This window comes from Bradyrhizobium jicamae (assembly GCF_018130695.1).
Lineage (GTDB): Bacteria > Pseudomonadota > Alphaproteobacteria > Rhizobiales > Xanthobacteraceae > Bradyrhizobium > Bradyrhizobium jicamae_B.
The window spans coordinates 168,293-225,469 of sequence record NZ_JAFCJX010000003.1; the positions used below are offsets into that span (position 1 = coordinate 168,293).

Sequence of the window (57,177 nt, forward strand, 5' to 3'; positions counted from 1 at the left end):
CTGGATACTCAACCAGAATGTCTCGGAAACTCTATAGTGCCTTGTTTATAGATGTTTTTGCCAATAAGTCTAGGTGGGTGACCTAGGTGGGTTGGCATGGACCGGAAGTATCTCGTCAAGCAATACAACACCTACTCGGTAGTGGTGGAGGTCCCCAAGCCTCTCCAGGCCAAGGCGGGTAGAAAACGCTTCAAGAAGTCCCTTGGCACCGACAGTCTTGCCGAAGCGAACAGACGCAAGCACTTCCACGTTGCCAACTTCCACAGGCAGATCGCCGAATGGGCGAAGGGCGGCGGCGACGGTGACGCGAAACTGGCTCGATTGGCAGGAGAGTTCCGGCAGGCGCTCGAAAGCTCCGATAAGCGGTGGCATGAAGACGAGCAGGAGCGCGAGTGGAGCGAGTACGAAGAGGAGCTTGACCGGCTGAAGGCTCAGGCGGGCGAGATACTGAATAGCGACGGCTCGGAGGCCGCAGCGCGGTTCTACAACGCCGCCACGGGTCAAGCCACCTTCCTGAAGGACCAATACCCCCTTTGGCTCGCTGAGGTCCAACACGCTGGCCAAACCAAGGCGCAGCACGAGAGCGCCATCAAGCGGTTCATGGATTGGGGCACCGACAGCGTGACCGTTGAAGAGGTGACCCGAAAGAAGGCGGGAGCCTACGTGACGGACTTGTTGACCGGCTCAGGCTTTGCGCGCGCCACGGCAAGGCGTCACGTATCATCACTCTCGTCTCTTTGGCTTTGGCTCGTGGGACGTGGCGTGGCCCAAGAGAACCCTTGGCGAGGCCAGCAACTCGGCAAGAAGCAGGAACCCGCTGAGCGGAAGGGCCTTCCCAATGAGGCGCTTCTGAAGCTCCTCAAGGGCACCTACAGCACGCCCAAATTCGCCCAAGTGCTCAGCGACCTTCTAAGGCTTGCACTGCTTCACGGGGCTCGTTTAGAGGAATTGTGTGCCCTGAAGCGGTCCGACGTTCACAAGCGCGAAGATGGATATTGGCTGGCCATCACGAGCGGCAAGACGCGCGCCGCCAAGAGGGAGATACCCGTTCACCCGCTGGCCGTGGAAATCATTGAGCGTCGCCGCGACGACAAGGATGAGTACCTGTTCGCTGGCCTTGATCCGGGCGGACCAGACAAGAAGCGCTCTTGGTACATCAGCAAGGCGTATGGCCGCTTCAGGGAGCAAGTCGAAGTCGATGGGGACAAGCAGGACTTCCACGCGCTCCGAAACACCTTCATCACCTGCATGGAGGGGCTTGGCGTGATGGAAAGCACCGTAAAGTTGCTTGTGGGACACAGCCGCAAGGGGAGCATGACCTACGGCCACTACTCCAAGGGTGAGCGCGTGCCCTTACGGGAGGCTATCCAGAAGTTGGATTATGGGGCTGAAGTGATGAAGGCGATTGCCCTCTAGGCTCGTGCCTTTTGGTCGGTTCCGTCAAAGCCGTCTTCAGGCGGACCGAACGCCCTCCTGGCATCAAAGCCTTCGGCCAGCTTGATCACGCGCACAGCATCGGGCCACAGCGATACACCACGCTTCAAGCCTTTCTCCCACGCAGCGATAACACCGGAGATGCGGATCAGGGAGCCGCTGCGGATGGCTACGCATGTCTTGAGGGTGTTGCCCTTGGCATCGAAAAGCTCTGGTCTCTTGCTCGGAGACTTGAAGTTGAAGGCGATGTTGCCTTCCTTCGTTTCCTTCCAAGGCAGATGCACGCCCTTCTTGCCAGCGAAGTAGGCCTCAGCGACACCCTGGATTGTCTCCTGGAAGCGCCACGTGTAGTCCGGTGCGGCAGTCGCTTCGGTCTTATACTTGCCGTCCGCGTATTCACCCATCGTGTCCGGTTCTGAGAGCTTCGGATAGCGAGCGGTCATGACTTCGGTGACGAATGGGACGTACTTGAATTTCTTGTCAGCCATCTTGCGCTTCCCTGCTGAGACTCACCGCTCAGTGAGCATGCTCGCAGGGGACTGCTGACTTCACCTAATGTCGGCTTCTGGCGATTAAGTGCAGCCGTGTTTGATGGGGCTTGAAGCGGTTGGAGCCCTAAGGAAGGCGTTCAAAACTCGATATGCGAGACCGAAGCGCCGTTCCAGTAATATCTCACTCCACCGCCTAGTGACGGGTTTTGAAGAGCGCTCCGCTGGAATACTGGCACGCATGTGCCGCCAGCATCGCGCGCAGAGTATGTGTAGAAGGCATCGATCCCGGTCTGGCGAGCAACGTCCGCAAGGCTCTGGCAGAACGGATATCCACTTTTGTCGGTGCTCGTAAGTTGCGGATGCGCGCCTTCTTGCCCTCGGAGGTCCACGGTCATGCCGTCAAACTGGGCACTGATAAACCGATAGTACTTTGCTGAGGACTGCGCCGTCATTGAGGTGTTTTGATAGTTCTTCACCTCTTCGATGCACGTCTGTCCTTCTAACGCGGCGTAGTAGACACCATAGCCTTCTCTGTTGAATCTCCCTGGCCAAAACCGCTCCCGAACGAAGCTGAAGCGAATGGCGTCGTTTGGATTGACAACGACGCTGCTTCTAACGGCTGCGTCACGAACATCTTCCAGGTCTTCAATACCTACGCCAAACTCAAGCAAGATCGCTTCGAGCGATTCATCGGATAACGAAGCCAAGCGAAGCACTTTGTCGGCGCGGTGCGCTTTGCCCAACTGATCCAGCATCAAAGCGCCCGTTCCCGATCCACCAATTCGCGCACCTGCATCATCCCGACCATTCGGCCTTCGGCCATGTAATCAAGCGGTGACTTATTGCCAATCTCAGGGCGGGGCATCTCTAACCATCGGCGTTCGCTGCTGGTGTTGTTGTTGAACAAAGCGCGCAGGCCAACCGCAATCGCGACCATATAACCAACGCGGTCCTTGACATCCTGAGCACCACGAGCACGACCCGACAATATTTGGCCTCCAGCAAATTCGTCATCAGCGTAGCCTAAGAGCGCTATTTGCTTCGCTGTTCCGATTTGCCATCGCTCGCAAACCTTGATGAAACCGGTTATCACGCCTCGACGAACAGCTTGGTTAGCTGCCTGTGGCCGCGACAGAGCATTGGATGCGGACGGTCCACTATCAACCAATCCCCGCTGTGGCATATATTGGGTAACCGGCATTGCGCCCGCTTCGGGCATCGCGGGTGCCACGGCCCTTGCGCTATTGTCCGGCCTGAGCGGCATTGTCCAACTCCAAATCGATCATGGCGAAACACCTGGCTGTGATGCCTTGGATAACAGCAGCCTTTTCGATGAATGGCAGGTCTGAAGGCAACTTCAGAACGTTCAAGTTAATGGCAACAAAGATAGCCGAAGAAGTTTGGATGCTCGGCTCTGCGGTGACGGTTGCCTCCCAATCGCCCGCCTCAGAAGTTGCGGTGAATTTGACGGCTGGCTTGATCTGCACTGCGGGAGTGGCTGATGAAGCTGGTGTCCTCGGGATTGTGAAACGAGCAAGAAATTCAGTGACCGTCTCGACATTTCCAAGATCACAGTGACTGTAGCTTGCGACGTCCACACGACCCGTTTCGATCTCTGGAAACTCTCGTTTGAAACCGTCGTGTAGCTCGCCCAAAATTGAACGGACCAGCCCTAGCTCGCCCGGATTTGCGCCCGGCACGCTAAAATTCAGGTGATCAGCGTGGAGGGTCACAGTGCTGTTTCCGCCGTACATGCGGTAAGTCAATCGCGCTTCGCCAAGGGACGAAGCTCCATTATTTACGTGAAGCTCTCCTGGCTTGAGGCTGAGCATTTGCCCAAAACGCTCGTGCAACATCGCAAAAAATCGAGGCGCAATTTGCAAGAAGCTGAAGATCGGCTTCTGAAAGTGCCAATCGACGTGCAGGTTCTCTTTCAGGACGTTGTACTTGTACATAACCGATGCTCTCACCCCTACCCAATATAGGCATACCCCGCAGCGATTTAAAAAGGTCTTGCGACTGTATACAAATTGATCTAACGTCCGTTACATCGATTTGTGTTTAGGGGCTTTTGGTCATGGCTGAGGGAAAATTTATCTCCTACCTGCGGGTGTCCCGGGAAAAGCAGGGCAGAAGCGGTCTTGGCCTAGAGGCGCAACGCGCCGCCGTTGAGAGCTATCTGAACGGAGGCCGCTGGTCGGTCCTCGCCGAATACGTAGAGGTCGAGAGCGGCAAGCGTAATGACCGCCCCAAGCTGACCGCCGCTCTGGCGCACGCAAAGGCCATGGGGGCCAAGGTGGTCTTTGCCAAGCTCGACAGGCTCACGAGAGACGTGGACCTTCTAAGGGCTCTGGTGTCGAGCGGCGTTGACCTCGTGTTCTGCGACCTCCCCAGTGTCCCTCCAGGCCCGATGGGGCGCTTCTTGCTCACTCAGATGGCATCGGTAGCGGAGTTGGAAGTCGGCCTCATTGGCGAGCGGACGAAGGCTGCTCTGGCCGCAGCGAAGGCGCGCGGTGTGAAGCTGGGTAATCCGAATGGTGCGAGGGCGCTGCGAGGCAAGCAGACGGGTAACGCTGAAGCCGTTGCCAAGATCAAAGAGAACGCCTCTCAGCGCGCAATGGGCCTTCAGGGCATCGTGGAGGGCATCAAGCGTTCGGGCATCACGAGCGTTCGGGCCATCGCTGAGGAGCTAAACAATCAGGGTGTGCTTTCGCCTCGTGGAGGCGCGTGGCACCCTACAGCGGTGGCAAGGCTGCTCTCGCGTATTTCTGAGGCGGCTTAGCCCGGATCAGGCCAGAAATGGCCATTCAACTGTCGAGCCATTAACGCGGCGACTCGCTCAGGAGCAGCCTTCCACATTTCGTTGAGAAGGCTATCAAAACCGATCTGATCAATACGCAAGGATACATCGGTTACTCCACCGCCTTTCGACGCAAGCTTGAATCGAATGTCTACCTCTGACTTCCTGTCGCCGTACCTTCCAATTGTCACGTCATCCGTTTCATAGTTCCACTGCGATACTGTTTCTCCAGATCGATATACCTCTGCTCGCAAACGCGTCATGGCCCGCCCTCCTGATCGACCAAAGGCGCAATTTCCGAGTTGGCTGAGCAAATGTCTAGGCTGAATGACTGAATTTGAGTGACGTATTCCCCGCTCTGGTCAGGCTGCGCTGGCTGGCTGACGAGACGGCCTTGCGCTGGCGAGACGAGACTGAAGTTCGTGAAGGGTCCTCTAGGGTCCCCCTGGCCGTGGCGTTTTGGAAATCTTTCGATTTAACCGGTTTCAAAAACTCGGAATAAATCCGGCGTTGTTGTTAGATCGAACAGCGATGAGAAAACCGCCCAGGGGCCGGGGCCAGTTTTGGAGAATTGTGGCAGCGGGAGGCAGATTGTGGCGGCGCCGATGGCACTTCGGAAGTGACGCCAGTGGGTTAAGCCATGTCGGGGCCTACCTATACACAGGAGGCGGCCTAGAAGGCACTTCGGAAGCGGCGCCAGCGGGTTAAGCCCGGTGAGGCAACACCTATACACGGGAGGCGCGCGCGCTTCTCATACCCTGTCACCAGCCTAAGTAAGTTGGCCTTGGTGCGCTGGAGTGCTTGGTGCGCCTTCTGCCAATCGACCGCTGCTCGGCAGACTTTTCGGCCTCGTATTTCAGCGTCCTCGACTTGGAATCGGTATGCAGGAGCAAGCTCAATAGGCGCTCCGTGCGCTCACGTAATGGCGACGATGAAGGCGATGACACAAACCCAAGCACTTGATCTGCCGCGTCGCGCGCCTCCTTCACCTTGCTCCAAGCCAACCCTCGCTTCTTGTTCTCTCTCTTCGTTCGCTTCCGCACGTGATCCTGTATGGGCTTGCCAAAGCCGGTCACATGTCCTCTGAAAGCAGCCCCCGCATCGAGTATCGTCCATAGAACGCCGTGGGCGGTCCTGTAATGAACTCCTAAAGCCCTTTGAATGTCAGACGCGGAGACGTACGTGTCACGCTCGTTAGCGCTCAGGAGAGATGCTGCGCGCCACCAACCCGTCAAAGGCACCCGAGAGCCCTGAAGGGCCGTGCGTACGGTGACGCTGAACTGCCTTCGGCAGACCTTGCAGCCATAAAGGCCGGGCCGCTGAACTCCTCCGCCGATCAGAGCCACCTTGTCCGAGCGGCATTTGGGATGAGGACAACGTGGTCCGTTAGGCCACCTCAAGCGCTCAAGCTCCCTTCGCGCACTCTCTTCGTCCTGAAACACTCTATCGATAAGCCCTGAGGAAGGAGCCATGCCGCCGTGTTGTCCCAACTGCCTAATAATTTTCTTCCCGTACAGCTTTGAGCAAACAATGTCAATGACTTAGCATTTTCATTGCGTCCCTACGACCTAGAAAGGCGATTTCCAAGTCATCCCGAAAAGGAGCAGCCAAAACCATCAAGCCTATCCACCACGCCCACGACTACTTCGGCGCTTTCTTCCGTGCCTGCACGAGCGCCAACGAGCTTCAGAAGCTCAACAGCGTCCTTCACACCTGGACCGAAGACGACCTAGCCGACTTCGCCCGCTGGCACTTCGGCACACCCTTCATCGGCCTGAGCAGACGGAAACTCATGGCTATCATCAATAGTGCGCTATCTCGCGATTACTTCTGCCGCCGCTTCCTCAAGGAGCGCGAAGGAAGGCCCGTGTCCGCGCTCGCTTCCACTAGAACCTAAACAAACGAGAATGCCAACTTCACTGACTGAAACCAGAGCGTCTTATGACCGCCTTCGCTCAATCTGCCGGGACTTCAATGACCGCCTCATCCTTGGGCAGGCTATTCGCAATGGATGGCCCGCCAGCGCCATTGAAGAAGTAGCCCAAGGCTATGGTGGCCCTGGCTCGATAGACAGGAAGCGCCTCTCAGCGATCTACGACACCGCAAAGCGCCAGTACTACTCTCCTGAGCAACGCGCCGCAGACTGGGCAGCCTACGAAGAAGCTCAGGCCGCTGCTGACGCGCGCGATGCCGTGAAGGCCACCAAAGCCACGAGGCCAAAGGTGCCGCCTGAGTACGCCTCGCTCCGTGCAGCCTGCCGCAGCATGCTGGACTGTGACCACCTGTCTTGGGCGCTAGAGGAAGGTTGGACGGCTGAGGACATTCGTTACCTCGCTCGCCAGCATAGCGCGGTCGTAGGACGACGCATTCCCAATATCGAAACACCGGGTGCCATTCGCCTCGCACTTGGGTTGATCCAAGGACGCGAGGCAGGGGTCTATCGCGGCTGGCTTCCAAGACCTTCGATTCAACAAAAATCAACGCAGAAAGAACAAGCAGCTTAAATGCCCATCTATACAATTCAGCTTCCCGATGGCCGACACCTTGACGCGGAAGCCGAAGACGAAAACAGCGCTCTCGCAGGCGCTCAAGATTGGTACGCCGCCAACGTCACCAACAAGACCGACACTTCGATAACCGGGGCGCTCGCTCAGGGTGCCTCAGACCTCGTGAGAGGCGTAGGCAAGACCGTGAAGGAGTATGTAGCTCCCGACGCTGGAAAGAGCATTGAGGCCGCTGGAGCCTCCCTCGCTGGCCCTCGCTACAAGTCCGCCATGGAGCAATTCAGCCAGCCAGAAGACGGTGCTGATAATCACGTCCTGGGCCGCGACTGGAGCAAGCTCCCTCGTGTGTTGGTCGAGCAAGCTCCCGGCGTGCTGACGGACCTCGCGGTTTCAAGGCTGATGAAGCGCCTTGGCCCCGTTGGTCAGGTTGTTGGAGGCATGATGTCTCACGGTCTCCGCATTGCTGGCAACGAGGCGCAGAAGCGCGCCACCGCTCGCACGGGAGACGAGAGCGCCGAACCCACGTTAGAGGATAAGGCCGTTGGCGCTGGCTCCACGCTCGCTCAGGCAGCGCTCAACCAGATTGCGGTCAACAAGGTCCTGAGCCCCGCCAAGGTAGGCGTGGGCGCGTCAGGGGTGACGCAGGCGGCACGAAACGCCCTGACTGCGGCTGCAACGGAAGGCGTGACCAACGCCGCTCAGGATGCCATCTCACAAGCCGCGTCAACCGTTGGCACGAAGTATGGCCTCGCTATTGACCCGCATTCGCTGGCCGATAGTGCTATCGTCGGCGGCGTAGGCGGTGGCGTTCTTGGTGCACCAAAGAGCGTGAAGGATGCTGCTTCTGCCGTGCGCTTCCGCGACATGGGTGGCGACCTCACGCCCGCGAGCGCAGCCGCTGCGAACAGGATGGCGGAGAAGGCAGGCAGCGTTGAAGCGCTTCAAAGCCCCTCGAAAGCCTTCCATGCGGTGACCGACACACATACGGACGTGATGCGCGAACTCTCACAGGCCACGACTGCGTTGCGAAAGCTCGCCCCGTTGCCGGTGGAGGCTGACAACGCGCTGGCGAGAGCAACGAAAGGCAACGACCTCACCGATGGAGACTTGGCTGCAATCGAAGCCCTCGACGGCGGAGAGAGCGTGAAGGATCTAGCCAAGCAAGCCGTGGCGCTCGCTCGCTTGAAGAGCACGGGCAGCTATGACCCTGCCGGTGAGCGCTTCAGCGGTGGCGTTGCTGAGACCGCTCGCAAGTTCGTCAAGAACAACCCCTTGCTGTCAGGTGGAGCCTATACGGGCGGCAACGCCTTGTTGGCTGGCGTGGACGGCTTGACCAACGCGCTTGGTAGTCACGCATTGCCTGCAATCGGCGCCTACATAGGCACGAGGGCCGTGGAGCGTGCTCTTGGCGTCACCGCGCCAGCACGGACCTTCGCGGAGAAGTTCACAAACCCTGACGTTCCTGTCCGCACTGCGCCGCCTCTTGCGCGACCGCAGAGCCCTACAGGCCCGAAGGTCTCCCCACCGTCACTCAGCCCGCCCCAGCCCTGGGGGCCGATTCCTGAAGCACCACAGCCCTTCAAGCCTGACGTTGTGGAGCCGGGCTTGAGGAAGCTCGTTGACAAGCTGGAGCGCACCAAGCGGCAAGAGGTCTCACGAGACGTGATGCCCCTTCTTCGTCAGTTGGCCGCTCAGGGGAAGCTTGTGGGCAATGAAACCTCGGAGCCAACAAGCCGTACCGCCTCATCTCAGCAACACGCCAGTGGGGACACCGCACCCGAAAGCCAAGCATCACCCTATGCAGGGCTGACGGATGCTGAGGTCCGCACCAAGGCCGTCCAAGACGCTGTTGAGGCGGGGGTCATTCCCGACCTAGCAGCCGCTCGTGAGCGGTACGGCCAAGGCGTACAGCGCAAGCGTGACACCATCCGCGAAGCGGTTCACAAAGCCGCCAATAGCGATGGCTACACGGATGCTGACGTTGAGGCGTTCCAGCCGTTCCTCAGGCGGCTCGTGGTGGCACGAACGCGGGAGGAGGCTAACACGGTGATTAGTGAGGCTGCTGCTCACGTCTCCTCTAAGGCTCGTCAGGCCCTCATGAGGCACGTAGGTGGCGAGTTCATCAATCGGACTTGGAAGAAGTGACCTCTCACCGCGTTCCAAGCGTGGCGCGATAGTTACACGGCCCTAGAGGGCTCTCAGGAATCCACTGAGGGGCATGAGCGCTGAGCCGCCCTTCGTGCGCGGTAAGGCGTAAAGCCTCTCTATGGATTCCCTAGCGGCTCTCAGCGGCCTTCTGGCTGAGTTCTAACAACGACCGTCAAAGCGCGACCTGGGCACCCACAATGCACAGGCGATGTCTAAGCCCTTGGCGTGATTCCTAAATAGGCAAACTAAAACTACCTCTTCAAGTCACTCCTGCCGCTTCACGGCCTCAAAGCTCGTGAGGCACCATCCTTATTCACCCCCCGAAACCTCCTAAGAAAGCTTTTCTTCTTCTCCTTCTTAGGGGGTTCTAGGGGTGCATTCCCGGCTCTGTTCGCACCGCTGCCGGTGCTCCTGAACGATAGGGCCAACCTCCCCTCAAACCTTCAAAGTTCCCCAATGCAACATCCCATCGGATTGCACGCGCTTCCGCTCGTGCCGCCGCAAGCCTTCTCAAGCCGCATGAAGCAGCACTGGACCTCCTCGCTAGGTCTGTGTGCCTCAGCGCCGTTGGAGAGGCTTTGGACCATCATGGCCAAGACGTTCAACGAAGCCATCACTGACAGTGCCAATGGCGTGCAGCCTCCCTGGCGCATCCTCCAGCCTCCTACGGGTTCCGGAAAGACACGAGGAGCCTGCCTGTTTGTCGCAATGCAGGCAGAGTTGAACGCAGCGAGCGCCGCTCCTGTTGGCAGCATCATCGTAACACGCCTCATTGATGAAGCAGGTGCACTCGTTAGTGAAATCAATGACCATGCTGGACGTGAGGTCGCGATAGCGCACCACTCGCGTGCTCCGAAGTCCGCTGAGGTGCTTCAGCAGTACGACACCTTGGTGATTACACACCAAGCGTGCGTGAACGCAGCGGCCAGCCTCAACGCCTCACGAGGGACGGCCTTTGAGCGCTTGAGCCGCTGGAGGGGCGGAGAGCGCCTTCTGACCATCATTGACGAGGCTCTAGCCAACGTCGTGGATGACGTGAAGGTCACGGCCGATGATATCGCTGAAGTGCAGCGGTACATCACCAATGACCTCAACAAGTCATTTCCAACCGAGTGCACCGCTCTCCGGCTGCTCGGGCTGGCACTGGCGAATTACGAGGCTCATGACGGCGGGGCTTCGGTCTTCCTGCCTGACGCCATCAACGCTGCATATCCAGACGTGCCGCTTGTGAACTTCCGTCCTCTCCGGGCTGCAATGAAGGGCACTCAGTATGACCGCCTGGGGGCTCACATGGAGGACACAGAGACACGACTGCGAATTGGACGGAAGGTTGATAGGACGCTGGAAGGCTGTCAGGCCCTCTTCGATCAGTGGTCATACTATGCGAAGAGCGGCGATGAGCATTCCTTCAACTCATCGTCCCTATCAGTGCCGTGGGGCGCTCCTGGCCCTGTGGTGCTCGACGCCACCGCACGAGCAGACTTCCTGTGGGACCTGTTCGAGGACAAGGCGCGTCTAGTGCCAACACCAAGCCATGTCCGTGACTACAGCAATGCGACGCTTCATGTTGCGCGATGCAGTGGCGTCGGCAAGCGGTCAATGGTCAAGAGCTTCAAGACGCGGTTCGCTCGTCTCGCGGCCGATCTGGAGAAGCGTTTGTCGCCTACCAGTTCGGTCTTCCTATGCACACACAAAGCCAACGCTCACATTGCCATGAGCGATGGCATGGGCTTCGAGAGGTTCGCTGTGGGCCACTGGAACGCGGTGGACGGTCGCAACGATTGGGCAGACTGCGACACAGCGGTGATATTTGGTCTGCCTTACCGAGACCAGATATGGGCAAACAACACCTTCTTTGCCGCGAAGGGCCTACAGACTGACGAATGGTTGCAGTCGCCAGTGTGGAAGGGGCACGCTGACGTGCGCCGCGTCATGCAGCAGCGTCAGCTTTCCGTGTCGATCATTCAGGCCATCAACCGTATCCGAGTGAGACGCGCTGTTGATGAGCACGGACGATGCCCTGAGGCCAACATCTACATCGTATTGCCGAAGGACGTTGACGGTGAGGCCATCCTGACCAACATCAAGGCCGATATGCCCGGCCTCAAGGTTGCAGACTGGCCCTTCGAGATGGACGGGCCGAAGGTGAAGAGACCGCGCAAAGGCTCATCGCACGAAGCTCTGGTATCGTTCATGGAGGCCCGCTTGCCCGGCAGGACGCCGCTGTCCGTTATCAAGCGAGAGCTATCCTTAAGTGACACGGGTCTGAAGAAGCTGAGGGAGACCTTGGGGGACAAGGAGCACGCCACGACGAAGGCGTTGAGCGCTCTTGGTGTTGAGTACCTTGTCACGGGGAGAGGCAGAGGAAGACAGAGCTTCCTCGCCAAACATCAGCCCGCGTAGAGGCTGAAGGATCAGACTTGCCGGTGCAGTTCCGAAAGGGCTCTGCATCGGTTCCTTTCGAGCGGAGCAAAGGCAGCACAGAACGGCGTGCGCTGCCCTCCGCCCTTGACAGCACCCTAACCGGCTGCGCTACGGCGCTTGCGGGGCTTTGAAGCCTTCTTGCCCTTCGGCCGCGCGATCTGCCTGCGGTAGGTGTTATGGACCTCGAAGAAAGGCACGCCAAAACGTTCCGCCATCTTCTCCAGCGAGCCGCCCACTTCGTTGGCGAGCGCGTCGAGGTCTTGGCTGAGCTTGCTGGCCGCCTGCATGAGCCCCAACAGGGTTGCGAGGTCTGCGAGTTGGCGCTTGTCAGCGCTCTGAACCGAGGTGGGTGACCTAGGTGGGTTGGGTTTTCTTGCCATCTTGGAAGCTCCTGTTTTCATTGAAGAAACGGGCTTCCGAGTATGCTGGCTGGGGAACCTGGATTCGAACCAAGACAAACAGAGTCAGAGTCTGTTGTGCTACCGTTACACCATTCCCCAAGAATTGCTCAGTGATATCAAGGCGTTGTCGTGATATCTGGGCAATCTTTGCGGCGCGGCTGCTGACAAATCAGCGCCTCGCGCGAGTGCGGGTCCTTCTACTCGGTTGGTCCCTTGCTTGGCAAGCATTGATGGTGCGGGATTGGCGGCAAAAATGGGGCTTCCGTTGGCCGGAGTTGCCCTGGGCAGGGGAGTCAGGGCCTGGTTCGTTGCATGCTCGACGGGGCGGCACCGTTACGATTGGACGAGATGCCACGATCGACAATGGCGCGCTTGCCCTCACGCACAGTCATGCACCGGTCATTCTCCGACGATGCGGAATGTCGCGTCGCCCGTTCGCGCAAAACGTGCACGCCAATCGCATTCACGCAGCGACTTTAGTCGCAGTCTTTCGCTGTGCGCATGTGCTCGCCTTGCCGGTTCCGGGTCACCATGCAATGCTGGCACACCACAAAAACCAAGAGGGAGGCGGCGGCTTTGCCGGACGTGTCCCAACGGCGACAAGACCGATCTGGGGAGACGTTCATATGAGCATGTCGAAGCTTGTCGGGCTGCTTTCCGCGGCCGCGATCATGATGGCGCTGGGCACCAGCGCTTTTGCCCAGCAGAAGACCGTCAAGATCGGCGCCGTCTTTCCGCTGACCGGCCAGGCCGCGAGCGCCGGCGTGCATGCAAAGGCGGCGATCGAGGTCGCGCTCGACATCATCAACAACGCGCATCCTGAACTGGGCAATTTCCCGCTGGCGAAGAATGCGGGGCTCGCCGGCCTCGGCGGCGCCAAGCTCGAGGTCGTCTTCGCCGACAACCAGGGGAGTCCGGCGACCGGGCAGAACCAGGCGCTGCGGCTGATCACGGAAGAGAAGGTGGTGGCGCTGACCGGCGCCTATCAGTCCGGCATCACGCTGACGACCAGCGCGATCTCGGAGAAATATGGCATCCCCTTTGTCAACGGTGAGTCGGTCGCCGCGAACCTCACCGAGCGCGGCTTCAAATGGTTTTTCCGCACCACGCCGATCGCGACCGATTTTGCCAAGGTCTATTATGACTTCCTGACCGAGATGAAGGCGTCGGGCGCCAAGACCGACCATATCGCGCTGGTGCATGACACCACCGAATATGGCGCTTCCGTTGCCGCCACCATCACCTCGGCCTTCAAGGAGAAGGGCATCGCGATCGCGCAGGACGTCGCCTACACGACGAACGCGACCGACGTGCAGAGCCAGGTGCTGCAGCTGAAGGAGAAGAAGCCCGACGTCGTGATCATGATCTCCTACACGTCGGATGCGATCCTGTTCGCCAAGACCATGCAGTCGCTCGACTACAAGCCGCCGATGCTGCTCGCCGACGATGCCGGCTATTCTGATCCGTCGTTCCTGAAAGCGGTCGGCAAGATCTCGATTGGCGCCTTCAACCGCTCGTCCTGGAGCGTCGGCGCGCCGGGATCTGCGACTGCCATTATCGCAAAACTCTACAAGGACAAGAGCGGCGACGAGATGGACGACACCGCAGCGCGCGAGATGCAGGGCTTCTTCGTGCTGGCCGATGCCATCGACCGCGCCGGCTCGACGGAGTCTGCCAAGATCCAGGCCGCGCTGAAGGCGACCGACATGAAACCCGAGCAGCTGATGATGGGCTACAAGGGCATCAAGTTCGACGACAAGGGCCAGAACATCCTGGCTTCCGGGCTGATCATCCAGCTGCAGGATGGCGAGAACTATGTCGCGGTGTTCCCGAAAGCGAATGCCGAGAAGGCGCCCGTGATGCCCTACAAGGGCTGGTGATATCGTGTGGGGGCGGGCCGAAGGCCTCGCCCTCAATGGTTTGCCGTCAATGACGACAGCGCTTGATCGATAGTCGGCCCGATGTCCTTTGTCCTCGTCCAGGTGATCGTCGGCGGCCTCCTGCTGGGCGCCGTCTACGCGCTGTTCTCCTCCGGCCTCACGCTGGTGTGGGGCATGATGAACGTGGTCAATTTCGCCCATGGCGATTTCGTCATGGTCGGCATGTATGTCGCCTACGTCGTCTACACCTTGCTCGGCGGGGGGCCACTCGTTGGCGCGCCCTTGGCGACGCTGCTGCTCGCGACGCTCGGCATCGTCGTGTATTTCGGTCTGATCCGCGACATCATGAAGGGGCCGATGCTGGCGCAGATCCTCGGCACCTTCGGGCTGGCGCTGCTGTTGCGCTACTCCGTGTTCTGGTGGTTCGGCGCCAATTTCCTGTCGTTGCCGGAAAACCTGGTCGGCGGCACCTTCGACATTGGCGGCATCCGCATCCAGGCCTCGCGGCTGCTGGCCGGCGTGGTCGCGCTGCTGGTCACGCTCGGCCTGCATCTGCTGCTGACGCGCACGACCCTGGGCTCGCGGATGCTCGCGGTGGCGGAGGATTCGACCGCGGCGCAGCTGATGGGCATCCGCCCCGACACTATGCAGGCGATCGCCTGGGCGATTGCGGCGGGTGCCACAGGACTCGCCGGCGCGCTGATCGCGACCTTCTTCTACGTGGTGCCGACGGTCGGCGAGACGCTCGGCATCGTCGCCTTTGTTACGGTCTCGCTCGGCGGCTTCGGCAGCGTGCCGGGCGCGCTGGTCGCGGGGCTGTTAATCGGCGTGATCGAGTCGCTGTCGGGCTATCTGATCGGCGCCGTCTACAAGGACATGGTGGTCTACGCGCTGTTCCTCGGCTTCCTCTGGTTCCGGCCGCAAGGATTGATGGGGAAGTCCTGATGGGCAAAACGTGATGCGGCGTTATGTCTGGCTTCTGATCGCGCTGGCGCTGGTCATCGCTTATCCCTGGGTGTTCTCGACGCCGTTCCAGCAGCGGCTCGGCGCGCTGGTCCTGCTCTATGCCATCGCGGCGTCGGCGTGGAACATCATCGGCGGCTACGCCGGGCAGGTCTCGGTCGGCCATGTCGTGTTCTTCGGCTGCGGCGCGTATGCCGCGATGGGCGCCTATGCGCATTACGGGCTGTCGCCGCTGGTCGGCATTCCCGCAGGCTTTGCCGCGAGCGTCGCCATTGCCGCGGTGATCGGCGTGCCGACGCTGCGGCTCGCCGGGCACTATTTCAGCATGGCGACGATCGCGGTCGCCGAGCTGGCGCGGCTGATCGTCACCAACACCGACTATCTCGGCGCCGCCGTCGGCCTCAGCGGGCCGACCGTGCCGCGCAATGTGTTCGATCTCTCCTTCATCTCGGCGCTGCCGTACTACTATCTCTTCCTCATCGTGCTCGCGATCACGCTCGTCATCACCTGGTGGATGGCGCGCAGCCGGATGGGATTCTATCTGCGCGCCATCAAGGATTCCGAGCGCGCGGCGCGTTCGCTCGGGGCGCCGGCGAGCCGCACCAAGCTCCATGCCTACATGCTGAGCGCCGGTCTCACGTCGGTGGCCGGCGCGCTCTATGCGATGATGTTCGGCTTCGTCGACCCCGAGTCCGGGCTCGGCATCCTGATCTCGGTGAAGATCCTGATCATGGCCGCGCTCGGCGGCGCCGGCCTGCTGTTCGGCCCGCTGGTGGGCGCTGCGATCCTGGTGCCACTGGAGGAGATCTCCAACGCCTGGCTCGGCGGCAAGGGGGCAGGGCTCACCTTCGTGGTCTATGGCGCGATCATCATGCTGATCGCGCGCTTCCAGCCCGGCGGCATCCTGGCGCTGGTTAACCGGCTTTTGTCGAAACGCAAGGGAGCGCCGCATGCTCCTTGAAGCGCGCAACATCACCAAAGCCTTCGGCAGCTTCAAGGCGGTGGACGATGCCAGCGTCACGCTCGAGCAGGGCGATATCCTCGGCCTGATCGGCCCGAACGGTGCCGGCAAGTCGACCTTCTTCAATTGCCTGACCGGCGATCTCGCCGCGACCTCGGGGCAGGTGCGGTTCGAGGGGCACGACATCACCAGGCTTGCGCCGGAAGCCCGCGCGCGGCTCGGGCTGGCGCGCACCTTCCAGGTGCCGCAGACGTTTGAAGGCATGAGCGTGCTGGAGAACGTGATGATCGGCGCGTTCCTGCGCACCGCGCATCGCACTGAAGCCGAGACGAAGGCACGCGCGGTGCTGGCGCGCGTCGGCATGGAGCGGCTGGCGGACGCGCCGGCGCGCTCGCTCGGCACGCCCGGCCGCAAGCGGCTGGAGATCGCCCGTGCGCTGGCAACCGAGCCCAAGGTGCTGCTGCTCGACGAAGCCATGGCCGGGCTGACCCTGCAGGAGGTCAATCGCGCGATCGAGCTGGTACGCGACATCCATCGCGCCGGAGTTACGTTGGTCATCGTCGAGCACATCATGGAAGTGATCATGTCGCTGGCGAGCCGCGTCATGGTGTTCCACCAGGGCAAGGAGATCGCCCGCGGCACGCCGCGCGAGGTGACGTCGAATCCCGCCGTGATCGCCGCCTATCTCGGCAGCCGCGCCGCCGCGAAAGTTGCGGCCGGTCACACGCCGATCGAATTGATGGGCGGGCCTACGACATGAGCAAAGCGTTTTCGAGCGAAGTGGGTACCGGTTCGCGTGAGGAAAACGCGTCAAGACGAGAATCCGGAGCTGGGAACGGCTCCGGTCCGCTGCTCAAGATCGAGCATCTCGAAGTCCGTTACGGGGACCTGATCGGTGTTTCCGATGTGTCGCTTGAAGTGCCGCAAGGCAGCGTCGTCGCGCTGCTCGGCTCCAATGGCGGCGGCAAGACCACGACGCTGAACGCGATCGCAGGTCTGATCCCCGCGCATTCCGGATCGATTCGCTTTGCCGGCGAGGAGGTCGCAGGCGAGAGCGCGTTTGCGATTGTGCGCAAGGGGCTGGCGCTGTCGCCGGAGGGCTGGCGGCTGTTCGTGCAGCAGAGCGTCGAGAACAATCTCTTGCTCGGCGCCACCCCGCTGCACGACAAGGCGCGTATCAAGACGCTGCTCGAGCGCGTCTACGACATCTTCCCGAAACTGCGGGAGCGCCGCACCCAGCGTGCCGGTACGATGTCCGGCGGCGAGCGCCAGATGCTCGCGGTCGGCCGCGCGCTGATGAGCGATCCGAAACTCTTGATGCTGGACGAGCCATCACTTGGGCTCGCGCCGGCCGTGGTGGAGTCCATGTACGAGACGTTCGGCCGTTTGCACCGGGAAGGGCTGACGATCTTGCTCGCCGAGCAGTCGATCGAGCTCGCCTTGGAAGTCTCGGATTTTGCCACCGTGCTGCAGGTCGGCAAGAGCGTGCTTTCGGGCACGGCCGCCGCGCTCGCCGAGGATCCGCAGGTGCAGAAGGCGTATCTGGGGGCGTGATGCGAATCTACGCCGTTCGTTTCTGCCCAATCGCTTCGAACTGCGCCTTCTGCTCGTCGGTCAGTGTCGCATAAAAATCCTTCAGCGCCGCGCTCACCAGACCGATGGCCTGCAGCATGGCTTCGAGACGTCCCTGCACCGCGTCAAGCCGTGCGGGCGGCGTGGTGGCGTCTTCCGGCTGGCAGTGGGCGCCAAGGATGCCGGCTGCCTGCACGGCAGCGTTCTGCAGCGCGTTGAGGGCAGGGCGCTGCGCGTCATTTGGGTGCAGCCGGGCTTCGATCTCGGCTGCCGGCCATGGCAGCGCAGCCAGCTGCGCCATGCCGCAACCCTGGGCCGGTGCTTCGGGGCTCGCGTTTGCGGCGGACATCTTGCGCCGGTCCCCCGCGGAGACGCTAAGGCGCGCCTCCTGTTCGTCGTCCAGCAGGTCATAGAATTTCTCAAGCGGTTGCTGCAGGACATAGCGTGCCTTGATCATCGCCTCGATGCGTTCCTGCATGACGGCGAGCCGCGCCGGGGCCGTGAGCGCCGGTTGCGCTGGACACGACGCCAGGATCAACTGGGCGCTCGCGGCCAGTGCCTTGGCGAGATCGTCCATACTGGTGCGCTGAGCCTCATTGCTGAGTTGCATGATTGGCTGAAGCTGAGTTGCAGGAAGGCCGGCAATGTCGTTTCCGTCTCTGCCGCAAAGCTCGGACAGCGCAGCGACCTTGCGATGTCGGCGACCGAACGGTCGCGGTTCGGTAAAGGCTACGAGCTCATCGCGGCCATATGGCGCAAAGATCGCCGCATAGAGGTCACGATAGCCGTAGTCCCAAAATCCGATGCCGTCGCCCCAGACGGCATAGTCGGTCATGTCGTGAATCGCGTATGGCCAGAACAGTGGCCCGACCCAGCCATATCCCCCGTCGGCGTGTCGCCACCATCCGCTTGCGGTGCGGCCGCCCTGCCAGCCAGCCAGCGCTGTGGCGGCAACAATCTGCCTGCGCGCGGCTGGATTGCCTCGCGCGGACTCCACGATGTTGCGAACATCAGGCGGTCGGACAGCCGCCGTCCTGATGCGGCCGTGGCGAGCGTAGCTGCGCCCGTGGTGCAACCCGCCGAGGGACAACACGCGCCCGACTGCAAATCTCGCGACGCCAAGCGGGCCACCGAGACGTAGTCCGGCCGCAGCCTCACTCGATAGCAGGGTTGCCAGAGCGAGAACGGCAATTCCAATCCGGGTCTTCGACATGACCCCCTCCAGCGCCGGGCCCTATCGCGATCAGAGATGACGCCGGAGGGAACCAAAAGTTCCGCGGATTTTTGCGCGATCAGCACGATCGCGCGGGTTGCGACGACGTGGGGAATGCGGAAATGGCGCCGTCAGCTACTTGATCTTCTCATACACCGTCGCGAAGTCGGTCAGCGGCATCGGGATGGTGATGGTTTCCTTCGACAGGTTCTGGAACAGGATCTTCAGCTGCTTGCCGGTCTTCAGCGCAGCGAGCATGTCGGCGGCGATCGGGGCGTTGACGTAACAGCCGCGGGCTTCGCAGGTCTGGATCGCGACGTCGACGGCCTTGCCCTCGTCGACCTGCAGCTTGGCGCCGGCCGGCAGGTTGAGGCCGAGCGGCAGCTGGATCAGCGCCTGGGGCGCACGGGTGTCGCCGGGCACGCGGATGTTGACCAGCACGATCAGTTGGCCGGTCTTGGTCAGCACCGCGTTCTGCTCCATCGCGCATTCCAGCGGCGCCTCGCGGCTGCCGCTGGTGCAGCGGGCGACCCAGCCGGGCGGGGAAGTGCCGTCGGCCTGAGGTGCGGCCGGGGCGGGCGCGGGGGCCGGTGCGGCGGGCGCCGGCGCATTCTTCTTTTGCGCCTGGGCATGCACGAGGCTCGTCGCGCTCAATGCGACGGCAAGGACAAGCAGACATTTGACGGCAATCTTCACGGGCGCGGCTCCGAAATGAACGCACTTCGGATGTGCCGAGCAGCCGTCAAAGTCAAGTCATTCGGCGGCTTCCTTGACCGAGCGCTCCTCGCCTTCGTGCGCGGAATGATCATCGCGCGGCGAGCGGCCCCAATTGGCAAACGCATTGGAGAGGCGGTCGAGATAGAGATAGACCACGGGCGTCGTGAACAGCGTCAGCGCCTGGCTCACGATCAGGCCGCCGACCATGGCGTAGCCGAGCGGCTGGCGGATTTCCGAGCCGGTGCCGGTGCCGAGCATCAGCGGCACGCCGCCGAGCAGAGCTGCCATCGTCGTCATCATGATCGGGCGGAAGCGCAGCAGCGCCGCCTGCCGGATCGCCGCTGCCGGCTCCATCTGCTGGTCGCGCTCGGCGGCGATCGCGAAGTCGACCATCATGATGCCGTTCTTCTTGACGATGCCGATCAGGAGGATGATGCCGATCAGCGCGATCAGCGAGAAGTCGAAGCCCGCCGCCATCAGAATCGCGAGCGCGCCGACGCCGGCCGAGGGCAGGGTCGAGAGAATCGTGATCGGGTGGATGTAGCTCTCGTAGAGAATGCCGAGGATCAGGTAGACGACCACGAGTGCGGCGAGGATCAACAGCGGCACGGTCGAGAGCGATTGCTGGAACGCCTGCGCGGTGCCCTGGAAGCTCGAGTTCAGCGTCGAGGGCGCGCCGATCTCGACCATCGCCTTCTGCACCGCATCCGTCGCCTGTCCGAGCGCGACGCCCTGCGCGAGGTTGAAGGAGATCGTGATGGCCGGGAATTGGCCCTGGTGGCTGATCGAGAGTGGGCGCACCGGCACGGTGGTCCAGCTCGCAAAGGTCGAGAGCGGCACCTGGTCGCCGGTCGCCGGCGACTTCACATAGATCTTGCTCAGCGTGTCGGCGGTGCCCTGCAGCTCCGGCAGCACTTCGAGGATCACGTGGTAGCTGTTGAGCTGGGTGAAGTACTGTGTCACCTGGCGCTGACCGAACGCGTCATACAGCGTGTCGTCGATCAGTTGCGGCTGGATACCGTAGCGCGAGGCGGTGTCGCGGTTGATCTTGAGCTCGACCGTGGTGCCGTTGGTCTGCTGGTCGGTGGCGACGTCGCGCAGCTCGCCCAGCGTCTGCATCTTGGCCAGGATCTTCGGCGCCCATTCGTTGAGCTCGGCGAGATTGGCGTCCTGCAGCGTGAACTCGAACTGGGTGCGGGTCGGCCGGCCGCCGAGGCGGACGTCCTGCGCGGCCTGCATGAACAGCCGGGCGCCCTCGACCTTCTCCAGCTTCGGCCGCAGCCGGGCGATGATCTGCTGGGCGTTGGCGTCACGATGGTCGCGCGGCTTCAGCGTGATGAACAGGCTGCCATTGTTGCCGGCGCGGCCGCTGCCGCCGATCGCCATCGCAACCGAGGCCACCGCGGGATCGGCCATCACGATCTGGCCGAGCGCCTCCTGCTTGCGCTTCATGTCGGCGAAGGAGATGTCCTGGCTGGCCTCCGAGGTCGCGGTGATCAGGCCGTTGTCCTGCTGCGGGAAGAAGCCCTTCGGGATGATCACGAACATGTAGACCGACAGCGCGAGCGTGCCGAAGAAGATCATCAGCGTGATGAACTTCCAGCGCAGCGCGAGGTCGAGCACATGCTGATAGCCGCGCAGCATCGCGTCGAAACCGCGCTCGCTGATCTGGTAGAAGCGGCCGTGCCGCTCCTCGTTGTGAGCGCGCAGGAAGCGCGAGGCCATCATCGGCGTCAGCGTCAGCGACACGAACATCGAGACGAAGATCGTCATCGCCAGCACCACCGCGAACTCGCGGAACAGGCGGCCGATGATGCCGCCCATCAAGAGCAGCGGGATCAGCACCGCCACCAGCGAGATCGAGATCGAGACGATGGTGAAGCCGATTTCGCTGGAACCTTTGAAGGCGGCCGCCATCGGCCGTTCGCCTTCCTCGATGTAGCGGCTGATGTTCTCCAGCATCACGATGGCGTCGTCGACCACGAAGCCCACGGCAATCGTCAGCGCCATCAGCGACAGATTGTCGAGCGTGTAGCCGAACACCCACATCAGCGCGCAGGCGCCGAGCAGCGCCAGCGGCACAGTGATGGCCGGGATCACCGTGGCCCAGAAGCTGCGCAGGAAGACGAAGATCACCATCACGACCAGGAAGATGGTCAGGAGCAGGGTGAACTGGACGTCCTCGACCGCGGCGCGGATCGTGGTGGTGCGGTCGCTGATCACCTCGATCTTGACTGCCGGCGGGATCGCGGCGACCAGCCGCGGCAGCGTCGCCTTGATCTTGTCGACGGTGTCGATGACGTTGGCGCCGGGCTGCTTGAACACGACCAGGAAGACGCCGCGCTTGCCGTTGGCCCAGGCGGCCTGTTTGGCGTCCTCGGGACCGGTCACGGCCTGGCCGATATCGCGGATCCGCAAGGGGCCGCCGTTGCGATAGGCGATGATGACGTCGTTCCAGGCGTCGGCCTGCAGCAACTGGTCGTTGGCGTAGATGGTGTAGGCGCGGGTTTCGCCGTCGATATTGCCCTTCGGGCTGTCGACTGTCGTGATGTTGATCGCTGCTCGGACGTCTTCCAGCGACAATCCCTTGGCGACGAGCTTGGCCGGATCGATCTGGACGCGGATGGCCGGCTTCTGCTGGCCGCCGATGATGACCTGGGCGACGCCGGAGATCTGGCTGATCTGCTGGGCGAGCTGAGCGTCGACGGAATCGCTGACCGTGGTCAGCGGCAGCGTGTCCGAAGTCGCCGACAGCAGCAGGATCGGCGAGTCGGCCGGATTGACCTTGCGATAGGTCGGCGGCGAGGGGAGGCTCTTCGGCAACTGGCCGCTGGCGGCATTGATCGCCGCCTGCACGTCGTTGGCGGCACCGTCGATGTTGCGGTTGAGGTCGAACTGGATGGTGACCGAGGCGGTGCCGAGATAGCTCGTCGAGGTCATTTGCGCGATGCCGGGGATCTGCGCGAACTGGCGCTCCAGCGGCTGCGCGACCGAGGTCGCCATGGTCTCCGGGCTGCCGCCCGGCAGCGTCGCGGTGATCTGGATGGTCGGGAAGTCGACCTGCGGCAGCGGTGCGACCGGCAGCAGCGGATAGGCGACGAGGCCCACGAAGAGGATACCGGCCATCAGCAACGAGGTGCCGATGGGATAGCGGATGAAGGGTGAGGAGATTCCGCCGCTCATTCCGACTTGACCTTCTGCGGCTGATCGGAGCTCGCGACCGCCGTCGATACCAGCGTGCCGGGCGAGACCTTGTACTGGCCTGCGGTGATCACCTGCTGCCCGGGATTGAGGCCCTCAGAGATCACCGACTTGCCGTCGATCGACTGGTCGACCTTGATCTTGCGCAGCTCGGCCTTGTTGTCCGGGTTCACCGCATAGGCATAGAGGCCGTCGGTGCCGTGCTGGACGGCATCGTCTGGAATCACGGTGGCGTCCTTCAGCGTCTTTACCAGAAGACGCGTTGAGACCGACTGGCCCGGCCACAGGACGTGGTCCTTGTTGTCGAACACCGCCTTCAGCCGGATCGTGCCGCTCGTGGTGTCGACCTGGTTGTTGATCAGCGCCAGCGTACCCGTCGAGAGCACGCGCTTGCCGTCGGTGGAGAGCGCGATGGTCTTCGGCGGTGCGGCCGCCAGCGCTGCCTTGATGTCGGGCAGCTGGTCTTCCGGTGCGGTGAAGATCACCGCGATCGGCTCGACCTGGGTGATGCTGACGATGCCGGTCTGGGTTGCAGCATTGACGATGTTGCCGATGTCGACCTGGCGGAGGCCCGCGACGCCCGAGAACGGCGCCTTGATGGTGGCGTAGTCGAGCTGGGTCTGCGCGTTGAAGATCGCGGCCTCATCGGCGGCGATCTGCGCGGTGAGCTGCGCCACCGTGGAGCGCTGGGTGTCGAGCTGCTGGCGCGTCGCGAACTCGCCGAGCTTGGTGTAACGCTGCAGGTCGAGATTGGCGTTGGCGAGGTTGGCCTCGTCCTGCGCCTTCTTGGCCTTGGCCTGGTCGAGCGCCGCCTGGAACGGGCGCGGATCGATCTCGACCAGCGTATCGCCTTCCTTGACGAACTGGCCTTCCTTGAAGGCGATTTTGGTGATCTGTCCGTCGACGCGAGTGCGGACCTGCACGGTGTTGAAGGCCTGCACTGAGCCGAGGCCGAACTGATAGACCGGGAAGTCGGCTTTCTCGACCGGCGCGGTCTTCACCGGCACCGCTGGCCGGACCGCTGCGCGCTTCTGCGCAGCTTCAGCGGCGAGCTTGTCGCCCTGATATTTCTGCCAGCCAAAGTATCCCCCTGTGCCGATCGCAGCGATCAGCAGGACCCCAACGATGGTGCTCGACTTTGACATGCAGGCTCTTGGGTTCGACGAACAATAATGGGTGATTGAAACGGTTCCCAGAGCTTGCGGATATAATACGCGTGCACTTAATGTGTAAACACACCAAGGCTTGAGAATCCTAAACATTTGGAAAGGTTTAGGGTCAGAAACAAATGGAAACGTTCAAGCATTTTGACGTGATGTCATGTCGCTCGATTTGAAACGTCAGCTGGTCGCGCAACTCGTCGAGAGCTCGCGCCTGCTGCGCAATTACATCGACCATCGCGCCAAGACGCGCGGCACGACGCGCGCGCAATGGATCGTGCTGTTTCGACTGCGCGCGCAGGAGGGGCTGTCGCAGGTCGATCTCGCCGACGTGCTCGAGCTGCAGCCGATCTCGCTGGTGCGTCTGCTCGATCGTCTGGTCGAGCACGGTCTGCTCGAGCGGCGGCCCGATCCGCGTGACCGGCGCGCCAACCGTCTGTTCCTGACCGAGAGCGGGCGCAAGCTCGTCGACGATCTCGATGCCTTGCGCGATGCGATCGCAGGCGACGTGCTGCGCGATGTGCCGATGGAGCAGATCGAGGCCAGCCTGACCACGCTGCGCGACATCAAGGATCGCATCAAGACGCACGGCGAGGGGCCTGAGAGCATCGCCGCGAAGTAGGTACGACGTTTGTTGCCGCCGTTCTCCCTCGTATCCGGTTGAAACACCCGCCGATGTCGTCCATATCGCGCGGCAGATGAAGTTTGCCGAGATCAGGAGCGCACGATGGACGAGTTGAATGGACGCATGATGGCCTGTCAGATCCTGATCACGGGATTGATCGCGCGCGTCGCCAACGAGCAGCGCGATCCGTTGCGCTTCCTCACCGACTTCCGCGACGAGATCAGGGCCGTCGTGGGCGGCGTCAACATCGCCGGCATGGAGAACACCGAGCGGGTGCGCCAGGTCGCGCAACGCACCGTCGACGAGCTGTTCTCGCTGATGAAGCCGCCGAGCAGCGAGTGAATTTTTCTGTTTCGATCGGTGTCCGTGCATGTCGCGGAGACCTGAGAGGCCGCGTCTTGTAGCGTTTCGCACGGCGTCGATTGCGTCATCGTGGTGAGCAAGCTCGGCGCGAGTTTTTGGAATCGTTTTGAACTGGAGTGATTCCATCTTGGTGTACAGGTTGTCGCATTGACCCACATTTTCGTGATCGATAACCACGCCCCTCAATAAGTGTTCGTTGCGCCTCGCAAGCGTACGAAGGATTTCTGGGGGCGCGAAAATGAAAAATCTGAAAGTGCCGGGCTCGCTGCGCGCATGCGCAGCGGCCGCGGCAGACGACAACCTGTGTTCGGGCGCGAAGGTTTCCGCGGTTGCGAGCCTGATCGCCGTGGCATCATTCTCGACGGCCGAAGCGCAGCAATCGAGCCTGCCGCCGGTGTCGGTCGACGCGCCGGTGGCGCGGCCGCGTCCGGCCGCGGCAAAACCGAATCCCGAGCAGGTCCGCGCGCGCAACGCGCTGCGCCGCGCATCGCGGACTCCGCAGGCGGTGCCGGCTGCTGCAGCAGCGAGCGTCGCTCCCGATCGCAATCCCTATGCCGACCCTGCCGCGCCCTACAAGGTCGACCGCGTGCAGGCCTCGGGCAAGTTTCCCGAGCCGCTGCTCAACACGCCGAAGACCATCACCGTGCTCAGCAAGGAGGTGCTGGAGGACAAGAACGCCACTTCGCTGCGCGAGGTCGGGCGCTCCACCGCCGGCGTGACGCTCGGCTCGGGCGAGGGCGGCAACGCGTTCGGCGACCGTTTCTTCATCCGCGGCTTCGATGCCCGCAACGACGTCTTCATCGACGGCATCCGCGACCCCGCCGTCTCGATCCGCGAGAACTTCTTCACCGAGCAGATCGAGATCCTGCGCGGTCCGGCCTCGTCCTATGCGGGCCGCGGCACCGCCGGCGGCGCCATCAACATCGTGACCAAGCAGGCTGCCGATTACAACTTCACCAACGCCGACACCACCTTCGGCACCGATCGCACCAAGCGCGTCACGTTCGACACCAACCAGGTGATCAGCCCGACCTTCTCGGTGCGCACCGGCGGCATGTTCCAGGACGCCAACGTCGCCGGCCGCAACTACGTCACCGACGATCGCTGGGGCGGCTTCATCTCCACCAAGTACACGCCGACCAACGACATCAAGATCACCACCAACTACGTCCACACCGACCTCAGCGGCCTGCCGGACTTCGGCGTGCCCTGGTATCGGCAGGGCAATACGCCGGTCACCGAGGCCGGCATCCCGCGCCAGAACTGGTACGGCTTCGTCAACCGCGACTTCCAGACCGCGCGGCAGGACTTCGGCACGCTGACGGGCGAGTACAAGGTCACCGACAGCATCACCCTGACCAGCCGCACCCGTGCGGAGCATTCGCTGCTGGCCTATATCGGCACGCTGCCTAATTCGCCGGTCACGACCAATCCCGATCCGACGAAATGGACGTTCACCGCCGCGCCGCAGAGCCGCAACCAGTGGGTCGACGTCCTGGCGAACCAGGAAGAGGCCACGTTCAAATACAACACCGGATCGGTCAGGCATACGACGGCGGTCGGGCTCGAGGTCTCCAACGAGCGCGTCGGGATCGACCGCTACACCGGGCTCGCATCGGAAGCGGCCGGCGCGGGCGCGTTCAATCCCAACGGGTCCTTGCCCGGCCAGTCGATCTATTTCCCGACCTACACCTTCACCGCGTTCAACACGCTTCCGTCGTTGAGCGGAAATCCGACCCGTTACAATGTCGACAGCAAGGCTCTCTACGTCATCGATACCGCGAACTGGCAGGACACCATCATCCTGAACGGCGGCGTGCGGTATGACGGCTACGATTTGCGGTCGTCGAACAACACGGCATCCGCCAAGGTCAACTCGGATTTCGTGAACTACAACGGCGGCATCGTCTTCAAGCCGGTGCCGATCGGCAGTCTCTATGCGGCCTACGCGACCTCGACCAATCCGTTCGGCTCCGAGCTCGACGGTACCGCGACGGACTATGGCGGTGTTCCTCCCAGCGCCACCACGATCCTTGGACCCGAACGCAACCGGGCAGCCGAGGTCGGTACCAAATGGGAGCTGTTCGACCGTCATCTGCTGGTGACAGGCGCGCTGTTCCAGACCGAGAAGAAGAACGCGCGCGAAACCGTCAACGGGGTTCTGGCGTCGGGTGCGGCCTACCAGGTCGAGGGCATCGACCTCGAGGTCAGCGGCAACATCACCGATCGCTGGAGCGTTTTCGGTGGTCTGGTGCTGATGAAATCGAAGGTCACGCAGAGCGCGCTCGCGTCCAACATCGGGCTGCAGATGGCCAACATCGCCCACGAGTCGTTCAGCCTGCTGTCCAAATACAAGTTCGACGGCGACTGGGAGCTTGGCGGGCAGGCGGTCTACCGCTCGAAGATCTATGGCGGCACCTTCGGCGCCAACACGGGTACGGTGCTGCCGAGCTACTGGCGCTTCGATGCGTTCGTCGAGAAGAAGATCGACCAGCACTGGAGCGTCAAGTTCTATGCACAGAACCTGACCAACAAGCTGTACTACGATACGCTCTATCGCAGCGCGACGCCGTTCGTCGCGGTCGCGCCGGGGCGGGCATTCTACCTCGTGACGTCAGCGAAGTTCTGAGCGGTCGATGCTGTCTGCGGGACGATGCGGCGGTGACCGCCGCATCGTCGATGCAACATCAACCGGCGCCTGCAGCGCGCGGGAAGCGTACCGAATTCACGACTTCTTAGAACGGTTATTAGAACGCTTCAAAACGAAGTTTAGAACCGTTTCAGACTGCAGATTAGAATCGCTTTGAAGTGGCTGGAATTGGACGCAGTGTTGCTGTGATCGCATTGACGCACATTTTCGCCATCGATACCCCCGGTAGGACAACTCGTCGCGCGACAATCGCGCGCATGAGGCGAAAGTGTCGGGGGCGTGGAATGAACAATCTGAAAGCACCGAGGTCGCTGCGTTTCGACGCGGCGCTCAACTCGGTCGACGACAAGACGGACAACTATTCCGGGGCGAAGGTCTCTGCGGTCGCAAGCCTGATCGCGGTGGCGTCGTTCTCCGGTGCCGAGGCGCAGACGTCCAACAACCTCCCGCCGGTGTCGGTCGATGCTCCGGTGGCGCGGCCGCGTCCGGCGGCGTCCAAGCCGTCCGCGGAGCAAATCCGCGCCCGCAACGCGCTGCGCCGCGCCGCCGCGCAGCGCCAGCAGGCGGCGCAGGCTCCGGCAAATCCCGGCCCGTCGCTCAGCGCCGACCGCAACCCCTACGCCGACCCGTCCGCGCCCTACAAGGTCGATCACGTGCAGGCCGGCGGCAAATTCCCGGAGAAGCTGGTCGACACGCCGAAGTCGATCACCGTGTTGAGCAAGGAAGTGCTCGAGGACAAGAACGCCACCTCGCTGAAGCAGGCGATCCTGTCGACCGCCGGCGTCACGCTCGGCTCGGGCGAGGGCGGCAACGCCTTCGGCGACCGCTTCTTCATCCGCGGCTTCGACGCCCGCAACGACATCTTCATCGACGGCGTGCGCGACTCCGGCGTCAGCGTCCGCGAGAACTTCTTCACCGAGCAGGTCGAGATCCTGCGTGGTCCAGGCTCGACCTTCTCCGGCCGCGGCATCGCCGGCGGTGCGATCAACATCGTCACCAAGCAGGCGACGACGGAGAAGAGCTTCTACAACATGGACACCACGTTTGGCACCGACCAGACCAAGCGTGTCACGCTCGACGTCAACCAGGTGATCAACCCGACGCTCGCGATCCGCGCCGGCGGCCTGTTCCAGGACGCCAACGTCGCCGGCCGCGACTACGTCAAGGACAACCGCGATGGCGCCTTCGTCGCGACGACGTGGAAGCCGGTGGATGCGGTGAAGATCACCGCCGGCTACATCCATACCGAGCTGACGGGCGTGCCGGATTTCGGCGTGCCGTACTATCGGCCGAGCACGTCGAGCACCGCGGGGGGGCCGTTCCCGGATTTCGGCGTCAACCGCAACAACTGGTATGGCCAGATCAACCGCGACTTTTATCGGACCGGTCAGGACATCGGCACGCTCAATGCGGAAGTGCAGATCACGCCCGACCTGATGCTTAGCAACAAGTTCCGCGCGTCTAGCTCGTCCCAAAACTATGTCGGAACGTTGCCGGAGTCGCCGACGCTAGCGCCCAACGCTCCGTTCACAGCCTATACGCTGACGATGAATCCGCAGAGCCGCATCCAGGTCACCGACGTGCTCGCCAACCAAACGGAGGCGACCTACAAATTCCAGGACGGGATTGGCTTCAAGCATACCGCGCTGGCGGGAATCGAAGTCGATCGTGAGCGATCGTCGATCGACAAGTATCTCGGGCTCACCTCGGAAGGGAACGGAATTCCCACAAGCCCATCGGGGTCGCCGACGGGTGTCAGCGTCTTCTATCCCCAGGACACGTTTTTGCCTGGCAAGGCGCTCGCATTGGCAGGCCTTCCGACCAAGATCGGCATCGACACCGTCAGCGGCTACGTCATGGATAGCGCGAACTATCATGACCTGCTGATCCTCAACGGCGGTTTCCGCTACGACAATTATAGCCTCAAGACGTCTGGATATACGACCGGCGGGGCGCCCGCCCAGCAGTCGGCCGAATTCCTGATTCCCAACTTCAATCTCGGCCTGACCTACAAGCCGTTGCCGAATGGCAGTGTCTACATTGCCTACGCAACTTCGGCGAATCCGGTAGGCGCCGAATTCGACGGCACCAGCACGGCCTATGGCGGCGTCAATCCGGGTCTCGCGGGCGGCAATACGCAAATCTTCGGGCCAGAAAAGAACAAGGCCATCGAGGTCGGCACCAAATGGGAGCTGTTCAATCGCCATCTGCTGCTGACGGCAGCCCTGTTCCAGACCACCAAGGACAATGCACGCGAAGCGCAGAACGTTGGCGACGCGGTCACCGCAGCGGGACTGGGCTGCACATATAACCCGCCGACCGGCTCGACCACCGTATCCTGTATCACGGCGGGCGCGGCCTATCGAATTCGCGGCATCGACCTCGGCGTCGGTGGCAAGATCACCGACAAATGGAGCGTGTTCGGCGGTCTCGTGCTGATGGAGTCGGCGGTGACGAAGTCCCTGGCGCCATCGGCCAACAAAACGTTGTACCCGACCAATGTCGGGCTGCCGCTCGCCAACGTCGCGCACCAGTCGTTCAGCCTGCTGACCAAGTACCAGCTCACCGATGTCTGGGAGCTCGGCGGGCAGGCGGTCTATCGCTCGAAGATCTACGGCGGCACGTTGCTGGCGGCCAACCAGGGCACGTCGATCCCGAGCTACTGGCGCTTCGACGCCTTTGCTGAGGCGAAGATCAACAAGAACTGGCAGCTCAAGTTCTTCGTCAACAACATCTTCGACAAGCGCTACTACGACGCGCTCTACCAGAGCGCGGCGCCGTTCGTGCTGGAAGCTCCGGGACGCGCCGCCTATGTGGTGCTCTCGGCGCGCTACTGATGGAGGCGGTCTAGCCGACGCGATGCTGATCTGTGTTCCCAACGTGCTCACCAAGGCTGATGTGGCGGACTTCCGCCGCATCATGGACGCGTCCTCCTGGGAGGACGGCCGCTCGACGGCCGGCGCCGCCTCGGCCATGGTCAAGCGCAACGAGCAATTGCCGCCCGACAGCGAGGTCGCGCGCCAGCTCGGCAACCGCATCCTGTCGGCGCTGACCGCGAGCCCGCGCTTCATCTCGGCGGCGATCCCGCTGAAGATCTTCCCGCCGCTGTTCAACCGCTACGCCGCCTCCGACGGCCATCATTTCGGCCTCCATGTCGACAATGCCGTGCGCGGGGACAGGCTGACGGGCCTTCGGATCCGCACCGACCTGTCGGTCACGCTGTTTTTATCGGAGCCGGACGAGTATGACGGCGGCGAGCTCGTGATCGAAGACCTCTACGGAAGCCACGAAATCAAGCTGCCGGCGGGCGATCTCGTACTTTATCCTGCGTCCAGCTTGCATCTGGTCACTCCGGTGACCCGCGGAACGCGAGTTGCGTCTTTTTTCTGGTTGCAGAGCATGGTACGGGATTCCCATGCCCGCAGCCTGATCTTCGATCTCGACACAGCGATCCAGGCCCTGGTCGAGCGGCTCGGGCGTGATGACCCTGAAACGGTCAAATTGACTGGCATCTATCACAACCTGATCCGCCACTGGGCCGAAGTATGAACAATTGTTTCTCCCGCGCTACCCCCGCCGTGATCGCCGCGCTGGCGCTGCTGGCGCTTGCCATGCCGTCGCAGGCGCAACAGCCGGCGCCGGCCGCATCGCAACAGCAGGCGGCCCCAGTTGCCGCGCAGCCGGCCGCGCCGGTTGTTCAGGCGGAGCCGGCTCCTTCGGCTGCAACCCCGTCGGCTCTCACGCCGGCCCCGGGTCAGCCGTCGGCGAGTGACGGAAAGACCGTGCAACCGGTGGGCGAGAGCAGGACCAAGGCCGGAGTCACGATCGGAATGGCCGAGCTGTCGCCCTGGAAGATGTTCCAGAATGCCGACATCATCGTCCAGGCGGTGATGATCGGTCTTGCTTTCGCCTCGCTGGTCACCTGGACGATCTTCATCGCCAAGATGATCGAGCTGACGGTGATCGGACGCAAGCTGCGCGGTGCGCTCACCAAGATCGGTGAGGCACGCTCGCTCGCGGAAGCGCAGCTTGCGCTTGGCGCCAAGGGCAGCGTGCTGTCGTCCTTCATCAGCGCCGCGATGCGCGAGGGCCGGCTGTCGGCCGGGATCTCCAGCGACAGCGGCATCAAGGAGCGCGCCGCGTCGACCTTTGCCGAGATCACGCGCGCCGAGGCGCGCCGCGTCCGTCTCGGCATGGGCCTGCTCGCCACCATCGGCGCGACATCGCCCTTCGTCGGCCTGTTCGGCACCGTCTGGGGCATCATGAACAGCTTCATCGGCATCTCGAAATCGCAGACCACGAACCTCGCCGTGGTTGCGCCGGGCATCGCGGAAGCGTTGCTGGCGACCGCGATCGGCCTCGTTGCGGCGATCCCGGCCGTGATCATCTACAACCACTTCTCCCGCGTCACGAAGGGCTATCTCGAGCTGGTCGGCCGCGCCTCGGGCGCCGCGGGGCGGTTGCTGTCGCGCGATCTCGACCGTATCCATGGCGGCTCGTTGTCGCGCTCGGCCGCGGAGTAGGGCATGGCAGTCTCGCTCGCAGACAATGACGGCGACGACGAGTTCGCGGAGTCGCATGAGATCAACGTCACGCCGTTCATCGACGTGATGCTGGTGCTGCTGATCATCTTCATGGTGGCGGCGCCGCTCTCGACCGTAGATCTGCCCGTCAACCTGCCGACCTCGACGGCCACGCCGCAGAAGCGGGAAGACAAGCCGACCTTTGTCACCATCCAGGCCGATCTGGCGGTCGCGATCGACAACGATGTCGTCAAGCGGGTCGATCTCGTTCGTCTGCTCGATTCCAAGCAGGGGATGAGCAAGGACAAGAACGTGTTCCTGCGCGTCGATCGCACCGTTCCCTATGGCGAGGTGATGGGCGTGCTGCAGTTGCTGCGCGACGGGGACTACACGAAGGTCAAGCTGACTTTGGAAAATGTCCCGCCTGCAGCGGACAAGCAAGCCGCTCCGGCGAGCCCCAATCCCTGACCGGGGATGTGAGCCATGGCTGACATCGACGAACGAAAATCGAGCAAATCGCTCTGGGTCGCAGCGGCCGTGGTTGCCGTTGCGCTGCATGTGGGCGGGGCAGCGCTTGCACTGATTCACCTGCAACCGGACGACGACGATGAAGGGCTCGGTGCCGCCGTGTCCGCGATCGGGGTCGAGCTGGTGGCGCCGAACGTCGAAAAGACCGATCTGCCGCCGGGCCCCGACGCAGAGCAGACCGCCGCGTCGCCCGCGCAAGCCGAGCAGCAGGCCGAGGCCAAGCCGACCGACCTGCCGAAGGACAAGCCGACCGAGCCCGATGAGGCCGACCGCGTCGTCACCGAGCGCGAATCCAAGAAGCCGACTGAAGACGATCCGAAGATCGAGGCAGCCCAGGCCGCCGCCTCGGACCCCGCGATCGCCCAGGAGGCGGCTGCGCCGCAGCCGATCGACGGTGCCAAGGTCGCCGACCTGCCGGCGGCACCAAATCCGGGACTCGGCAATGACAAGGGCGAGCTGACCAAGAACTGGATGAAGAAGATCAGCGGCATCTTCGAGAAGAACAAGCGTTACCCGAAGGTGCACAAGGGCAAGGCCGCGAATGTCACGGTCAGTTTCGTCCTGAACCGGCTTGGGCGCGTGATCCAGCTCGCGATCGCTGAATCCTCAGGCGATCCGTCCTATGACGAGGAGGCGCTGGCAATGGTGCGCCGTTCCGATCCGGAGCTGCCACCACCGCCGGCCGACCGGACCGAGGATACCTTCAGCTACAACATCCAGGTCAAGTTCAACAAGCCGAAATAGGTCTACCCCTGCGTCGTCCTTCGAAGGCGGTGTAACCATCCCGTGGTGTGATCACCCGCGCATGTTGGGTGATCCAGAGGGGATCGCTAAAGCGCGATGAGATTGGGTTGAATCATCATCGCGCTTTAGCTCTTTGTTTGCGCATGATCTTTTCGGAAAACCGCTTCGCACTTTTCCGGATCATGCTTTCGTTTCCATTTCTCCGATCCGAAGACCAATCTGCGGGAATGGTCTCTCGCGAACAAGCGCCATTCATTGCAACGAGCCAAGTGGCTGCAATTGCCGCAAGCGTCTCTTCAACCAATTTATCTGACGCCGTCTTACCGCCAGTACATCCGGATCGCCACGTACACCACGACGAGGCAGCCGAAGATCAGCGCCACCGGCAGCGGGCGCTTGGCGGCGGGGCCACTCGCGCCTTGCTTCGGCTTGTTGGGCAGGCGGCGGAAGGCGGTGACGTTGCCGGTGTCGTTGGTTCCCTCGCGGGCGCGGGCGGGGATTTCGGGGGCGGTGCCGGCGCCGCCCATCTCGGCGTAGTAACTCTTGTACATCAGCTGGATCGTCGCCTCGCTGGCGTCGGCTTCGCCCATCTGGGCGAGCATCGTCTTGTAGCTCTCCAGGAAGTTCTGCGCTTCCGGCGGCAAAGCCGAGGCGCCGTTGAGCTTGGCCATCATCTTCCAGGTTGCAAAGTCTGCCCGCGCGCGGGTGTCGGCGCGGCGTGCAATCAACATATCGGCAGCTTTGATCACCATGGCCTCGAAGCGTTGTCTCCCTGCGCACGCCCCGGAAAATGGGACGGGTGTCTCGATTAAACCATGCGCTAAGTCAAACTAGGTGTTTCCGGTTATGAGGAGAAGGGCGCTGATCACATAGCCGGTCAGAGTTCGCAGTATCGTTGAAATAACATCAAGATTTAGGCCGAGATTCTGCCCAAGCATCGGCAGCAGGATAAGGAGGCCGATCAGGATCAGCATGCCGTAGGGCTCAAGCCGCGCCAGCGGATAAGCCAGGGGGCGGGGCAGCAGCCCGACCGCGACCCGGCCGCCGTCCAGCGGCGGGATCGGCATCATGTTGAAGATCGCCAGCACGATGTTGATCAGGAACGCGTTTTTCAGATTGTCCGCGGTCCATTTGGCGGCCTCTGCGGGAACCCAGGGCAGGGCGTGGAATGCCAGCGCCACCGCCGTCGCCAGCACGATGTTGGTCACCGGGCCGGCCAGCGCCACCCAGACCATGTCGAGGCGAGGGTGGTTGAGGTTGCGCCAGTTCACCGGTACCGGCTTGGCATAGCCGAACAGGAACGGCGAATGCGACAGCAAGAGCACGCCGGGCAGGATGATGGTGCCGAAGGGGTCGATATGCCGCAGCGGGTTGAAGCTGACGCGGCCGAGCTGGAAAGCGGTGTTGTCGCCCAGCCGGTAGGCGACGAAGGCATGCGCCGCCTCATGGAAGGTGATGGCGATGACGAGCGGCAGCACCCAGATCGAGATGTCGTAGAGGGAAATGTTCACGCGCGCTGCCTTGGTTGTTTCAACGGCGGAACGCTAGCATGGAATCTGTGACCGTCAGCTTACGTGATCGTTCCCGGATACTGCGTCAGGCCGTCATCGATGCACACCCAGGCGATCTTCTCCGACACCCAGATGTGCTCGGTCGGCGGAAAGGCATTGCGGTCGTCGAAGCAGGCGAGGGCGATGCCCATGGCGGTGCCGTTGGTGCGGCGGGTGAACAGCCGCGTGCCGCACGCGGTACAGAATTCGCGCGCGATCGCCGGCGATGAGAGAAAGCGGCCGGTCTCGCCTTCGACCGTCACGGCGCGCGGCTCGAACATCGCGCGGGCGTAGAATGGCGAGCCCATCGCCTTCTGGCAGGTGCGGCAATGGCAGATCCGGACGTTGAGCGGCTCGCCTTCAGCTTTGAAGCGAACCGCGCCGCACAGGCATCCGCCTTCCCGGATCATTGTCGCGCTCCGAATTTTAGACCATCATCCTGAGGAGCGCGGAACGCGCGTCTCGAAGGGCGAGGCCTTACCTGGTGGCCTCGCCCTTCGAGACGGCCGCTGTGCGGCCCCCTCTGGCTGAGGGGATGAAGTTCAATACGTCGCTCGGCCACCGCTGATGTCGAACACCGCGCCGGTGGAGAAGCCGCAATCGGCCGATGACAGCCACGCCACCATCGCGGCGAGCTCTTCCACCAGCACGAAGCGGCCCTTCGGGATCTTCGACAGCATGAAGTCGATGTGCTGCTGGGTCAGCTGGTCGAAGATCGCGGTCTTCGCCGCGGCCGGCGTCACCGCGTTGACCAGGATATCGTGCTGGGCGAGCTCCTTGCCGAGCGACTTTGTCAGCGCGATCAGGCCGGCTTTCGACGCGGAGTAATGCGCGGCGTTCGGGTTGCCCTCCTTGCCGGCGATCGAGGCGATGTTGACGATGCGGCCGTATCTCTGCGCGATCATCGCGGGCACGATCGCCTTGCAGCAGATGAAGGGGCCGTCGAGATTGATGCGCATCACCTTGCGCCATTCCTCAAGATCGGTCTCCCATACGGTCGCATTGACGCCGGCGATGCCGGCATTGTTGACGAGGATGTCGATCTTGCCGAACGCTCCGAGCGTCGCGTCGCGCGCGGCGGTGACGGAGGCGGGATCGGAGACGTCGACCTTGACCACGGTGACGGCATCGCCGATCGCCTTCGCGGTTTTCTCGGCGAGGGTTTGGTCGAAATCCCAGATCGCGACCTTTGCGCCCGAGGCCACGAAGCGCTCGGTGATGGCGCGGCCAAAACCCTGCGCGCCGCCGGTGACGACGGCGCAGCGGCCGTTGAGATCGATCTTGTTCATGCCGGACGCCTTCTATGTGGAGATCAGAGCATGAAACCGCCGTCGACGACCATGTCGACGCCGGTGGTGAAGGCGGCCTCATCGCTGGCGAGATAGACCGCCATCGCGGCGATCTCTTCCGCAGTACCGAGCCGGCCCATCTTCTGGCGGGCGACGAACATGTCCTTGCCCTGCGGCCCGACCGCGGCCGCGCGGTCGAGCATTGACGGCGTCTCCACGGTGCCGGGGCAGATCGCGTTGCAGCGGATGCCCTTGGTGATGAAGTCGAGCGCGACCGCGCGGGTCAGCAGCGACACCGCCGCCTTCGATGCGCTGTAGACGTAGCGGTTGGCCGGCGGCCGCAGCGCGGCGCAGGAGGAGATGTTGACGATGCTGCCGCCGCCTTTCGCCAGCATCGCCGGCAGGAACGCCTTGATGGTCCGGTGCATCGACTTGACGTTGAGGTCGAACGAGAAATCCCAGTCCTCTTCCGAACATTCCAGGATGGTGCCGTTGTGCACGAAGCCGGCCGCATTGAGCAGCACGTCGATGGTGCCGACACGTTTTGCGAACGCGTTGACGTCGGCGGTGCTGCGGACGTCGAGTTTTGCCGTTTCCGCGATGCCATCCTTGGTGAGCGAAGCGATGCCGGCTTCATTGATATCGGTCGCGATCACGGTCGCGCCTTCACGCGCGAATGCGATGGCGCAGGCGCGCCCGATGCCGGCTGCCGCCGCGGTGACGACGGCGCGCTTTCCCTTCAGTCGATTGGACATGGATGTCTCCCGGAGTTCTTCTTGATTTGTATTTCGTCATTGCGAGGAGCGAAGCGACGAAGCAATCCATGTTTCCGCAGAGGAGAGATGGATTGCTTCGCTGCGCTCGCAATGACGATGCGTCAGTGATTGTCGCGCGCCACGCCGACCGTGCCCGCAATATTCTGGTAGCGCGTGGCGAGCTCCATGCAGGCGCCGGTGGACTGCTGGCCGACGGTGTTGCGATAGATCTCCTGCCACGGCGTTTGATGCGCCGGGAAGGGGAAGCCGCCCTTGGCCTTCAGCTCGGCGCGGCGGGTGCGGATCTCGTCCTCGGAGATCAGGATGTTGGCGCTGCCCTTGTTGAGGTCGATGCGCACCTTGTCGCCGGTCTTGAGGATCGCAAGCCCGCCGTCGGCCGCGGCCTCCGGCGAGGCATTGAGGATCGAAGGCGAGCCCGAGGTGCCGGACTGCCGGCCGTCGCCGATGCAGGGCAGGGACAGGATGCCGCGTTTGATCAGCGCCGCCGGCGGCTGCATGTTCACGACCTCGGCGCCGCCGGGATAGCCGATCGGACCGGTGCCGCGGATGAACAGCACGCAGTGCTCGTCGATGCCGAGCGCGGGATCCTCGATCCGCTCGTGATAATCCTCCGGACCCTCGAACACGACGGCGCGGCCCTCGAAGGCGTTGGGGTCCTTCGGATTGACGAGATAGCGGTCGCGGAATTCCTTGGAGATCACGCTGGTCTTCATGATCGCGGAATCGAACAAATTGCCGCGCAGCACGATGAAGCCGGCGTCCTTCACCATCGGCTTGTCGTAGGTCCAGATCACATCGCCATCGGGCTTGGCCGCATCCTTGCAGTTCTCGCCCATGGTGCGGCCGTTCACGGTCAGCACGTTCTCGTGGATGCGCTTGTGTTTCATCAATTCGCCGACCACCGTCGGCACGCCGCCGGCGCGGTGGAATTCCTCGCCGAGATAGAAGCCGGCCGGCTGCAAATTCACCATCAGCGGCACGTCGTGGCCGTACTTCTGCCAGTCGTCGATCGACAGCTCGACGCCGACATGGCGCGCCAGCGCGTTGATGTGGATCGGCGCATTGGTCGAGCCGCCGATCGCGGAGTTGACCACGATGCAGTTCTCGAAGGCCTGGCGGGTCAGGAAGTCCGACGGCTTCAGATCTTCCCAGACCATGTCGACGATGCGCTTGCCCGTCTCGTAGGCGATCTGGCCGCGCTCGCGATAGGGCGCGGGGATCGCCGCGCAGCCCGGCAGCGAAAAGCCGAGCGCTTCGGCCAGCGAGTTCATGGTCGAGGCGGTGCCCATGGTGTTGCAATGGCCGACCGAGGGTGCCGAAGAGGCGACGATCTCGATGAACTGCTCATAGTCGATCTCGCCGGCAGCGAGCCGCTCGCGCGCCTTCCAGACCACGGTGCCGGAGCCGGTGCGCTGGCCTTCGTGCCAGCCGTTCAGCATTGGGCCGCCCGACAGCACGATCGCGGGCAAGTTGACGGTGGCGGCGGCCATCATGCAGGCCGGCGTGGTCTTGTCGCAGCCGGTGGTCAGCACCACGCCGTCGAGCGGATAGCCAAAGAGGATCTCGACCAGGCCGAGATAGGCGAGGTTGCGGTCGAGCGCAGCCGTCGGGCGCTTGCCGGTTTCCTGGATCGGATGGGTCGGAAACTCCATCGCGATGCCGCCGGCGGCGCGGATGCCCTCGCGGACGCGATGCGCCAGCTCCAGGTGGTGGCGGTTGCAGGGGGAGAGGTCGTTGCCGGTCTGGGCGATGCCGATGATCGGCTTGCCGGCCTGCAGTTCCTCGCGGGTCAGCCCGTAATTGAGGTAGCGCTCGAGATAGAGCGCGGTCATGCCCGGATTATGCGGGTTGTTGAACCACTCCTGGGAGCGGAGCTTGCGGCCCTTGCCCTTGGTCTGGCCATTGCTCTGACCGGCGGCGTCGTGCCCGTTGCTGTGGGATTTTGTCATTGAAGTGTCTCCCGGGTGTTTCCCGCAATGCAAACTCGCATCGGCCCGTTGGATGGGCTCTGATTTCTACCTTGCGCAAATCCTTGCGCATTACAAACCCGCCCGTGACGAATTCGTGTCATCGCGGGTGGGATTGGACCTTAGTTGAAGAACTTTGGTTGCGCTATCATTTTGTCTTTTTTGCCTCCTCATGGCTGCTGTGCGGCGGCACAAATGTCAGGGTTTGCGGACCGAGCTTTGCCTGGCGATCACGCTGAAGCCGAGATCGACCACCGGCTGGGCCGGGCGTCGGCCCTCCAGCGCCTCGATCACCATTGTGCCAGCATTCCTGCCCATTTCGTAGCGGTTGGTGCGCACGCTGCTCAGCGGCGGCACGCTGGATGAGACGAATTCGAGGTCGTTGAAGCCGATGATCGCCATCTGATCGGGCACCGGCATGTGCCGTCGCTTGCATTCGAACATGGCGCCGAGCGCCAGGTCGTCGTTGACGCAGAACACCGCCTCGATCTCGGGCGCCTTGGACAGGAGATCGGCGAACAGCGTGCCGCCGAGCGTGACCGACGTCGGCACCGCCGTTGTGACAATCAGCCGCTGGTCGAACAGTCCGGCCTCGGTCATCGCCGCCTGATAGCCGTCGAGCCGGCGCTGCACCCGCGGGTCCATGCGGGCGCCGAGGAAGCCGATCCTGCGGTAGCCCTGCTCGAGCAGGTGCGAGATCGCGGCTTTCGAGGCGTCAAAATGCGAAAAACCGATCATCATGTCGACCGGCGAGGGACCGATCTCCATGATCTGGACGATCGGGCAATCCACCGCTTCCATGATCTTGCGGGAGTCGGCGGTCTGGTTGATGCCGGTCACGATCAGCCCGGCCGGCTTCTGTGCCAGAAAAAGACGCAGCAACCTTTCTTCGAGCAGGATGCTATAGCGGGTGTTGGCGAGCTGGATGCTGTAACGGCTGCCGTCAAGCGCGTCATAGATGCCGCGCAGCACGTCGGAGAACACGTTGTTGGTCAGCGAGGGGATCAGCACGCCGATCACCTCGGTGCGCTGCGAGGCCAGCGCTCGCGCCGCAAGATTCGGCACATAGCCGAGCTCTCGCGCCGCGCTTTCAACCCGCACACGCTTGCCGGCCGACAGGGCCTCCGGTGTCCGGAAGAAGCGCGACGCCGTAATCGGACTGACGCCGGCGAGTTTCGCCACTTCGGTCAGCCTGATCTTCTCGGGCTTGGTCGGCTTGCGTGCCATTTTTTCGCTCATATCACAGGCGCCGCGGTGGATAAACTGATATTGACAGCGCTACCAACCGATTGCTAATCGAACGATTGCCAAAACCGGCTAAACTGCGGACAATAACATCAGTCCATCGGGCCTCGCACAAGCGACGCCGGAGCAAGAACAGAGCGGTCACGGCAACTCGTCGTACACCGCCGGGAAAAGATGAGGAGGGAAGTGGATGTCGTCGGTCCAGATTCGCGACGTGCGGAAGTCGTTCGGCAATTTTGAGGTCCTGCACGGCGTGACGATCCCGATCGAGGACGGCGAATTCGTCGTTCTGGTCGGCCCCTCCGGCTGCGGCAAGTCGACCCTGCTGCGCATGCTCGCAGGTCTCGAGAACATCACCTCGGGCACGATCTCGATCGGCGATCGCGTCGTCAACAACGTCCAGCCGAAGGAGCGGGACATTGCGATGGTGTTCCAGAACTACGCGCTCTATCCGCACATGTCGGTCGCCGACAATATGGGCTTCTCGATGAAGCTGCGCGGCGCCAAGGCCGACGAGATCTCGGCCAGCGTCAAGCGTGCCGCGGAAATCCTCGCGCTGACCCCGCTGCTCGACCGCTATCCGCGCCAACTGTCCGGCGGTCAGCGCCAGCGCGTCGCGATGGGCCGCGCCATCGTGCGCGATCCCCAAGTCTTCTTGTTCGACGAGCCGCTGTCGAACCTCGACGCCAAGCTGCGCGTCGCGATGCGCACCGAGATCAAGGAACTGCACCAGCGCCTCAAGACCACGACGGTTTACGTCACCCACGACCAGATCGAGGCCATGACCATGGCCGACAAGATCGTGGTCATGCATGACGGCATCGTCGAGCAGATGGGATCGCCGCTCGAGCTCTACGACACGCCGGCCAATCAGTTCGTCGCCGGCTTCATCGGCTCGCCCGCGATGAACTTCCTCAAGGGCAGCGTCAAGGTGAACGGATCGGCCTATTTCGAGGGCCCGAACGGGGTGAAGCTGCCGCTGAAATCGGCGCCGGCCAATTCCGACGGCAAGCCCGCGGTGTACGGCGTGCGGCCCGAGCACTTCACGATTGCCGACGACGGTGCCGAGGCCGAGATCGTCGTCGTCGAGCCGACCGGCTCTGAGACCCAGGTGTTCGCCAAGCTCGGCGGCGAGCAGGTCGTCGCCGTGTTCCGCGAGCGCCATCAGTTCAATCCCGGCGACAAGGTGCGGCTGAAGCCGGATCCGACCCTGGTTCATCTGTTCGATGACGGCACCGGCAAGCGACTGAACGGCTGATCGATTGACCAGCTGATTGACTGACGAACGGCCGACCAACAGGCCGGCCGACACGATAACAAGACCAAAACAAAAAGCATTTCATAAGGGAGGAAGAACGATGCACGATTTCACTCGCCGCTCGCTGCTTCAGGGCGGCACCGCGCTTGCCGCAGCCGGGGCACTCACCGGGCCTGCGCTCTTCGACTTCGCCAAGGCCTGGGCGCAGACCTCGCCCTGGAAGGCGGAGCCGGGCGCCAAGCTCACGGTGATGCGCTGGAAGCGCTTCGTTCCGTCCGAAGACGATGCGTTCAACGCGATGGTCGCGGCCTTCAAGGCGGCGACCGGCACCGAGATGAACGTGTTCTCCGAGTCCTTCGAGGACGTGCAGCCGAAGGCCTCGGTTGCCGCCAATACCGGCTCCGGCCTCGATCTCGCCTGGGGCCTGCACACGCTGCCGCAGTTGTTCCCGACCAAGGTCATCCCGATGAACGACGTTGCCGATTATCTCGGCAAGAAGTACGGCGGGTGGACCGACGCTGCGGCCATCACCTGCAAGAAGGGCAATGACTGGCTCGGCATTCCCGTCGCGACTGTCGGCGGCTATCTGACCTACCGCAAGTCTGCGGTCGAGAAGGCCGGTTTCAAGACTGTGCCGTCCGACTTCCCGGCCTATCTCGAGCTGTGCAAGGCCCTGAAGAAGAACAACACCCCGGCCGGCTTCGCGCTCGGCCACGCCACCGGCGACGCCAACGCCTGGGTGCACAACATCCTCTGGGGCCACAACGGCTGGACCGTCGACAAGGACGACAAGGTCATCATCAACTCGCCGGAGACGATGAAGGCGCTGGACTATGCCAAGGCGTTGTCGGAGACCTTCATTCCGGGCGTCGCGTCCTGGAACGACTCTTCCAACAACAAGGCATTCCTGTCGGGCGAATTGTATCTGACCTCGAACGGCATCTCGATTTACATCGCCGCCAAGGATGACGCGAGCAAGAAGGAACTCGCCGAGGATATCGACCACGCGCTGTGGCCGGTTGGGCCGATCGGCAAGCCGACCGAGCTGCAGCTGGCGGTGCCGATCCTCGCCTTCAACTTCTGCAAATATCCGAATGCGGCAAAGGCCTTCATTGCCTTCATGCTGGAGAAGGAAAACTACGACAAGTGGCTGACCGGCGCGCGGGGCTATCTGACCCACACGCTCAATGCCTATGACTCCGCGCCGGTGTGGACCGCGGATCCGAAGAACGGCGTGTTCGGCCAGGCCTCCAAGCGCGCGCTGCCGGCGTCCGGCATCGGCACGCCCGGCGAGAAGGCGGCAACCGCGATTGCCGACTTCATCGTGGTCGACATGTTCGCCAACTACTGCACTGGCGCCAAGGACGGCAAGACCGCGATGGCCGAAGCCGAGCGGCAGCTGAAGCGCATCTATCGCTGATCAAAGAGGCGCGGGCGGCGGCAGCCCCGCCGCCCGCGTATCGTTACTTTCTTATCGGACATCGCCCAGGGAAAACGCCATGGCTGACATCGCCCTTACGCCAAGACGTGCCAAGCCCGCGCTTCGCGAAGCGACCACCTGGGACCAGCTCAAGCACAACAAGAACTGGCTCGGCTTCTGGTTCATGCTGCCGGCGATGGCGTTCCTGATCTTCTTCCTGGCCTATCCGCTGGGACTCGGCATCTGGCTGTCCTTCACCGACACCCGCATCGGCCGCGTCGGCCATTTCGTCGGCACCGAGAACTACGAATGGCTGTGGGATGACGCGATCTTCTGGCTCTCGGTGTTCAACACGCTGCTGTACACCTCCATCGCCAGCGCCATCAAATTCGGTGTCGGTCTCTATCTCGCGCTGCTGCTCAACGAGCGCATGCCGTTCAAGGCGATCCTGCGCGCGGCCGTGCTGATCCCGTTCATCGTGCCGACGGTGCTGTCGGCGCTGGCGTTCTGGTGGATATTCGATTCCCAGTTCTCGATCATCTCCTGGTCGCTGAAGCATCTCGGCCTGATCACCCAGAACATCAACTTCCTCGGCGACACCACCTGGGCCCGCATCTGCGTGATCTTTGCCAATATCTGGCGCGGCGTGCCGTTCGTGGCGATCACGCTGCTGGCCGGCCTGCAGACGGTGTCGCCATCGCTTTACGAGGCGGCGATCCTCGATGGCGCGACCAGCTGGCAACGCTTCCGCTACATCACCTATCCGCTGCTGACGCCGATCATCGCGGTGGTGATGACCTTCTCGGTGCTGTTCACCTTCACCGACTTCCAGCTGATCTGGGCGATGACCCGCGGCGGCCCCGTCAACGCGACCCATCTGATGGCGACGCTATCCTACCAGCGCGCGATCATCGCGGGACAATTGGGCGAGGGCGCCGCAATTTCCAGCGCGATGATCCCGTTCCTGCTCGCCGCGATCATGGTGTCCTGGTTCGGATTGCAGCGGCGCAAGTGGCAGCAGGGAGAGAGCAATGACTGATCTCTTTGCTCTCCGTGTCCCGGGCGCTGCGCAGCGCGCAGCGGTGCGCTGCAGAACCGGGACCCACAAAGTGCCTAAATCGACCATGGGTCCCGCATCTGCGGTGCACCGCTGCGCGCTGCACTGCGTGCGGGACACAATGCGAGACACGAGGATTGTGTCATGACTGATCTTCCCGCCACCAAGGTCGACCTCAAGACCGTGCTGTCGACGCCGGCCCGCGTCGATAACAGCGAGGGCATGAGCTATCTGCAGTCGCTGCCGCGGCGGATCGTGACGCTGTACATCCCGCTCGGGATCATCGTCGTCATCCTGCTGTTCCCGTTCTACTGGATGGGGCTGACGGCGATCAAACCGGACGACCAGCTGCTCGACCTCGACAAGTTCAATCCGTTCTGGACCTGGAATCCGACCTTCAAGCACATCCACAAGCTCTTGTTCGAGAGCTACTATCCGCACTGGCTCTGGAACACGATGTATGTCGCGGTCGGCGCCACCGTGCTGTCGATCATCGCGAGCGTGCTGGCGGCCTATGCGATCGTGCGTCTGCGCTACAAGGGCGCCAACCTAGTCGGCGGGCTGATCTTCCTGGCCTATCTGGTGCCGCCGTCGATCCTGTTCATTCCGCTGGCGACCGTCGTGTTCCAGTACGGTCTGTTCGACTCGCCGATGGCGTTGATCCTGACCTATCCGACCATTCTGATCCCGTTCTCGACCTGGCTCCTGATGGGCTATTTCAAGACCATCCCGTTCGAGCTGGAAGAGTGCGCGCTGATCGATGGCGCGAGCCGCTGGCAGATCCTGATCAAGATCGTGCTGCCGCTGGCGATCCCTGGTCTGATCTCGGCCTTCATCTTCTGCTTCACGCTGTGCTGGAACGAGTTCATCTACGCGCTGACGTTCCTGCAATCGACCCCGAACAAGACGGTGCCGGTCGCGATCGTCAACGAATTCGTCGACGGCGACATCTATCGCTGGGGTTCGCTGATGGCAGGGGCGCTATGCGGTTCGCTGCCGCTGGTTATCCTTTACGCCTTCTTCGTAGAGCATTATGTCTCCGCCATGACGGGAGCCGTGAAAGAGTAGGCAGGCCCGCGTCCGGATTCTCAAACTACTAGGAGTAGGGTCTTGCACATTCTGATTCTCGGTGCCGCCGGCATGGTCGGCCGCAAGCTGACGGAGCGCTTGCTGCGCGAGGGACGGCTGGGCAACCGCGACATCGGTCGCATGACGCTGCACGATGTGGTCGAGCCGGCCAGGCCGGCCGACGCCAAGATCCCCCTCAAGGTGATCGCCTCCGATTTCGCCGAGCCCGGCGCGGCGGCCACACTGATCGCCGAGCGGCCTGACGTGATCTTCCTGCTCGCCTCGATCGTTTCGGGCGAGGCGGAAGCCGATTTCGACAAGGGCTACCGGATCAACCTCGACGGCACGCGCTACATGATCGACGCGATCCGCACGGCCGGTGGCGGCTACAAGCCGCGGCTGGTGTTTACGTCCTCGATCGCGGTGTTCGGCGCGCCATTCCCCGAGAAGATCGGCGACGAGTTCTTCCACACGCCGCTGACCAGCTACGGCACCCAGAAGTCGATCTGCGAGCTGCTGATCAACGACTACACCCGCCGCGGCTTCTTCGACGGCATTTCGATCCGCCTGCCGACGATCTGCGTGCGGCCGGGCAAGCCGAACAAGGCGGCTTCCGGCTTCTTCTCCAATATCCTCCGCGAGCCGCTGGCGGGTGAGGAGGCGATCCTGCCGGTCTCCGAGGACGTCCGGCACTGGCATGCCTCGCCGCGCTCGGCGGTGGGCTTCCTGATCCACGCCGGCACCATGGACCTCAACACGATGGGAGCGCGCCGCAACGTCAGCATGCCCGGTCTCTCCGCCACTGTCGGCGAGCAGATCGCAGCGCTGGACCGCGTCGCCGGCAAGAACGTCGTTGCGCGCATCAAGCGTGTGCCCGATCCGACCATCATCGGCATCGTCGCCGGCTGGCCGCGTGATTTCGCGATGGAGCGCGCGCTCAAGCTCGGCTTCACCACGGCCGAGAAGACCTTTGACGACATCATCCGGATTCACATCGAGGACGAGCTCGGCGGCAAGTTCGCCGCCTGAGTTCCAGCTTCTTTTTTTGACGCGTTTTCTTCACGCGAACCGGTGTCCACTTCGCTTGAAAACGCTCTAATCCAGGACGCGGTGGTGATGATGACGCGGGTCGCCTGTATCGGCGAATGCATGATCGAGCTGCGCCAGGCCCAGGGGGGTGGGCAGGGCGGCAGCCTGTATTCGCGCGGCTGGGGCGGCGACACCCTCAACACCGCGCTCTACATGTCGAGGCTCGGCGCCGACGTCGACTACGTCACCGCGCTCGGTGACGACGCGCTGAGCGACGAGATGATCGCGGGCTGGGCGGCCGAGGGCATCGGTACCAAGCGCGTGGCGCGGCTGCCCGGCAAGCTGCCGGGCCTCTACATGATCCAGACCGACGACAAGGGCGAGCGGCGCTTCTTCCACTGGCGCGACAGTGCGGCAGCCCGCAGCATGATGGATCTGCCCGAGACCGACGACATCCTCAACTCGCTCGGCAGTTACGATCTCGTCTATCTCTCGGCGATCACGCTCTCGATCCTGACCGACGACGGCCGCGCTCGCCTGATCGCTGCGCTCAAGCGCGCGCGTTTGCTCGGCACGCGCTTTGCGTTCGACACCAATTTCCGCGCCCGCGGCTGGCCGGACCTCGCGGTTGCGCGCCGTGTCTTCAGCTCTGCGTTCGAAGCTGCTGACATCGTGCTGGCCTCGACCGAGGATCTGCTGCCGCTCTATCCCGATGAAAGCAACGAGACGCTGCTTGCCGGGATATCGACCCCCGAAGTGGTGCTCAAGCTTTCCGAGCCGACCTGCATTCTCCGTCATCTCGGCGGTTCGGCCGAGGTGAGGGCGGAGCCCCTGACCAAGCCCGTCGTCGACACCACCGCGGCCGGCGACAGTTTCGCCGCGGCCTATCTCGCAGCCCGCCTCGGCGGTGCGGAGCCGGAGGAGGCGGCGCGCGCCGGCCATCGTCTCGCCGGCGTCGTCGTGAGTTATCCCGGTGCGATCATTCCACGCTACGCCATGCCGCCCAAGAAGGCGGCGCGCTCTTCAACCTCCCGCAAGGCTTCTCAATAAGGCTTCCCAATGACGACGACATCGAAACAGGACCAGATGGCCGCGCTGATCCGGCAGGCGACCGTGATTCCGGTGCTGACCATCGAGAAGCTCGAGCATGCGGTGCCGCTGGCGAAGGCGCTGGTCGCCGGCGGGGTGAAAACGCTCGAGGTGACGCTGCGCACGGCGGTCGCGATCGATGCCGCGAAGGCGATCATGGCCGAGGTGCCCGACGCCATCGTCGGCATCGGCACCATCCTCAATGGCGACGATCTCGCCCGCGCCGAGGCGCTCGGCGTCAAGTTCGGCATCAGCCCGGGCGCGACGCCGGAGTTGCTGAAGGCTGCCGCCGCCAGCAAGCTGCCGTTCGCGCCGGGCATCGCCACGGCGTCTGAGCTGATGCAGGCGCTGGCGCACGGTCTTGACGTGGTCAAATTCTTCCCGGCCGAGCAGGCCGGCGGTATCAAGGCACTGCGGGCGCTGGCTGGGCCGTTCCCGAACGTCCGGGTCTGCCCGACCGGCGGCATCGGGGAAAACAACGCCGCGACCTGGCTTGCCGAGCCCAACGTGCTGGCGGTCGGCGGTTCCTGGCTGTGCCCGACGGCGGAGATCCGATCCGGCAATTGGGACGGCATAACAGCCATTTGCGCGCGCACGATGAAATCGCTGAAAGCCGCTTGAAGATGGGTTACATAACTCCCTGAAACAGGATCAGGGAGAAGATCATGACTGCCAGCATCGTCGGTTGGGCGCATACGCCGTTTGGCAAATTCGACGCGGAGACGGTTGAGAGCCTGGTGGTGAAGGTCGCCACCGAGGCGCTGGCGGACGCCGGCATTTCCGCCGCCGACGTCGACGAGATCATGCTCGGCCATTTCAACGCCGGCTTCTCGCAGCAGGATTTCACCGCCTCGCTGGTGCTGCAGGCCGATCCGGCGCTGCGCTTCAAACCGGCGACCCGCGTCGAGAACGCCTGCGCCACGGGATCTGCCGCCGTGCATCAGGGCATCCGCGCCATCGAGGTCGGCGCTGCCAAGTTCGTGCTCGTCGTCGGCGTCGAGCAGATGACGCGCACGCCGGGCCCGGAGATCGGCAAGAACCTCTTGAAAGCATCTTATCTGCCCGAGGACGGCGACACCGTCGGCGGCTTCGCCGGCGTGTTCGGCAAGATCGCGCAGGCCTATTTCCAGAAATACGGCGACCAGTCCGATGCGCTGGCGATGATCGCCGCCAAGAACCACAAGAACGGCGTTGCCAATCCCTTTGCCCAGATGCGCAAGGACTTCGGCTTCGAGTTCTGCCGCGCCGAGAGCGAGAAGAACCCGTTCGTCGCCGGTCCCTTGAAGCGCACCGACTGCTCGCTGGTGTCCGATGGTGCCGCAGCACTCGTGCTGACCGATGCCGAGACCGCCAAGTCCATGGGCAAGGCGGTCAATGTCCGCGCCACCGCGCATGCGCAGGATTTCCTGCCGATGTCGAAGCGCGATATCCTGCAGTTCGAAGGCTGCACCACCGCGTGGCAGAAGGCGCTGCAGAAGGGCGGCCTGCAGCTCTCTGATCTCTCCTTTGTCGAGACCCACGACTGCTTCACCGTCGCCGAGCTGATCGAATATGAAGCGATGGGCCTGACGCCGAAGGGACAGGGCGCGCGCGCGATCATGGAAGGCTGGACCCAGAAGGACGGCAAGCTGCCGGTCAATCCGTCCGGCGGCCTGAAGGCCAAGGGCCACCCGATCGGCGCCACCGGCGTCTCCATGCATGTGATGACCGCGATGCAGCTCGCCGGCCAGGCGCCCGAGGGCATGCAGCTGAAGAGCGCGCAGATCGGCGGCATCTTCAACATGGGCGGCGCCGCAGTCGCCAACTACGTGTCGATCCTGGAGCCTGCGAAGTAGGCGCGAGGCGCGACGACCGACGCGGTGCTAGGGTGGGCAAAGGCGCGAAGCGCCGTGCCCACCTTTCTCGGCGTGCTCGCGATGGTGGGCACGTCGCTTCGCTCCTTTGCCTACCCTACGGGATTTGCGCGCGCCGCAGCGTCACGCATACGCCCATACGCCGGGCGCCGCTTGATCTCGGCAAAATCCTCCCGTTACTTGGTTTCAAGTAAGTAACATATCCGGGAGCGAACAGGACGATGGGACCACTTGAGGGCATCAAGGTCGTCGACATGACGACCGTGCTGATGGGACCCTATGCCACCCAGATGCTCGGCGACTACGGCGCCGACGTCATCAAGGTGGAGTCGCTCGACGGCGACGTGACGCGGCAGATCGGCCCGACGCGGCACCCTGGCATGGGGCCTGTGTTCCTCAACACCAACCGCAGCAAGCGCTCGATCTGTCTCGATCTGAAGAAGCCGGCCGGCCGCGAGGCCGTGCTGCGGCTGATCGCGAATGCCGATGTGCTGGTCTACAATGTCCGCCCGCAGGCGATGGCGCGGCTGCAACTCGGCTATGACGTGGTCTCGAAGATCAATCCGCGGCTGATCTATGCCGGGGTGTTCGGCTTCGGCCAGGAGGGGCCCTATGCCGCAAAACCCGCCTATGACGATCTGATCCAGGGTGCCACCGCGCTGCCGGCGCTGATGGCGCAGACGAGTGACGGCGTGCCGCGCTATGTGCCGAACGCACTGGTCGATCGCATCGTCGGCCTCACCGCTGTCGGCGCGATCTGCGCCAGCCTCGTGCATCGCGACAGGACCGGGCAGGGCCAGCGCGTCGACATCCCCATGTTCGAGACCATGGCGGGCTTCGTGATGGGCGACCACATGGGCGGCCTCACCTACGATCCGCCGCTCGACAAGGGCGGCTACGCCCGCCATCTCTCGCCGGACCGGCGGCCCTACAAGACCTCGGACGGCTACATCTGCGTGATCGTCTACAACGACAAGCAGTGGGCGAACTTCTTCGACGCGACCGGCCGCGACGATCTCCGCAGCCATCCGAAGTTTGCGACATTCGCCGGCCGCGCCAATAATATCGATACCGTCTATGCCGAGCTTGCGCGCATCCTGCAGACCAAGAGCACGGCGGAATGGAGCGCGATCCTGGAGAAGGCCGACGTGCCGGTCATGCCGATGCATGATCTCGAAAGCCTGCTGGAAGATCCGCATATCGTCGCGACCGATGTGTTTCCCGTCACCGATCATCCGACCGAGGGCCGCATCCGCAACATGAAGGTGTCGGCGCGCTGGTCGGAGACCAAGGCCGAACCTCAGCGGCTGGCACCGCGCCTCGGCGAGCACAGCGAGCCGATCCTGCTTGAGGCCGGCTACTCGCCCGACGAAATTGCCGAGATGCTGCGCGACGGCGTCACCAAAACGCCTACCTGAGGATATGCCGATGGATTTCGCACTCTCCGCCAACCAGGAATCGATCCGCGATGCCATCGCCAAGATTTGCTCGCGCTTCGACGACGCCTACTGGCTGAAGAAGGACAAGGAGGGCGGTTTCCCTTCCGACTTCCACCGCGCGCTGGCCGATGCCGGCTGGCTCGGCATCTGCATCCCCGAGGAATATGGCGGCTCCGGCCTCGGGATCACCGACGCTGCGATCATGATGCGCACGATCGCGGAATCCGGTGCCGGCATGTCCGGCGCGTCGGCCGTGCATATGAACGTGTTCGGGCTCAACCCCGTCGCCGTGTTCGGCACCAAGGAACAGTGCCGGCGCATGCTGCCGCCGATCATCGACGGCCGTGACAAATCCTGCTTTGCCGTGACCGAGCCCAACACCGGCCTCAACACCACGCAGCTCAAGACCCGCGCGGTGCGGCAGGGCGACAAATACATCGTCAACGGCCAGAAGGTGTGGATCTCGACCGCCCAAGTCGCCAACAAGATCCTGCTGCTGGCGCGCACCACGCCGCTGGAGGAGGTGCGCAGCCCGACCCACGGCTTAAGCCTGTTCTACACCGACTTCGACCGCAAGCGCGTCACCGTGCACGAGATCGAGAAGATGGGCCGCAAGCCGGTCGACTCCAACGAGCTGTTCTTCGAGAATTTCGAGATTCCGGTCGAGGACCGCATCGGCGAGGAAGGCCGCGGCTTCGAATACATCCTGCACGGCATGAACCCCGAGCGCATCCTGATTGCGGCCGAAGCCGTCGGTCTCGGCCAGGTCGCGCTGAAGCGGGCGTCCGAATACGCCAAAGGCCGCATCGTGTTCAACCGTCCGATCGGCATGAACCAGGCGATCCAGCATCCCTTGGCGAAGAGCTGGATGGAGCTCGAGGCTGCCTGGCTGATGGTGCTGCGTGCGGGGTGGCAATACGACCAGAACCTGCCATGCGGGCCTGCCGCCAACGCCGCAAAATATCTCGCGGCCGAAGCCGGCTTCCATGCCTGCGAGCAGGCGGTGATGACCCATGGCGGTTTCGGCTATGCCAAGGAATATCATGTGGAGCGCTACCTGCGGGAATCGCTGATCCCGCGTATCGCGCCGATCAGCCCGCAGCTGATCCTCAGCTTCATCGGCGAGAAGGTGCTCGGCCTTCCGAAGTCGTACTGAGGAAACGCGATGAGCTTCGTCACCGGCGTCGGCCTCACATCGTACGGAAAGCACGGAGGCTCGTCCTCGCTCGACCTGATGAGCAGGGCGGCCGAGCTTGCGATCGCGGATGCCGGGCTGAAGCGAAGCGAGATCGACGGCGTGCTCTGCGGCTATTCCACCGTCTCGCCGCATATCATGCTGGCCACTGTCTTCGCCGAACACTTTGGCATTCGTCCGTCCTATGCGCACGCCGTGCAGGTCGGCGGTGCCACGGGGCTCGCGATGACCATGCTGGCGCATCATCTGGTCGACGCCGGCATCGCAAAGCATGTGCTCATTGTCGGCGGCGAGAACCGCCTGACCGGGCAGAGCCGCGATGCCTCGATCCAGGCGCTGGCGCAGGTCGGCCATCCCGACTACGAGGTGACGCTGGGGCCGACCATTCCCGCCTATTACGGCCTGGTCGCAAGCCGCTACATGCATGAATACGGTGTCACCCAGGAAGACCTCGCCGAATTCGCCGTGCTGATGCGCAAGCACGCGCTGAGCCATCCGGGTGCCCAATTCCACGAGCCGATCACCGTGGCCGATGTCATGGCGTCGAAGCCGGTGGCGATGCCGCTCAAATTGCTCGACTGCTGCCCGGTGTCCGACGGTGGCGCCGCGTTCGTGATCAGCCGGGAGGCGACCAGCGAGCGCCGCGTCCGTGTACGTGGCTGCGCGCAGGCGCATACGCATCAGCATGTCACGGCAGCCCCGGCGCTCAGCGACCTCGGCGCGGAGATCTCCATCGCCAAGGCGAAGCAGGCATCAGGCCTTTCGATTTCGGACGTCTGCTACGCCGCTGTCTACGACAGCTTTACCATCACGCTGGCGATGCTGCTGGAAGACCTCGGCCTCGCCAAACGCGGCGAGGCGGCCGCGCGCGTGCGGGCCGGCTACTTCAATCAAGACGGCGAGATGCCGCTCAACACCCATGGCGGGCTGCTCAGCTACGGCCATTGCGGCGTCGGCGGCGCGATGGCGCATCTGGTCGAGACGCATCTGCAGATGACGGGGCGCGCGGAAAACCGTCAGGTCCGCGACGCCTCGATCGCGCTGCTGCATGGCGACGGCGGCGTGCTGTCGTCGCATGTCAGCATGTTCCTGGAGCGCGTGTGATGACCGAAGAGATTGCCGACTGGACCAAGGGCGCTGAAGCCATCGTTTATCAAGGCTGCAAGACCTGCGGCGCGCGGCAATATTTCCGGCGCAGCTTTTGCGCGGCCTGCGGTTCGACGGAGCTCACCGAGAATCGCGCCAGCGGGGCAGGGAAGGTCTACGCGACATCGCTGGTCTGCCGCGCCGCCACACCGGAGACGCGCGCGCATGTGCCGTACAACATCGTGCTGGTCGACACCGCCGAGGGATTTCGGATGATGGCCCATGGCGACAATGACCTCGCCATCGGCGACGAGGTCAACGCGCGCTTCACGCAGTTCGCGGGACGGCTGGTTCCCTATTTCGCAAAAGCGAAGTGAGGGGCCTGACGAGAGTCCGGTACGCTGAACCTGCCCCCCGGACTTTTCGCTTCGGCCCCTCAAGCTGCGGAGTTCTCTTGTTTGAGCATGATCTTGTCGGAAAAACCGCTACACACTTTTCCAGATCATGCTTTAGTGCCAGTAGAAGATGACGCTGGCGATGACGAGCATTGCCGTCACCGCCAGCATTTGCGCAAGCGCCTCCGAGGCCGCCCTCTTGGTGGCTTCCTTCATGCGTTCTCCCTAGACCTCGGGCGTGACTCATCGCTGCGCGAACCGCGCGCAAGACGGCCAGATTTTGTACTCGGAACACCCCGCGTCGAGTATTCGCTTTGATGAGTCCCCACTCGGCGAATATCGACGCTGTCAGTCTGTACATCATTGCGGCGGCAATTTGACTCGGCCGTGTTGCTCCCGCGACGGGGCGGGACTAGTGTCGGTGGAACCCCCGAGAAGCGATCAAGGTGAGGCAATGGCCCGTATCGAATATTCCGATCCCGCGAAGGCGAACCCGCGCACACGCGAGATCCTCGACAAGAACCGCAACGCCAACATCTTCCGCATGATGGCGCATTCGCCGAGCTATTTTGAGCAGTACTGTCGGCTCGGCGGCGCGATCCGCCACAAGGGCGAGCTCGATCCCGTCGTGCGCGAACTTGCGATCACCCGCACCGGCATTCTCTGCGAAGCGCCCTACGAAATCGTCGCGCACAAGCGCATCGGCAAGAATGTCGGCGTCACCGACGAGCAGAACGAGGCGCTGGAGAACTGGCAGGCCGCCTCCTGCTTCAACGAAGTGCAGCGCGCCGCGCTCGCCTTCACCGACGAGATCGTCAAGCTGCACAAGCCGACGGATGCGACCTTCAAGGCGATCGCCGCAAAGCTGACGCCGGCCGCGCTGATCGAGCTGCAGCTCTCAGTCGGCTTCTACATCATGACGTCGAAGTTTCTCGAGACGTTCGAGATCGATCTGCAGCCGGTGACGGAAGTGGTCAGTTAAGCCTTGTTGACGCGGGTCTCTTCGCCTCTCCCCGCCTGCGGGGAGAGGCCGGATCGCATGCAATGCGATCCGGGTGAGGGGGAGCTTCCGCGAGTCCGACTTGCAGTCTTTATGCGGAAACAGCCCCTCACCCTGACCCTCTCCCCGTGAAGAACGGGGAGAGGGGAATGAGAGAGTCGGGGCTCAGCTCGACGTCAGCAGATCCACCTTCGCATTGGCGATGATCAGCCGCTCGGCAAGCAGTTGCGCGAGGTTGCGCATGATGCGCTCGCCGGCGCGCGGGTGTTGTGTTCGAAACCGCTCGAAATCGGCGATCGGCACCTCGAATGCCGTGGCCGACATATCCGCCAGCACATCAGCCGTCCGCTTCGGCTCCAACAGCGCCATCTCGCCGAATGCCATGCCGGCGGTCAGCGTCGCGAGCCGGATGCCGTCGGGCAGCGTCACATGCACGACGCCGCTGCGCAGGAAGAACAGCGATGTCGCATCGTCGCCGGCCGCGATGATCTTCTCGTTCGGTTCGTACGTCCTGATCGTGCCGAGCGGGGTGAGATCGGCCAGCTCCTGCTCGGTCAGTCCTGCCAGCAGCGGCTGTTCGGCAAGCTCGGTGGTTTCATGGAAATCGATCGAGCCGCCGTAGCGGTAGACGATCTGGTCCTCGGCCCATTCGATGGCGGCGTCGAGCAGATAGAAATCCCTGATGTTGCCGAGCCGCGCTGTCCATTCGGCGATCGTGGTCCATTCGCGCGAGCCGCGCTTGATGCCGGCGAGCACGACGGTGACGCCGAGATGCGCCAGTTCCTGGAACGCCTCGGCCACCAGGCGGGCGCCGGCGCGCGTCGTCGCGGTGACGCGTCGCAGGTCGAAGATCACGAATTGCGGGCGCGGCCCGCCGCCGAGACGCCGCGAGATGTAGTCGACATTGGACAGCGACAGCGTGCCGACCAGCTCGATGACGCGGACCTCCTGAAAGTGTTTGGCCAGAACCTCCTGCTCCTGCGGACGCCGGACTCTTCGCGACGGATTCTTGCCGATATTGTAGTCAGCGATGATGCTGTGCCGCGCGTCATCGCTGCGGTTCAGCATGTGCAGATCGTAATGTGACGACAACTTCTCGCAGACCTTGATGCCGCGGACGCTGTTGCCGTGCTTGTCGAGCCTGGGCGAATAGCTGCCCAGTCCGAGCCGGGCGGGCAGGGCCGCGAGAATGCCGCCGCCGACGCCGCTCTTGGCGGGAATCCCGATCCGGTAGATCCATTCGCCGGCATAATCGTACATGCCCGACGAGGTCATCACCGACAGCGTGCGGGCAATGGCGTAGGGCGTCATCACCTGTTCTTCGGTCAGCGGATTGATGCCGCGGTTGGCTAGCGTCGCGGCCATTACGGCGATGTCGCGCGCGGCGACGAGGATGGCGCATTGCCGGAAATAGACGTCGAGCACCGCCGGCACGTTCTCGGTGATCACGCCATTGGTGCGCAGCAGATAGGCGATCGCGCGGTTGCGGTCGCCGGTCGCGCTCTCGGACGCATAGACCGCCTCATCGACGTCAAGTTCGCGGCCGGCGAAGCGGCCGAGCGCCTGGCGGATGTACTCGAATGCGCCGTCGCCCTTGGCGGCGTGGATCAGGCCGGAGCAGGTGATCGCGCCGGCATTGACCATCGCGTTGAAGGGATGGTTTTCGGCGTTGAGCCGGATCGAGTTGAAGGGATCGCCCGACGGCTCGACGCCGATCGCGCCTTCCACCCGCTCTGCACCCAGCGTGTCCAGCGCCAGCGCGAACACGAAGGGCTTTGACATCGACTGGATGGTGAACGGCACCTTGGTGTCGCCGACCTCGTAGACGTGGCCGTCGAGGGTCGCAAGGCTGATGCCGAAATGGCCAGGATCGGCCTTGCCGAGCTCCGGGATGTAGTTGGCGACGGCGCCGGCGTTCTCAGCGGCGTAGTCCGCGTGGCATTCGCAAAGAAACCGCAGCAGCGGCGGTTTGGATTGCGCCCAATCAATGGTCAGGGCGGTGACGGGAGGCGGCGACTGTTTCATCGTTGCCTGTTGTGCAACGCATTCAGGGCGTGCGCAACTGGTTCGGAACCAGGGATTGCCGGCGGATCATGAACAGCGCGACAAGGACGGTCGGCGCGAGGATCGCGAGCCCCATCGAGGTCACCTGCAGTTGCGACAGCGGGTTGATCCCGCCGCCGGGCGTGGCGACCACAAAGCCGCCGATCACCAGCAGCACCCGCAGCGGCCATTCCAGCGGCCCGGTGCCGCGGAGATCGCCGACGAAGGCCTGATAGCCTTGGATGCCGCCGCAGATGAACAGCGTGCCAAAGGCGGCGAGCGCGAGTAGCCCAAGGCCGGCGAGATAGGGGCTCGGGCCCTGCAGCACCAGCGCGGGGTTCAGCACGAAGAAGAACGGGATGAAATAGATGATGCTGCCGACCCACATCGATTCCCAGCCCGTCTTCATCGCTGGCGACCCGGCAATGCCGGCCGCGGCAAACGAGGCGATCGCGACCGGAGGCGTGATCGACGACAGCATGCCCCAGTAGAAGATGAACATGTGCACGGCCATGCGGTTCAGCCCGAGCTTCTCCAGCGCCGGCGCGACCAGGATGGCGAGGAAGATGTAGCAGGCAGTCGTGGTCAGGCCGAGGCCGAGGATCAGGCTGGTGAAGGCGCACATCGCAAGCAGCAGGAGCGCATTGTCGCCGGCGAGCGTCAGCAGGTCGTTGGCAAGGCTCGACACCACGCCGGTCATCGAGAACGCGCCGATCAAGAGGCCGCAACCGGCGAGGATGCCGACCAGCTCGACGAAGGTGCGGCCATTGACCTCGAGGAACTTGCCGATGGTCGCAAGCGTCCAGCGCGTATCCCTGGAGAACAACTGGTTCAGCACCAGCAGCAGCGCGGTCGCATAGAACGGCGCGTGGCTCTCGCGCTTGAAGTAGAGCAGCATCACGATCAACAGCGCGATGACGAAAACGTAGTACCAGCCGGCCTTGATCGTATCCATCACCCGCGGCAGCTCGGCGCGCGGGATGCCCTTCAACCCGTGGCGCGCGGCGTAGGAATCGACTTGCATGAACAGGCCGATATAGTAGAGCGCAGCCGGGATGATCGCGGCGACCGCGACCTCGGCATAGCTGACATTGAGGAACTGCGCGATCACGAACG

Annotated in this window: 51 protein-coding genes and 1 tRNA gene (1 of these 52 running past the window's edge); 31 read left to right on the plus strand and 21 right to left on the minus strand. The window is 63.0% G+C overall.

Annotated elements, in window-relative coordinates; all coding sequences use genetic code 11:
• Window positions 1–96: 96 nt before the first annotated feature.
• Complete coding sequence (locus JQ604_RS06010) at window positions 97–1,416, plus strand: site-specific integrase (protein WP_212354291.1); 1,320 nt, start codon at window positions 97–99, stop codon at window positions 1,414–1,416.
• Here the strand turns inward: JQ604_RS06010 and JQ604_RS06015 are convergent.
• From JQ604_RS06015 to JQ604_RS06030, 4 genes are all read right to left on the minus strand, one after another.
• Window positions 1,413–1,922, minus strand: coding sequence for a hypothetical protein (locus JQ604_RS06015; RefSeq protein ID WP_212354293.1), 510 nt, complete (start codon window positions 1,920–1,922; stop codon window positions 1,413–1,415). The genes JQ604_RS06010 and JQ604_RS06015 overlap by 4 nt on opposite strands.
• A gap of 140 nt (window positions 1,923–2,062) precedes the next feature.
• Window positions 2,063–2,680: an RES family NAD+ phosphorylase gene (locus JQ604_RS06020; protein WP_212354302.1), complete on the minus strand. Its 618-nt coding sequence runs from the start codon at window positions 2,678–2,680 to the stop codon at window positions 2,063–2,065.
• A complete protein-coding gene (locus JQ604_RS06025; protein ID WP_212354304.1) occupies window positions 2,680–3,144 on the minus strand; it encodes an MbcA/ParS/Xre antitoxin family protein in 465 nt (154 codons plus the stop codon). Before JQ604_RS06025 ends, JQ604_RS06020 begins: the two co-directional genes overlap by 1 nt.
• 22 nt (window positions 3,145–3,166) lie before the next feature.
• Window positions 3,167–3,880, minus strand: coding sequence for a hypothetical protein (locus JQ604_RS06030; RefSeq protein ID WP_212354306.1), 714 nt, complete (start codon window positions 3,878–3,880; stop codon window positions 3,167–3,169).
• Between the two features lie 122 nt (window positions 3,881–4,002).
• Between JQ604_RS06030 and JQ604_RS06035 the strand changes: the two genes are divergently transcribed.
• Window positions 4,003–4,707 (plus strand): recombinase family protein, encoded by a 705-nt coding sequence (locus tag JQ604_RS06035; RefSeq protein WP_212354308.1) that lies wholly within the window; start codon window positions 4,003–4,005, stop codon window positions 4,705–4,707.
• Here the strand turns inward: JQ604_RS06035 and JQ604_RS06040 are convergent.
• Window positions 4,704–4,988, minus strand: a complete 285-nt coding sequence (locus tag JQ604_RS06040) for a hypothetical protein (RefSeq protein WP_212354310.1) — start codon at window positions 4,986–4,988, stop codon at window positions 4,704–4,706. The two genes, JQ604_RS06035 and JQ604_RS06040, sit on opposite strands and share 4 nt — an antisense overlap.
• Before the next feature lie 498 nt (window positions 4,989–5,486).
• Window positions 5,487–6,197, minus strand: coding sequence for a transposase (locus JQ604_RS42105; protein ID WP_433996228.1), 711 nt, complete (start codon window positions 6,195–6,197; stop codon window positions 5,487–5,489).
• A 435-nt stretch (window positions 6,198–6,632) separates the two neighbouring features.
• Between JQ604_RS42105 and JQ604_RS06050 the strand changes: the two genes are divergently transcribed.
• The 3 genes from JQ604_RS06050 to JQ604_RS06060 all read left to right on the plus strand — a co-directional run bounded on the left by JQ604_RS06050 (window position 6,633) and on the right by JQ604_RS06060 (window position 11,780).
• Window positions 6,633–7,229: a hypothetical protein gene (locus JQ604_RS06050; RefSeq protein ID WP_212354314.1), complete on the plus strand. Its 597-nt coding sequence runs from the start codon at window positions 6,633–6,635 to the stop codon at window positions 7,227–7,229.
• A complete protein-coding gene (locus tag JQ604_RS06055; protein WP_212354316.1) occupies window positions 7,230–9,374 on the plus strand; it encodes a hypothetical protein in 2,145 nt (714 codons plus the stop codon).
• A gap of 591 nt (window positions 9,375–9,965) precedes the next feature.
• A complete protein-coding gene (locus tag JQ604_RS06060; RefSeq protein WP_249158048.1) occupies window positions 9,966–11,780 on the plus strand; it encodes a hypothetical protein in 1,815 nt (604 codons plus the stop codon).
• Between the two features lie 116 nt (window positions 11,781–11,896).
• On the opposite strand, the gene JQ604_RS06065 is transcribed toward JQ604_RS06060, so the two are convergent.
• Window positions 11,897–12,181, minus strand: a complete 285-nt coding sequence (locus JQ604_RS06065) for a hypothetical protein (protein WP_212354320.1) — start codon at window positions 12,179–12,181, stop codon at window positions 11,897–11,899.
• Between the two features lie 46 nt (window positions 12,182–12,227).
• Window positions 12,228–12,301, minus strand: a tRNA-Gln gene (locus JQ604_RS06070).
• Window positions 12,302–12,828: 527 nt separating this feature from the next.
• Between JQ604_RS06070 and JQ604_RS06075 the strand changes: the two genes are divergently transcribed.
• The 5 genes from JQ604_RS06075 to JQ604_RS06095 all read left to right on the plus strand — a co-directional run bounded on the left by JQ604_RS06075 (window position 12,829) and on the right by JQ604_RS06095 (window position 17,560).
• On the plus strand, window positions 12,829–14,082 hold the full coding sequence (locus JQ604_RS06075; protein WP_212354322.1) for an ABC transporter substrate-binding protein: 1,254 nt from the start codon (window positions 12,829–12,831) through the stop codon (window positions 14,080–14,082).
• Between the two features lie 81 nt (window positions 14,083–14,163).
• A complete protein-coding gene (locus JQ604_RS06080) occupies window positions 14,164–15,027 on the plus strand; it encodes a branched-chain amino acid ABC transporter permease (protein WP_212354324.1) in 864 nt (287 codons plus the stop codon).
• Between the two features lie 13 nt (window positions 15,028–15,040).
• On the plus strand, window positions 15,041–16,006 hold the full coding sequence (locus JQ604_RS06085) for a branched-chain amino acid ABC transporter permease (RefSeq protein WP_212354326.1): 966 nt from the start codon (window positions 15,041–15,043) through the stop codon (window positions 16,004–16,006).
• Window positions 15,996–16,766 (plus strand): ABC transporter ATP-binding protein, encoded by a 771-nt coding sequence (locus tag JQ604_RS06090; protein ID WP_212354327.1) that lies wholly within the window; start codon window positions 15,996–15,998, stop codon window positions 16,764–16,766. The genes JQ604_RS06085 and JQ604_RS06090 overlap by 11 nt, the downstream gene beginning before the upstream one ends.
• Window positions 16,763–17,560: an ABC transporter ATP-binding protein gene (locus JQ604_RS06095; RefSeq protein ID WP_249158049.1), complete on the plus strand. Its 798-nt coding sequence runs from the start codon at window positions 16,763–16,765 to the stop codon at window positions 17,558–17,560. Before JQ604_RS06090 ends, JQ604_RS06095 begins: the two co-directional genes overlap by 4 nt.
• Before the next feature lie 7 nt (window positions 17,561–17,567).
• On the opposite strand, the gene JQ604_RS06100 is transcribed toward JQ604_RS06095, so the two are convergent.
• From JQ604_RS06100 to JQ604_RS06115, 4 genes are all read right to left on the minus strand, one after another.
• The gene (locus tag JQ604_RS06100) at window positions 17,568–18,413 is read right to left on the minus strand and encodes a Spy/CpxP family protein refolding chaperone (RefSeq protein ID WP_249158050.1); all 846 of its coding nucleotides are present in this window, start codon (window positions 18,411–18,413) and stop codon (window positions 17,568–17,570) included.
• A 513-nt stretch (window positions 18,414–18,926) separates the two neighbouring features.
• Window positions 18,927–19,487 (minus strand): invasion associated locus B family protein, encoded by a 561-nt coding sequence (locus JQ604_RS06105; protein WP_433996229.1) that lies wholly within the window; start codon window positions 19,485–19,487, stop codon window positions 18,927–18,929.
• Between the two features lie 57 nt (window positions 19,488–19,544).
• Window positions 19,545–22,691, minus strand: coding sequence for a multidrug efflux RND transporter permease subunit (locus JQ604_RS06110; RefSeq protein WP_212354331.1), 3,147 nt, complete (start codon window positions 22,689–22,691; stop codon window positions 19,545–19,547).
• A complete protein-coding gene (locus tag JQ604_RS06115) occupies window positions 22,688–23,854 on the minus strand; it encodes an efflux RND transporter periplasmic adaptor subunit (RefSeq protein WP_212354334.1) in 1,167 nt (388 codons plus the stop codon). Before JQ604_RS06115 ends, JQ604_RS06110 begins: the two co-directional genes overlap by 4 nt.
• Window positions 23,855–24,029: 175 nt before the next feature.
• On the opposite strand from JQ604_RS06115, the gene JQ604_RS06120 reads away from it, so the two are divergent.
• The 8 genes from JQ604_RS06120 to JQ604_RS06155 all read left to right on the plus strand — a co-directional run bounded on the left by JQ604_RS06120 (window position 24,030) and on the right by JQ604_RS06155 (window position 33,302).
• Window positions 24,030–24,491, plus strand: a complete 462-nt coding sequence (locus JQ604_RS06120) for a MarR family winged helix-turn-helix transcriptional regulator (protein ID WP_212354336.1) — start codon at window positions 24,030–24,032, stop codon at window positions 24,489–24,491.
• A 105-nt stretch (window positions 24,492–24,596) separates the two neighbouring features.
• A complete protein-coding gene (locus JQ604_RS06125) occupies window positions 24,597–24,836 on the plus strand; it encodes a hypothetical protein (RefSeq protein ID WP_212354337.1) in 240 nt (79 codons plus the stop codon).
• Window positions 24,837–25,095: 259 nt separating this feature from the next.
• A complete protein-coding gene (locus JQ604_RS06130; RefSeq protein WP_212354339.1) occupies window positions 25,096–27,486 on the plus strand; it encodes a TonB-dependent receptor in 2,391 nt (796 codons plus the stop codon).
• A gap of 305 nt (window positions 27,487–27,791) precedes the next feature.
• Window positions 27,792–30,344: a TonB-dependent receptor gene (locus JQ604_RS06135; RefSeq protein WP_212354341.1), complete on the plus strand. Its 2,553-nt coding sequence runs from the start codon at window positions 27,792–27,794 to the stop codon at window positions 30,342–30,344.
• 22 nt (window positions 30,345–30,366) lie between these two features.
• Window positions 30,367–31,056, plus strand: coding sequence for a Fe2+-dependent dioxygenase (locus JQ604_RS06140; RefSeq protein WP_212354344.1), 690 nt, complete (start codon window positions 30,367–30,369; stop codon window positions 31,054–31,056).
• The gene (exbB, locus tag JQ604_RS06145; RefSeq protein ID WP_212354346.1) at window positions 31,053–32,030 is read left to right on the plus strand and encodes a tonB-system energizer ExbB; all 978 of its coding nucleotides are present in this window, start codon (window positions 31,053–31,055) and stop codon (window positions 32,028–32,030) included. The genes JQ604_RS06140 and exbB overlap by 4 nt, the downstream gene beginning before the upstream one ends.
• A gap of 3 nt (window positions 32,031–32,033) precedes the next feature.
• Window positions 32,034–32,498 carry a biopolymer transporter ExbD gene (locus JQ604_RS06150; RefSeq protein WP_212354348.1) on the plus strand — a complete coding sequence of 155 codons (465 nt, stop codon included), beginning with the start codon at window positions 32,034–32,036 and terminating at the stop codon, window positions 32,496–32,498.
• Window positions 32,499–32,513: 15 nt separating this feature from the next.
• A complete protein-coding gene (locus JQ604_RS06155) occupies window positions 32,514–33,302 on the plus strand; it encodes an energy transducer TonB (RefSeq protein ID WP_212354350.1) in 789 nt (262 codons plus the stop codon).
• A 320-nt stretch (window positions 33,303–33,622) separates the two neighbouring features.
• Here JQ604_RS06155 and JQ604_RS06160 read toward each other — a convergent pair whose 3' ends face one another.
• The 7 genes from JQ604_RS06160 to JQ604_RS06190 form a co-directional block, all read right to left on the minus strand.
• Complete coding sequence (locus JQ604_RS06160) at window positions 33,623–34,033, minus strand: hypothetical protein (protein WP_212354671.1); 411 nt, start codon at window positions 34,031–34,033, stop codon at window positions 33,623–33,625.
• Between the two features lie 99 nt (window positions 34,034–34,132).
• On the minus strand, window positions 34,133–34,813 hold the full coding sequence (locus JQ604_RS06165) for a site-2 protease family protein (RefSeq protein ID WP_212354352.1): 681 nt from the start codon (window positions 34,811–34,813) through the stop codon (window positions 34,133–34,135).
• A 59-nt stretch (window positions 34,814–34,872) separates the two neighbouring features.
• Window positions 34,873–35,262, minus strand: coding sequence for a GFA family protein (locus JQ604_RS06170; RefSeq protein ID WP_212354354.1), 390 nt, complete (start codon window positions 35,260–35,262; stop codon window positions 34,873–34,875).
• Between the two features lie 132 nt (window positions 35,263–35,394).
• Window positions 35,395–36,141 carry an SDR family NAD(P)-dependent oxidoreductase gene (locus tag JQ604_RS06175; RefSeq protein ID WP_212354356.1) on the minus strand — a complete coding sequence of 249 codons (747 nt, stop codon included), beginning with the start codon at window positions 36,139–36,141 and terminating at the stop codon, window positions 35,395–35,397.
• A 23-nt stretch (window positions 36,142–36,164) separates the two neighbouring features.
• Entirely contained in the window at window positions 36,165–36,896 is a 732-nt protein-coding gene (locus tag JQ604_RS06180) for an SDR family oxidoreductase (RefSeq protein ID WP_212354358.1), read from the minus strand.
• 122 nt (window positions 36,897–37,018) lie between these two features.
• Window positions 37,019–38,866 carry an IlvD/Edd family dehydratase gene (locus JQ604_RS06185; RefSeq protein WP_212354360.1) on the minus strand — a complete coding sequence of 616 codons (1,848 nt, stop codon included), beginning with the start codon at window positions 38,864–38,866 and terminating at the stop codon, window positions 37,019–37,021.
• A gap of 216 nt (window positions 38,867–39,082) precedes the next feature.
• Window positions 39,083–40,111 (minus strand): LacI family DNA-binding transcriptional regulator, encoded by a 1,029-nt coding sequence (locus JQ604_RS06190; protein WP_212354362.1) that lies wholly within the window; start codon window positions 40,109–40,111, stop codon window positions 39,083–39,085.
• A 208-nt stretch (window positions 40,112–40,319) separates the two neighbouring features.
• On the opposite strand from JQ604_RS06190, the gene JQ604_RS06195 reads away from it, so the two are divergent.
• From JQ604_RS06195 to JQ604_RS06255, 13 genes are all read left to right on the plus strand, one after another.
• Entirely contained in the window at window positions 40,320–41,387 is a 1,068-nt protein-coding gene (locus tag JQ604_RS06195; protein ID WP_212354364.1) for an ABC transporter ATP-binding protein, read from the plus strand.
• Window positions 41,388–41,487: 100 nt separating this feature from the next.
• The gene (locus tag JQ604_RS06200) at window positions 41,488–42,807 is read left to right on the plus strand and encodes an ABC transporter substrate-binding protein (RefSeq protein ID WP_212354366.1); all 1,320 of its coding nucleotides are present in this window, start codon (window positions 41,488–41,490) and stop codon (window positions 42,805–42,807) included.
• 79 nt (window positions 42,808–42,886) lie between these two features.
• A complete protein-coding gene (locus tag JQ604_RS06205) occupies window positions 42,887–43,846 on the plus strand; it encodes a carbohydrate ABC transporter permease (protein ID WP_212354368.1) in 960 nt (319 codons plus the stop codon).
• Between the two features lie 162 nt (window positions 43,847–44,008).
• Window positions 44,009–44,932 (plus strand): carbohydrate ABC transporter permease, encoded by a 924-nt coding sequence (locus tag JQ604_RS06210; RefSeq protein ID WP_212354369.1) that lies wholly within the window; start codon window positions 44,009–44,011, stop codon window positions 44,930–44,932.
• 42 nt (window positions 44,933–44,974) lie between these two features.
• On the plus strand, window positions 44,975–45,961 hold the full coding sequence (denD, locus tag JQ604_RS06215; RefSeq protein WP_212354371.1) for a D-erythronate dehydrogenase: 987 nt from the start codon (window positions 44,975–44,977) through the stop codon (window positions 45,959–45,961).
• Between the two features lie 90 nt (window positions 45,962–46,051).
• The gene (locus JQ604_RS06220; RefSeq protein WP_212354672.1) at window positions 46,052–47,011 is read left to right on the plus strand and encodes a sugar kinase; all 960 of its coding nucleotides are present in this window, start codon (window positions 46,052–46,054) and stop codon (window positions 47,009–47,011) included.
• 9 nt (window positions 47,012–47,020) lie between these two features.
• Window positions 47,021–47,671 carry a bifunctional 4-hydroxy-2-oxoglutarate aldolase/2-dehydro-3-deoxy-phosphogluconate aldolase gene (gene eda / locus JQ604_RS06225; RefSeq protein ID WP_212354373.1) on the plus strand — a complete coding sequence of 217 codons (651 nt, stop codon included), beginning with the start codon at window positions 47,021–47,023 and terminating at the stop codon, window positions 47,669–47,671.
• Window positions 47,672–47,715: 44 nt separating this feature from the next.
• Window positions 47,716–48,885, plus strand: a complete 1,170-nt coding sequence (locus JQ604_RS06230; protein WP_212354375.1) for an acetyl-CoA acetyltransferase — start codon at window positions 47,716–47,718, stop codon at window positions 48,883–48,885.
• 239 nt (window positions 48,886–49,124) lie between these two features.
• Window positions 49,125–50,321: a CaiB/BaiF CoA transferase family protein gene (locus tag JQ604_RS06235; RefSeq protein WP_212354384.1), complete on the plus strand. Its 1,197-nt coding sequence runs from the start codon at window positions 49,125–49,127 to the stop codon at window positions 50,319–50,321.
• Between the two features lie 10 nt (window positions 50,322–50,331).
• On the plus strand, window positions 50,332–51,498 hold the full coding sequence (locus tag JQ604_RS06240; protein ID WP_212354386.1) for an acyl-CoA dehydrogenase family protein: 1,167 nt from the start codon (window positions 50,332–50,334) through the stop codon (window positions 51,496–51,498).
• A 9-nt stretch (window positions 51,499–51,507) separates the two neighbouring features.
• Window positions 51,508–52,641 (plus strand): thiolase family protein, encoded by a 1,134-nt coding sequence (locus JQ604_RS06245; protein WP_212354388.1) that lies wholly within the window; start codon window positions 51,508–51,510, stop codon window positions 52,639–52,641.
• A complete protein-coding gene (locus JQ604_RS06250) occupies window positions 52,641–53,000 on the plus strand; it encodes a Zn-ribbon domain-containing OB-fold protein (RefSeq protein WP_212354390.1) in 360 nt (119 codons plus the stop codon). Before JQ604_RS06245 ends, JQ604_RS06250 begins: the two co-directional genes overlap by 1 nt.
• A gap of 472 nt (window positions 53,001–53,472) precedes the next feature.
• Window positions 53,473–54,000, plus strand: a complete 528-nt coding sequence (locus JQ604_RS06255) for a carboxymuconolactone decarboxylase family protein (protein ID WP_212354392.1) — start codon at window positions 53,473–53,475, stop codon at window positions 53,998–54,000.
• 183 nt (window positions 54,001–54,183) lie between these two features.
• On the opposite strand, the gene glsA is transcribed toward JQ604_RS06255, so the two are convergent.
• Both glsA and JQ604_RS06265 read right to left on the minus strand, forming a co-directional pair.
• Window positions 54,184–56,043: a glutaminase A gene (gene glsA / locus JQ604_RS06260; RefSeq protein WP_212354394.1), complete on the minus strand. Its 1,860-nt coding sequence runs from the start codon at window positions 56,041–56,043 to the stop codon at window positions 54,184–54,186.
• 22 nt (window positions 56,044–56,065) lie between these two features.
• On the minus strand, window positions 56,066–57,177 hold the 3' portion of the coding sequence (locus JQ604_RS06265; RefSeq protein ID WP_212354396.1) for a TRAP transporter permease. 952 nt of this gene lie beyond the right edge of the window; 1,112 of the gene's 2,064 nt are visible here — the last part of the coding sequence; its start codon lies beyond the right edge, outside the window — the gene reads right to left on this strand; its stop codon occupies window positions 56,066–56,068.

Excerpts from the sequence above, each read along its gene's own strand:
- JQ604_RS06010 (WP_212354291.1), top strand. The coding sequence starts at position 97 with ATGGACCGGAAGTATCTCGTCAAGCAATACAACACCTACTCGGTAGTG.
- JQ604_RS06015 (WP_212354293.1), bottom strand. The coding sequence starts at position 1,922 with ATGGCTGACAAGAAATTCAAGTACGTCCCATTCGTCACCGAAGTCATG.
- JQ604_RS06020 (WP_212354302.1), bottom strand. The coding sequence starts at position 2,680 with ATGCTGGATCAGTTGGGCAAAGCGCACCGCGCCGACAAAGTGCTTCGC.
- JQ604_RS06025 (WP_212354304.1), bottom strand. The coding sequence starts at position 3,144 with ATGCCCGAAGCGGGCGCAATGCCGGTTACCCAATATATGCCACAGCGG.
- JQ604_RS06030 (WP_212354306.1), bottom strand. The coding sequence starts at position 3,880 with ATGTACAAGTACAACGTCCTGAAAGAGAACCTGCACGTCGATTGGCAC.
- JQ604_RS06035 (WP_212354308.1), top strand. The coding sequence starts at position 4,003 with ATGGCTGAGGGAAAATTTATCTCCTACCTGCGGGTGTCCCGGGAAAAG.
- JQ604_RS06040 (WP_212354310.1), bottom strand. The coding sequence starts at position 4,988 with ATGACGCGTTTGCGAGCAGAGGTATATCGATCTGGAGAAACAGTATCG.
- JQ604_RS42105 (WP_433996228.1), bottom strand. The coding sequence starts at position 6,197 with ATGGCTCCTTCCTCAGGGCTTATCGATAGAGTGTTTCAGGACGAAGAG.
- JQ604_RS06050 (WP_212354314.1), top strand. The coding sequence starts at position 6,633 with ATGCCAACTTCACTGACTGAAACCAGAGCGTCTTATGACCGCCTTCGC.
- JQ604_RS06055 (WP_212354316.1), top strand. The coding sequence starts at position 7,230 with ATGCCCATCTATACAATTCAGCTTCCCGATGGCCGACACCTTGACGCG.
- JQ604_RS06060 (WP_249158048.1), top strand. The coding sequence starts at position 9,966 with ATGGCCAAGACGTTCAACGAAGCCATCACTGACAGTGCCAATGGCGTG.
- JQ604_RS06065 (WP_212354320.1), bottom strand. The coding sequence starts at position 12,181 with ATGGCAAGAAAACCCAACCCACCTAGGTCACCCACCTCGGTTCAGAGC.
- JQ604_RS06075 (WP_212354322.1), top strand. The coding sequence starts at position 12,829 with ATGAGCATGTCGAAGCTTGTCGGGCTGCTTTCCGCGGCCGCGATCATG.
- JQ604_RS06080 (WP_212354324.1), top strand. The coding sequence starts at position 14,164 with ATGTCCTTTGTCCTCGTCCAGGTGATCGTCGGCGGCCTCCTGCTGGGC.
- JQ604_RS06085 (WP_212354326.1), top strand. The coding sequence starts at position 15,041 with ATGCGGCGTTATGTCTGGCTTCTGATCGCGCTGGCGCTGGTCATCGCT.
- JQ604_RS06090 (WP_212354327.1), top strand. The coding sequence starts at position 15,996 with ATGCTCCTTGAAGCGCGCAACATCACCAAAGCCTTCGGCAGCTTCAAG.
- JQ604_RS06095 (WP_249158049.1), top strand. The coding sequence starts at position 16,763 with ATGAGCAAAGCGTTTTCGAGCGAAGTGGGTACCGGTTCGCGTGAGGAA.
- JQ604_RS06100 (WP_249158050.1), bottom strand. The coding sequence starts at position 18,413 with ATGACCGACTATGCCGTCTGGGGCGACGGCATCGGATTTTGGGACTAC.
- JQ604_RS06110 (WP_212354331.1), bottom strand. The coding sequence starts at position 22,691 with ATGAGCGGCGGAATCTCCTCACCCTTCATCCGCTATCCCATCGGCACC.
- JQ604_RS06115 (WP_212354334.1), bottom strand. The coding sequence starts at position 23,854 with ATGTCAAAGTCGAGCACCATCGTTGGGGTCCTGCTGATCGCTGCGATC.
- JQ604_RS06120 (WP_212354336.1), top strand. The coding sequence starts at position 24,030 with ATGTCGCTCGATTTGAAACGTCAGCTGGTCGCGCAACTCGTCGAGAGC.
- JQ604_RS06125 (WP_212354337.1), top strand. The coding sequence starts at position 24,597 with ATGGACGAGTTGAATGGACGCATGATGGCCTGTCAGATCCTGATCACG.
- JQ604_RS06130 (WP_212354339.1), top strand. The coding sequence starts at position 25,096 with ATGAAAAATCTGAAAGTGCCGGGCTCGCTGCGCGCATGCGCAGCGGCC.
- JQ604_RS06135 (WP_212354341.1), top strand. The coding sequence starts at position 27,792 with ATGAACAATCTGAAAGCACCGAGGTCGCTGCGTTTCGACGCGGCGCTC.
- JQ604_RS06140 (WP_212354344.1), top strand. The coding sequence starts at position 30,367 with ATGCTGATCTGTGTTCCCAACGTGCTCACCAAGGCTGATGTGGCGGAC.
- exbB (WP_212354346.1), top strand. The coding sequence starts at position 31,053 with ATGAACAATTGTTTCTCCCGCGCTACCCCCGCCGTGATCGCCGCGCTG.
- JQ604_RS06150 (WP_212354348.1), top strand. The coding sequence starts at position 32,034 with ATGGCAGTCTCGCTCGCAGACAATGACGGCGACGACGAGTTCGCGGAG.
- JQ604_RS06155 (WP_212354350.1), top strand. The coding sequence starts at position 32,514 with ATGGCTGACATCGACGAACGAAAATCGAGCAAATCGCTCTGGGTCGCA.
- JQ604_RS06160 (WP_212354671.1), bottom strand. The coding sequence starts at position 34,033 with ATGTTGATTGCACGCCGCGCCGACACCCGCGCGCGGGCAGACTTTGCA.
- JQ604_RS06170 (WP_212354354.1), bottom strand. The coding sequence starts at position 35,262 with ATGATCCGGGAAGGCGGATGCCTGTGCGGCGCGGTTCGCTTCAAAGCT.
- JQ604_RS06175 (WP_212354356.1), bottom strand. The coding sequence starts at position 36,141 with ATGAACAAGATCGATCTCAACGGCCGCTGCGCCGTCGTCACCGGCGGC.
- JQ604_RS06180 (WP_212354358.1), bottom strand. The coding sequence starts at position 36,896 with ATGTCCAATCGACTGAAGGGAAAGCGCGCCGTCGTCACCGCGGCGGCA.
- JQ604_RS06185 (WP_212354360.1), bottom strand. The coding sequence starts at position 38,866 with ATGACAAAATCCCACAGCAACGGGCACGACGCCGCCGGTCAGAGCAAT.
- JQ604_RS06190 (WP_212354362.1), bottom strand. The coding sequence starts at position 40,111 with ATGGCACGCAAGCCGACCAAGCCCGAGAAGATCAGGCTGACCGAAGTG.
- JQ604_RS06195 (WP_212354364.1), top strand. The coding sequence starts at position 40,320 with ATGTCGTCGGTCCAGATTCGCGACGTGCGGAAGTCGTTCGGCAATTTT.
- JQ604_RS06200 (WP_212354366.1), top strand. The coding sequence starts at position 41,488 with ATGCACGATTTCACTCGCCGCTCGCTGCTTCAGGGCGGCACCGCGCTT.
- JQ604_RS06205 (WP_212354368.1), top strand. The coding sequence starts at position 42,887 with ATGGCTGACATCGCCCTTACGCCAAGACGTGCCAAGCCCGCGCTTCGC.
- JQ604_RS06210 (WP_212354369.1), top strand. The coding sequence starts at position 44,009 with ATGACTGATCTTCCCGCCACCAAGGTCGACCTCAAGACCGTGCTGTCG.
- JQ604_RS06220 (WP_212354672.1), top strand. The coding sequence starts at position 46,052 with ATGACGCGGGTCGCCTGTATCGGCGAATGCATGATCGAGCTGCGCCAG.
- eda (WP_212354373.1), top strand. The coding sequence starts at position 47,021 with ATGACGACGACATCGAAACAGGACCAGATGGCCGCGCTGATCCGGCAG.
- JQ604_RS06230 (WP_212354375.1), top strand. The coding sequence starts at position 47,716 with ATGACTGCCAGCATCGTCGGTTGGGCGCATACGCCGTTTGGCAAATTC.
- JQ604_RS06235 (WP_212354384.1), top strand. The coding sequence starts at position 49,125 with ATGGGACCACTTGAGGGCATCAAGGTCGTCGACATGACGACCGTGCTG.
- JQ604_RS06240 (WP_212354386.1), top strand. The coding sequence starts at position 50,332 with ATGGATTTCGCACTCTCCGCCAACCAGGAATCGATCCGCGATGCCATC.
- JQ604_RS06245 (WP_212354388.1), top strand. The coding sequence starts at position 51,508 with ATGAGCTTCGTCACCGGCGTCGGCCTCACATCGTACGGAAAGCACGGA.
- JQ604_RS06250 (WP_212354390.1), top strand. The coding sequence starts at position 52,641 with ATGACCGAAGAGATTGCCGACTGGACCAAGGGCGCTGAAGCCATCGTT.
- JQ604_RS06255 (WP_212354392.1), top strand. The coding sequence starts at position 53,473 with ATGGCCCGTATCGAATATTCCGATCCCGCGAAGGCGAACCCGCGCACA.
- glsA (WP_212354394.1), bottom strand. The coding sequence starts at position 56,043 with ATGAAACAGTCGCCGCCTCCCGTCACCGCCCTGACCATTGATTGGGCG.